The sequence below is a fragment of the Brevibacillus sedimenti genome, assembly GCF_020923495.1.
GTDB lineage: Bacteria > Bacillota > Bacilli > Brevibacillales > Brevibacillaceae > Brevibacillus > Brevibacillus aydinogluensis.
In genome coordinates this window covers 3695244-3752914 of record NZ_CP064048.1, presented here as the reverse complement: position 1 = coordinate 3752914, position 57671 = coordinate 3695244, and the positions used below count along the sequence as shown (strand labels likewise).

General features: G+C 59.3%; 53 protein-coding genes, 1 other RNA gene, 2 pseudogenes and 2 riboswitches (2 of these 58 cut by a window edge). Of the genes and pseudogenes, 46 read left to right on the top strand and 10 right to left on the bottom strand.

The window, feature by feature from the left end; genetic code table 11:
* The 23 genes and pseudogenes from IRT44_RS18360 to IRT44_RS18250 form a co-directional block, all read left to right on the top strand.
* Positions 1–1226, top strand: a pseudogene (locus IRT44_RS18360) (1,4-alpha-glucan branching protein domain-containing protein) (its annotated part extends 943 nt beyond the left edge of the window); the annotation flags it as partial.
* A 260-nt stretch (positions 1227–1486) separates the two neighbouring features.
* Entirely contained in the window at positions 1487–1921 is a 435-nt protein-coding gene (locus tag IRT44_RS18355; protein ID WP_230077156.1) for a glycosyltransferase family 4 protein, read from the top strand.
* A 19-nt stretch (positions 1922–1940) separates the two neighbouring features.
* Positions 1941–4322, top strand: a complete 2382-nt coding sequence (locus IRT44_RS18350) for a sugar phosphate nucleotidyltransferase (RefSeq protein ID WP_171564334.1) — start codon at positions 1941–1943, stop codon at positions 4320–4322.
* Positions 4323–4380: 58 nt separating this feature from the next.
* A complete protein-coding gene (locus IRT44_RS18345) occupies positions 4381–6360 on the top strand; it encodes a glycoside hydrolase family 15 protein (RefSeq protein ID WP_171564333.1) in 1980 nt (659 codons plus the stop codon).
* Between the two features lie 6 nt (positions 6361–6366).
* Positions 6367–7791 (top strand): phosphoglucomutase/phosphomannomutase family protein, encoded by a 1425-nt coding sequence (locus IRT44_RS18340; RefSeq protein ID WP_230077155.1) that lies wholly within the window; start codon positions 6367–6369, stop codon positions 7789–7791.
* Positions 7792–7995: 204 nt separating this feature from the next.
* On the top strand, positions 7996–8637 hold the full coding sequence (locus tag IRT44_RS18335; protein ID WP_171564331.1) for a serine/threonine protein kinase: 642 nt from the start codon (positions 7996–7998) through the stop codon (positions 8635–8637).
* A gap of 129 nt (positions 8638–8766) precedes the next feature.
* Positions 8767–9216, top strand: coding sequence for a signal peptidase II (gene lspA, locus IRT44_RS18330; protein WP_171564330.1), 450 nt, complete (start codon positions 8767–8769; stop codon positions 9214–9216).
* Between the two features lie 60 nt (positions 9217–9276).
* Positions 9277–10206, top strand: coding sequence for an RluA family pseudouridine synthase (locus IRT44_RS18325; protein WP_171564329.1), 930 nt, complete (start codon positions 9277–9279; stop codon positions 10204–10206).
* A 139-nt stretch (positions 10207–10345) separates the two neighbouring features.
* The gene (locus tag IRT44_RS18320; protein WP_230077154.1) at positions 10346–11788 is read left to right on the top strand and encodes a TolB family protein; all 1443 of its coding nucleotides are present in this window, start codon (positions 10346–10348) and stop codon (positions 11786–11788) included.
* A 214-nt stretch (positions 11789–12002) separates the two neighbouring features.
* The gene (gene pyrR, locus IRT44_RS18315) at positions 12003–12542 is read left to right on the top strand and encodes a bifunctional pyr operon transcriptional regulator/uracil phosphoribosyltransferase PyrR (protein ID WP_171564327.1); all 540 of its coding nucleotides are present in this window, start codon (positions 12003–12005) and stop codon (positions 12540–12542) included.
* A gap of 191 nt (positions 12543–12733) precedes the next feature.
* Entirely contained in the window at positions 12734–14080 is a 1347-nt protein-coding gene (locus tag IRT44_RS18310) for a solute carrier family 23 protein (protein ID WP_171564326.1), read from the top strand.
* Positions 14081–14248: 168 nt separating this feature from the next.
* Positions 14249–15196, top strand: coding sequence for an aspartate carbamoyltransferase catalytic subunit (locus IRT44_RS18305; protein ID WP_230077153.1), 948 nt, complete (start codon positions 14249–14251; stop codon positions 15194–15196).
* Entirely contained in the window at positions 15163–16446 is a 1284-nt protein-coding gene (locus IRT44_RS18300; protein WP_212131858.1) for a dihydroorotase, read from the top strand. Before IRT44_RS18305 ends, IRT44_RS18300 begins: the two co-directional genes overlap by 34 nt.
* A gap of 26 nt (positions 16447–16472) precedes the next feature.
* Positions 16473–17570 (top strand): glutamine-hydrolyzing carbamoyl-phosphate synthase small subunit, encoded by a 1098-nt coding sequence (gene carA / locus IRT44_RS18295; protein WP_230077152.1) that lies wholly within the window; start codon positions 16473–16475, stop codon positions 17568–17570.
* Positions 17554–20766, top strand: a complete 3213-nt coding sequence (carB, locus tag IRT44_RS18290) for a carbamoyl-phosphate synthase large subunit (RefSeq protein WP_230077151.1) — start codon at positions 17554–17556, stop codon at positions 20764–20766. The genes carA and carB overlap by 17 nt, the downstream gene beginning before the upstream one ends.
* 70 nt (positions 20767–20836) lie before the next feature.
* Complete coding sequence (gene pyrF / locus IRT44_RS18285) at positions 20837–21574, top strand: orotidine-5'-phosphate decarboxylase (protein ID WP_326838931.1); 738 nt, start codon at positions 20837–20839, stop codon at positions 21572–21574.
* A 25-nt stretch (positions 21575–21599) separates the two neighbouring features.
* Positions 21600–22235, top strand: coding sequence for an orotate phosphoribosyltransferase (gene pyrE / locus IRT44_RS18280; protein WP_171564321.1), 636 nt, complete (start codon positions 21600–21602; stop codon positions 22233–22235).
* 208 nt (positions 22236–22443) lie between these two features.
* Positions 22444–23013, top strand: a complete 570-nt coding sequence (locus tag IRT44_RS18275; RefSeq protein ID WP_171564320.1) for a DUF3221 domain-containing protein — start codon at positions 22444–22446, stop codon at positions 23011–23013.
* A gap of 211 nt (positions 23014–23224) precedes the next feature.
* A riboswitch (SAM riboswitch) is annotated at positions 23225–23332 on the top strand.
* An 85-nt stretch (positions 23333–23417) separates the two neighbouring features.
* Positions 23418–23527: riboswitch (SAM riboswitch) on the top strand.
* Positions 23528–23582: 55 nt separating this feature from the next.
* Complete coding sequence (locus IRT44_RS18270; RefSeq protein WP_230077150.1) at positions 23583–24908, top strand: homoserine dehydrogenase; 1326 nt, start codon at positions 23583–23585, stop codon at positions 24906–24908.
* A gap of 89 nt (positions 24909–24997) precedes the next feature.
* Entirely contained in the window at positions 24998–25546 is a 549-nt protein-coding gene (locus IRT44_RS18265; RefSeq protein WP_171564319.1) for a glycerol-3-phosphate responsive antiterminator, read from the top strand.
* A gap of 230 nt (positions 25547–25776) precedes the next feature.
* Complete coding sequence (locus IRT44_RS18260) at positions 25777–26484, top strand: MIP/aquaporin family protein (protein ID WP_171564318.1); 708 nt, start codon at positions 25777–25779, stop codon at positions 26482–26484.
* Between the two features lie 63 nt (positions 26485–26547).
* The gene (glpK, locus tag IRT44_RS18255) at positions 26548–28041 is read left to right on the top strand and encodes a glycerol kinase GlpK (protein ID WP_212131862.1); all 1494 of its coding nucleotides are present in this window, start codon (positions 26548–26550) and stop codon (positions 28039–28041) included.
* Between the two features lie 168 nt (positions 28042–28209).
* A complete protein-coding gene (locus IRT44_RS18250; protein WP_212131863.1) occupies positions 28210–29826 on the top strand; it encodes a glycerol-3-phosphate dehydrogenase/oxidase in 1617 nt (538 codons plus the stop codon).
* An 82-nt stretch (positions 29827–29908) separates the two neighbouring features.
* Here the strand turns inward: IRT44_RS18250 and IRT44_RS18245 are convergent, their stop codons facing one another.
* Together IRT44_RS18245 and IRT44_RS18240 are read right to left on the bottom strand one after the other, a co-directional pair.
* Positions 29909–31546 carry a nicotinate phosphoribosyltransferase gene (locus IRT44_RS18245; protein WP_171564315.1) on the bottom strand — a complete coding sequence of 546 codons (1638 nt, stop codon included), beginning with the start codon at positions 31544–31546 and terminating at the stop codon, positions 29909–29911.
* A gap of 15 nt (positions 31547–31561) precedes the next feature.
* The gene (locus IRT44_RS18240; RefSeq protein ID WP_171564314.1) at positions 31562–32110 is read right to left on the bottom strand and encodes a cysteine hydrolase family protein; all 549 of its coding nucleotides are present in this window, start codon (positions 32108–32110) and stop codon (positions 31562–31564) included.
* 227 nt (positions 32111–32337) lie between these two features.
* Here IRT44_RS18240 and IRT44_RS18235 point away from each other — a divergent pair, with 227 nt between their 5' ends.
* The 4 genes from IRT44_RS18235 to IRT44_RS18220 all read left to right on the top strand — a co-directional run bounded on the left by IRT44_RS18235 (position 32338) and on the right by IRT44_RS18220 (position 37008).
* Positions 32338–33642 carry an MFS transporter gene (locus IRT44_RS18235; RefSeq protein WP_409978423.1) on the top strand — a complete coding sequence of 435 codons (1305 nt, stop codon included), beginning with the start codon at positions 32338–32340 and terminating at the stop codon, positions 33640–33642.
* Between the two features lie 18 nt (positions 33643–33660).
* Complete coding sequence (locus IRT44_RS18230) at positions 33661–34650, top strand: ornithine cyclodeaminase family protein (protein ID WP_230077148.1); 990 nt, start codon at positions 33661–33663, stop codon at positions 34648–34650.
* Between the two features lie 101 nt (positions 34651–34751).
* Positions 34752–35555 (top strand): VOC family protein, encoded by an 804-nt coding sequence (locus IRT44_RS18225; RefSeq protein WP_230077147.1) that lies wholly within the window; start codon positions 34752–34754, stop codon positions 35553–35555.
* Positions 35556–35676: 121 nt separating this feature from the next.
* A complete protein-coding gene (locus tag IRT44_RS18220; RefSeq protein WP_230077146.1) occupies positions 35677–37008 on the top strand; it encodes an APC family permease in 1332 nt (443 codons plus the stop codon).
* Between the two features lie 139 nt (positions 37009–37147).
* Here IRT44_RS18220 and IRT44_RS18215 read toward each other — a convergent pair whose 3' ends face one another.
* Complete coding sequence (locus IRT44_RS18215; protein WP_212131867.1) at positions 37148–37627, bottom strand: CcdC family protein; 480 nt, start codon at positions 37625–37627, stop codon at positions 37148–37150.
* 93 nt (positions 37628–37720) lie between these two features.
* Positions 37721–38923, bottom strand: a complete 1203-nt coding sequence (locus tag IRT44_RS18210; protein WP_171564308.1) for an MFS transporter — start codon at positions 38921–38923, stop codon at positions 37721–37723.
* A 170-nt stretch (positions 38924–39093) separates the two neighbouring features.
* On the opposite strand from IRT44_RS18210, the gene IRT44_RS18205 reads away from it, so the two are divergent.
* A complete protein-coding gene (locus tag IRT44_RS18205) occupies positions 39094–39780 on the top strand; it encodes a CPBP family intramembrane glutamic endopeptidase (protein ID WP_230077145.1) in 687 nt (228 codons plus the stop codon).
* Between the two features lie 15 nt (positions 39781–39795).
* Here the strand turns inward: IRT44_RS18205 and IRT44_RS18200 are convergent, their stop codons facing one another.
* Positions 39796–40332 (bottom strand): DUF309 domain-containing protein, encoded by a 537-nt coding sequence (locus IRT44_RS18200; protein WP_230077144.1) that lies wholly within the window; start codon positions 40330–40332, stop codon positions 39796–39798.
* An 88-nt stretch (positions 40333–40420) separates the two neighbouring features.
* Between IRT44_RS18200 and IRT44_RS18195 the strand changes: the two genes are divergently transcribed.
* Positions 40421–40654 carry a hypothetical protein gene (locus IRT44_RS18195; RefSeq protein ID WP_171564305.1) on the top strand — a complete coding sequence of 78 codons (234 nt, stop codon included), beginning with the start codon at positions 40421–40423 and terminating at the stop codon, positions 40652–40654.
* A gap of 105 nt (positions 40655–40759) precedes the next feature.
* Here IRT44_RS18195 and IRT44_RS18190 read toward each other — a convergent pair whose 3' ends face one another.
* On the bottom strand, positions 40760–40930 hold the full coding sequence (locus IRT44_RS18190) for a YjzC family protein (RefSeq protein ID WP_171564507.1): 171 nt from the start codon (positions 40928–40930) through the stop codon (positions 40760–40762).
* A 139-nt stretch (positions 40931–41069) separates the two neighbouring features.
* Between IRT44_RS18190 and IRT44_RS18185 the strand changes: the two genes are divergently transcribed.
* The 6 genes and pseudogenes from IRT44_RS18185 (at position 41070) to IRT44_RS18160 (ending at position 44870) form a co-directional block, all read left to right on the top strand.
* Positions 41070–42014: a GntR family transcriptional regulator gene (locus IRT44_RS18185; protein WP_171564304.1), complete on the top strand. Its 945-nt coding sequence runs from the start codon at positions 41070–41072 to the stop codon at positions 42012–42014.
* A gap of 109 nt (positions 42015–42123) precedes the next feature.
* Complete coding sequence (locus IRT44_RS18180) at positions 42124–42333, top strand: hypothetical protein (protein ID WP_212131869.1); 210 nt, start codon at positions 42124–42126, stop codon at positions 42331–42333.
* Between the two features lie 105 nt (positions 42334–42438).
* The gene (locus tag IRT44_RS18175; RefSeq protein ID WP_171564302.1) at positions 42439–42792 is read left to right on the top strand and encodes a DUF4870 domain-containing protein; all 354 of its coding nucleotides are present in this window, start codon (positions 42439–42441) and stop codon (positions 42790–42792) included.
* 123 nt (positions 42793–42915) lie between these two features.
* Positions 42916–43326, top strand: a pseudogene (locus IRT44_RS18170) (CoA transferase); the annotation flags it as partial.
* A 68-nt stretch (positions 43327–43394) separates the two neighbouring features.
* A complete protein-coding gene (locus tag IRT44_RS18165) occupies positions 43395–44081 on the top strand; it encodes a CoA transferase (protein WP_326838930.1) in 687 nt (228 codons plus the stop codon).
* A gap of 18 nt (positions 44082–44099) precedes the next feature.
* On the top strand, positions 44100–44870 hold the full coding sequence (locus IRT44_RS18160) for an enoyl-CoA hydratase/isomerase family protein (protein ID WP_230077142.1): 771 nt from the start codon (positions 44100–44102) through the stop codon (positions 44868–44870).
* 30 nt (positions 44871–44900) lie between these two features.
* Here IRT44_RS18160 and IRT44_RS18155 read toward each other — a convergent pair whose 3' ends face one another.
* Positions 44901–45308, bottom strand: a complete 408-nt coding sequence (locus IRT44_RS18155) for a Gmad2 immunoglobulin-like domain-containing protein (protein ID WP_212131872.1) — start codon at positions 45306–45308, stop codon at positions 44901–44903.
* Between the two features lie 217 nt (positions 45309–45525).
* Between IRT44_RS18155 and ssrS the strand changes: the two genes are divergently transcribed.
* A non-coding RNA gene (gene ssrS / locus IRT44_RS18150) (6S RNA) lies at positions 45526–45720 on the top strand.
* 112 nt (positions 45721–45832) lie between these two features.
* On the opposite strand, the gene IRT44_RS18145 is transcribed toward ssrS, so the two are convergent.
* From IRT44_RS18145 to IRT44_RS18135, 3 genes are read right to left on the bottom strand one after another with little or no spacing between them, the layout of a single operon-like run.
* Entirely contained in the window at positions 45833–46246 is a 414-nt protein-coding gene (locus IRT44_RS18145; RefSeq protein WP_171564298.1) for a hypothetical protein, read from the bottom strand.
* 32 nt (positions 46247–46278) lie between these two features.
* Positions 46279–46623, bottom strand: coding sequence for a DUF2512 family protein (locus tag IRT44_RS18140; protein ID WP_171564297.1), 345 nt, complete (start codon positions 46621–46623; stop codon positions 46279–46281).
* Positions 46624–46657: 34 nt separating this feature from the next.
* Complete coding sequence (locus IRT44_RS18135; protein ID WP_230077141.1) at positions 46658–48397, bottom strand: Rqc2 family fibronectin-binding protein; 1740 nt, start codon at positions 48395–48397, stop codon at positions 46658–46660.
* A 188-nt stretch (positions 48398–48585) separates the two neighbouring features.
* Between IRT44_RS18135 and IRT44_RS18130 the strand changes: the two genes are divergently transcribed.
* The 10 genes from IRT44_RS18130 to rlmN all read left to right on the top strand — a co-directional run.
* Complete coding sequence (locus tag IRT44_RS18130) at positions 48586–49473, top strand: YicC/YloC family endoribonuclease (RefSeq protein WP_171564295.1); 888 nt, start codon at positions 48586–48588, stop codon at positions 49471–49473.
* A gap of 25 nt (positions 49474–49498) precedes the next feature.
* Positions 49499–49759 (top strand): extracellular matrix/biofilm regulator RemA, encoded by a 261-nt coding sequence (gene remA / locus IRT44_RS18125; protein WP_015891999.1) that lies wholly within the window; start codon positions 49499–49501, stop codon positions 49757–49759.
* A 19-nt stretch (positions 49760–49778) separates the two neighbouring features.
* Positions 49779–50393, top strand: coding sequence for a guanylate kinase (gene gmk / locus IRT44_RS18120; RefSeq protein WP_171564294.1), 615 nt, complete (start codon positions 49779–49781; stop codon positions 50391–50393).
* A gap of 3 nt (positions 50394–50396) precedes the next feature.
* Positions 50397–50603 (top strand): DNA-directed RNA polymerase subunit omega, encoded by a 207-nt coding sequence (gene rpoZ, locus IRT44_RS18115; protein WP_171564293.1) that lies wholly within the window; start codon positions 50397–50399, stop codon positions 50601–50603.
* Between the two features lie 148 nt (positions 50604–50751).
* Positions 50752–51987 carry a bifunctional phosphopantothenoylcysteine decarboxylase/phosphopantothenate--cysteine ligase CoaBC gene (gene coaBC, locus IRT44_RS18110; protein ID WP_171564292.1) on the top strand — a complete coding sequence of 412 codons (1236 nt, stop codon included), beginning with the start codon at positions 50752–50754 and terminating at the stop codon, positions 51985–51987.
* The gene (priA, locus tag IRT44_RS18105; RefSeq protein WP_230077140.1) at positions 51984–54413 is read left to right on the top strand and encodes a primosomal protein N'; all 2430 of its coding nucleotides are present in this window, start codon (positions 51984–51986) and stop codon (positions 54411–54413) included. The genes coaBC and priA overlap by 4 nt, the downstream gene beginning before the upstream one ends.
* Before the next feature lie 15 nt (positions 54414–54428).
* On the top strand, positions 54429–54905 hold the full coding sequence (def, locus tag IRT44_RS18100) for a peptide deformylase (protein WP_212131876.1): 477 nt from the start codon (positions 54429–54431) through the stop codon (positions 54903–54905).
* A gap of 6 nt (positions 54906–54911) precedes the next feature.
* Positions 54912–55862, top strand: a complete 951-nt coding sequence (gene fmt / locus IRT44_RS18095; RefSeq protein ID WP_212131877.1) for a methionyl-tRNA formyltransferase — start codon at positions 54912–54914, stop codon at positions 55860–55862.
* A gap of 3 nt (positions 55863–55865) precedes the next feature.
* On the top strand, positions 55866–57212 hold the full coding sequence (gene rsmB, locus IRT44_RS18090) for a 16S rRNA (cytosine(967)-C(5))-methyltransferase RsmB (RefSeq protein WP_212131878.1): 1347 nt from the start codon (positions 55866–55868) through the stop codon (positions 57210–57212).
* 198 nt (positions 57213–57410) lie between these two features.
* Positions 57411–57671: the beginning of a dual-specificity RNA methyltransferase RlmN gene (rlmN, locus tag IRT44_RS18085; RefSeq protein ID WP_212131879.1), read on the top strand. 810 nt of this gene lie beyond the right edge of the window; the window shows 261 of its 1071 coding nt (coding positions 1–261); its start codon is at positions 57411–57413; its stop codon lies off the right edge, out of view.

Here is a 57671-nt window from a genome sequence, read left to right as displayed (position 1 = left end):
CCGACCGGGCGAGGGAGAAGGCGGACGTTCACGCCGGTCATTTCCTCGCCAGTCGGGAGGCACAGGTGGTGCAGGCGGCCGAATGGCTGGATCGCCCTCCGCTGATTACGGCCACGTACGACGCCGAACTGTTCGGCCACTGGTGGTACGAAGGGCCGCAGTTTCTCGATTTTCTGCTGCGGAAGGCTGCCTGCGATTCACATGTGATCAGTCTGACCACGCCCTCCGCCTACCTGGACGCCTGCCCCCAGATTGACCGGGGGCGTCTGCCGATGTCGTCCTGGGGGCGAAACGGCTACGGTGAAGTCTGGCTCAACGAGCGAAACAGCTGGATTTACCGCCACCTGCACCAGGCTGAGCGGGACCTGATCGAACTGGTGGAAAAGACCCATGACGATCATGAGGCACGTCCGCTGTTGCGGCGCGGACTGCAGCAGGCGGCCCGGGAGCTGATGCTGGCGCAAAGCAGTGACTGGGCTTTTATCATGGACGGACAAACCGTGGTTGATTACGCCGTCCGCCGCACTCACGACCATCTCACCTGCTTTCGCGAGCTGGTGGAGCAGATTGAGGCGGGGACAATTGATCCCGAGCGACTGGCCGCAAGAGAGCAGACGTATCCGCTTTTCCCCGATCTGGACCTGCGGTACTATTTGCCGATAAGTTCGCATAGAGTGAACGTATCGCGTCAGTATGTGGCCGCCGGCAGTGAGCGTCAGGAAGGGCTTCGGGTGCTGATGTTGAGCTGGGAGTTTCCGCCCCGCGTCGTCGGCGGACTGGGCCGGGCCGTGTACGACCTGGCCTGCCATCTGGCAAGGCAGCACGCAGAGGTGCACGTATTGACAGCCTCACCGGGTACGGCAGCGCACTCGGAGCTGGTAAACGGGGTGTGCGTCCATTGGCTCAACACCTACGTCCCGGGAGAGCAGAGCGATTTTCTCGACTGGGTATTTCAGCTCAACCTGGCGATGACAGACGCGGCGGAACGATTGGTGCGGCAGGGATTTCGGCCCGATCTCATCCACGCGCACGACTGGATGGTCGGATGGGCAGCGCTGGAGCTGAAACAGCGTTGGGAACGGCCGTTGGTGACGACGATCCACGCGCTGGAACACGGCCGTCATCAAGGGATTCACACCCCGCTGCAGCAGCGGATTCACGAGCGCGAACAGCTTCTCTCCACCGCATCCGACCGCCTCATCGTGTGCAGCCGCTACATGGCCGGGGAGGTGAACAGGCTGTTTGGCGTACCGCATGAGTGTATCGCCGTGATCCCCAACGGCGTCGCATGCCCGCCGGCCGCGACTGCGGATGAAGCAGAGTGCATGCGTGTCGTGCGGGAGGAACTGGGGCTGGGGACGGGACCGGTCATCTTCTTTGTCGGCCGGATGGTGCGGGAAAAAGGGGTGCACCTGCTGTTGGAGGCCGCCCCCGCGTATTGCACGAACACCCGGAAGCCGTCTTCGTTCTGGCGGGAAAAGGGCCCATGCTGGAAGAGTGGCGGCAGATGGCGGAGCAGCGGGGGCTGGCGTCTCGCGTCCGATTTCTCGGCTTTGTCGACGACGACCGCCGCAATCTGCTCTTCCGAATGGCAGCGGCAGCCGTTTTTCCCAGCTTGTACGAGCCGTTCGGCATCGTGGCGCTGGAAGCCATGGCGCTGGGGACACCGGTGATTGTGGCCGACACGGGAGGCTTGCGGGAAATCGTCCGCCACGGCGAAAACGGGCTCACCTTTTACACCGGCAACGCCAATTCGCTTGCTGATCAGTTGTGCTGGCTCCTGCACTGCCCCGATGAACGCGAGCGGCTGGTCCGCACGGCGCGTGAGGAAATCCTGTGTCAATACGACTGGAACCGGTTGGCGCTTCAGACGATGGATTTGTATCGTTCATTGGGTTCAGCCTGGGCAACTTCGATCTGACCGAGAGGAGGAACGGTTGATGAAAGCAGTGATCATGGCCGGCGGCAAGGGAACCCGCCTGCGCCCGTTGACGGTCCATACGCCCAAACCGATGGTGCCGTTGTTAAACCGTCCCTGCATGGAATACACGATCCACCTGCTGAAACGCCATGGCATTACGGACATCGCGGTCACGCTGCAGTACCTTCCCGATGCCATCCGCAGCTACTTTGGCGACGGATCACGCTTTGGCGTCTCGCTTACCTATTTCGAAGAAGCGACGCCATTGGGCACGGCGGGCAGCGTCAAAAACTGCGCTGAATTCCTGGATGACCGGTTCCTGGTGATCAGCGGAGACACCTTGACGGACATCGATTTGACAGAGGCTGTCCGTTTTCACGAGCGAAACGGCGCATTGGCCACGCTGATCCTGACCAGAGTGGAGACGCCGCTGGAATTCGGCGTCGTCATGACGGACGAGAGCGGACGAATCACCCGGTTCCTGGAAAAGCCCAGCTGGGCCGAAGTGTTCAGTGATACGGTCAACACAGGCATGTACGTCTTCGAACCTGAGGTGCTTTCTTACATAGAAGAAGACAGAGAAGTGGATTTCAGCAAAGAGCTGTTTCCCGCCTTTTTGGACGCGGGTCTGCCGCTGTTCGGCCACATCGCGGAGGGCTACTGGTCGGACATCGGGTCCCTGGACGTGTATCGGCAGACGCAGGCTGACATGCTGGACGGACGGGTGCGGGTGGAGATTGACGCGCGAGAGATTGCCCCCCGGATCTTTCTCGAAAACCACGTGCGGATTGATTCGTCCGTGCGGCTGGAAGGGCCCGTGTACATCGGGGAAAACGTCCATTTGCAAGCGGGTGTGTCGGTCGGTGCCTACTCCGTGCTGGGCAGTCATTCGGTCATTTGCGCCGGGACCAGGCTGGGGCAGTCGATTTTGTGGGAAAACTCCTATATCGGCCAGCGGGCGGAACTGACAGGCGCTATTCTGGGCCGCAACGTGAGCGTCGGACCGTGTGTCCTGCTGGGCGAGGGCGCGGTCATCGGCGACCGCTGCCGGATCGGTGCCAAGGCGGTGGTAAAAGACGGGGTCAAGGTCTGGCCCCACAAGGAAATTGAGGAATGCGCCAACGTACACACGTCGCTCATTTACGGAACCAAGCAGTCAAAACGCCTGTTCGGCGGCAATGGCATCAAAGGGCTGGCAAATGTGGAGATTACGCCGGAGTTCGTAACCCGGCTGGCTGCCGCATACGCCTACCTGCTCAAGCCGGGCAGCAAAATCGCCCTGTCCGCCTGCGCCCACCCGTTTGCCCAACTGCTCAAGCACAGCGTCATGACCAGTCTCTGCTCGTCCGGAATTGACACGATCGACATCGGCATCAGCATCGCGCCGGTAAACCGGTACGCCGTCCGACAGTTTCACTGCCAGGGCGGGATTCACATCCACATGGACGAATCGGCTGAGGAGAAGCAAGTAGTGATCCAGTTCGTCGACCAGCTGGGGCTGCCGGTCTCCCGCGATTGGGAGCGGAAAATTGAAAATGCCTGCTGGCAGGAGACGTATGTCCGTTCGCTGCACCACCTGGGTTATCTGCACGTGGAACACCAGGTGCAGGAAACCTACACGCGTGAACTATTGGAGCAGATCGACGCGGCACTGATTCGGCGCCGGGGATTCAACCTGCTAATCGAGTGCGAGCCCCGCTTCCTGCCGGCGTTTCTGGCTCCGCTGTTTGGCGCGCTGGGTGTGACCGCCGTGTACGGCGCCGTCGCAGAAGGGGTCGGCAGGCACGGTGTCGATCTGGCTGTCCGCCTGCACAAAAACGGCGAGCAGTTCGAGCTGTTCACGGACACGGGGGAACGCCTGACACCGGAACAACTTATGGCGCTGCAGCTCCTCGCCTGCCGGGGGCAGCGACGGCAGATCGGCCTGCCGGTCAGCGCGCCGGAAGAGATGGAGCAGCTGGCCCGGCGGATGCAGGTGGAGGTGGTCCGCACCAAGTTGTCGCCGCGCGCGATGATGGAGGTGTCGCCGGACGAGCGGTTCCATCCGCTGTTTGATGCGGTTTTCAGCCTGGTCTGCATCCTTGCGCACCTGTCACGGGAAAAACAGCCGCTCAGCCAGTTGACCGCTCAGCTTCCGGCGTGCCACATGGACAAAACGACGGTGTTTTGTCCGTGGGCATGGAAGGGAAAAGTGATGCGTAAAATGTTGGAGGAACACAAAGGCCAGCAGCTGGAGTTGGTGGACGGCATCAAGGTGTACGACGCCCACGGCTGGGTGCTGATTCTGCCGGATACAGAACATTCCCACGTCAATATCATTTCACAGGGCGTGACAGCGGAATCAGCATCGACGCTCGCCGCATTGTTCGCCCGGAGGATAGCGGAGTTCCAGTCCCGATAACGCGCCTTGTTTTCGGGAACCTTCTCGTGAAGTTTCAGATCGGAAGGGGCGTGACATCATGCCAAGACCGCTTGTGGTGGGTAACGGAAAGCTGCTGATCAATTTTGACGACAGACTGCGCATGCGCGATCTCTTCTATCCGTATGTCGGGCAACTGAATCACGTGGGCGGTCATTACTGCAAGCTGGGCATCTGGGTGCAGGGGCGGTTTTCCTGGTTGGATGAAGACGGATGGGAACGCAGGCTCGGCTATCGCGACGAGTCGCTCGTCACCGATGTCACCGCCCGTCACGAGAAATTGGGGCTTTCGCTCTGCATCGCAGACGGCGTGCATCAGCGCGACCCGATTTACCTCAAACAGGTCCGTGTCCGCAACCACTTCGCGGAGACGCGGGAAGTGCGCCTGTTTTTTCATCACGACTTCAGCTTGAACGAGACCGAAGTGGGGGATACGGCCGTGTACGATCCCCTGCTTCACACCGTGTACCATTACAAGCGCAATGTCTACATCATGGTGAACGGCCGGACGGCGGAGAACGGCGGCATTTTTCAGTACAGTGTGGGCATCAAGCGGTTTAATTACGCGGAAGGAACCTGGCGGGACGCAGAGGACGGTCTGCTGGAAGGAAACACGATCGCGCAGGGCTCGGTGGACAGCACCGTTTCGTTCCGCCTTGTGCTGGAGCCGCTGGCGGAGCAGACGCTGTACTACTGGATGTGCGTTGGTGACACGTACCCGGCGGTCAAGGAATTGAACCAGTACGTGCTGGACAGCGGAGCGGACCGGCTGCTGTCGCGCGTGGACGTCTACTGGCGGCGTTGGGTGAACAAGGAGGAGCAAAGCTTTGCTGACCTGCCGCCTGAGGTGATCCGCCTGTACAAACAGAGCCTGTTGATCATCCAAACACAGATTGATCAGAACGGCGCCATTCTGGCCGCCAACGATTCGGACATCCTGCAGTACAACCGCGATCATTACAGTTACATGTGGCCGCGCGACGGGGCGCTGGTCGCCAGCGCGATGGTCCGCGCGGGATACGGCGGGACGGTGGCGCCGTTTTTTCGCTTTTGCCGTGACGCGCTGACGGAGGACGGCTATCTGCTGCACAAGTACAATCCAGACGGGTCTGTCGGTTCGAGCTGGCACCCGTTTGTTCGGGACGGGGAGTACCAGCTTCCCATCCAGGAGGACGAGACGGCGCTTGTTCTCCACGCGCTGTGGGAGATGTACCGCTGCAGCAAGCAGATTGAATTTTGCCAGCGGCTGTATCCCACACTGGTCAGGCCGGCGGCCCGGTTTTTGCTGTCCCATCTCCATCCCGAATGGCACCTCCCCCTCCCCAGCTACGATCTGTGGGAAGAGCGCAGAGGAATCTTTACCTTTACCAGTGCCACCGTCTACGCCGGGCTCAAGGCGGCGGCAAGGTTTGCCCAACTGTTTGGCGACGATCACCGCTTCCAGCGCTATGACGAAGGGGCGGAGCGCGTCCGTGCGGCCATGTTGCAGCATCTGTACGATCCGGACCTCGGCCGTTTTTTGCGCGGGGGGTACCTGCGGTCAGACGGAAAGCTGGAAAAGGATGAAACGGTGGATAGCAGCCTGTACGGACTGTTTGCCCTGGGCGTGATGCCGGCAGACGATCCCCGGGTCGTCAGCACGATGGAGGCGGTTAGGCGCAGTCTGCGGGTGGATACGCCGGTGGGCGGAATCGCCCGGTACCAGGGTGATCCGTATTTTCGCAAGGCACACGACGCGGCCAGGGTGCCGGGGAACCCCTGGATTATCTGCACGCTGTGGGTAGCCGATTGGGAAATTGCGAAAGCGCAATCGCTGGAAGAACTTGGCGAAGCGAAAAAGCGGCTCGACTGGGTGGTGCGGCACGCGATGGAAAGCGGCGTGCTGTCGGAGCAGTTGGACCCGTACACCGGCGAGCCCGTCTCCGTTGCGCCGCTCACCTGGTCGCACGCCACCTTTGTCGCCACGGTGCTGCGTTACGTGGACAAAGCAAACGAGCTGAAGCAAAAAAGGGAGAGGTGAATCGCAGTGAACGACATCCGCGTTGGCACGGACGGCTGGCGCGCCATCGTCGCCGATCAATTTACGATGGAAAACGTGCGCGTCGTCGCCCAGGCCATTGCAGCCTATACCAGGGAAATCGGCCAACAGGAACAGGGCATTCTCATCGGTCATGACACGCGCTTTTTGGGCCGACGCTTCGCCGAGACCGTGGCAGGCGTGCTGGCCGCCAACGGCATTCGCGTCTATCTGGTCAACGAAGCAGCACCGACGCCGGCCGTGGCCTTTGGCGTCAAGCATTTTGCCGCCAGCGGCGCGGTGATGATTACCGCCAGCCACAACCCGCCTGAGTACAACGGGATCAAATACATTCCCGATTATGCCGGACCGGCCGCTCCGGAGATCACCAGCAGGCTGGAAGCGTTGATCCGGGCGGTCCAGGAGGCGGGCGGCGTCCGGGACATTCCGCTGGATGAAGCCAAGGCGCGCAAGCTGCTGCAGGTGATCGTGCTCCGTCCGCACTACGAGGCGCATCTCAGGCGAATGGTCCACCTGGACGTGCTGAAACAATCACCGCTGCGGGTCGTGATTGATCCCATGCACGGCGCCGGGATTGGCTACGTAAGCGGACTGCTGAAAGAAGCAGGGGTGGAGACGATCAGCATCCGCGAGACGGCCGACCCGTTTTTTGGCGGCAGCCTGCCGGAGCCGAACGATCACCACCTGTCCTTGTTGAAGAGGGAGGTCATCGACCGGCAGGCCGACCTGGGGTTGGCCAATGACGGAGACGGGGATCGCTTCGGAGCCGTTGACCGTTTCGGCCGGTACGTGCCGCCCAACGCCGTGCTCGCCCTGCTGACCCGCCATCTGGTCAAAAACAGGGGGCTGCGCGGCCGAATCGTACGCACCGTGGCGACCACCCACCTGTTGGACCGGATGGCGGCCCGCTACGGTCTGGAGCTGGTGGAGACGCCGGTTGGGTTCAAGTACATCGGCGCCCAAATGCTGCGGGGAGACGTGCTGATCGGCGGCGAGGAAAGCGGCGGCGCCAGCATTTTCGGCCACATTCCGGAAAAGGACGGCATTCTGATCAACCTGCTGTTGGCGGAGATGTGCGCCTGGGAAAAGAAAGGCATCGATCAGATTCTTCAGGAGGTCTGCGACGAGTATGGCGAGCTGTTTTCGACGCGCCTGGATATCCGCCTGCCGGGAAAAGAACGCTGGATACAGCAGATGCTGGCGGTGCCGCCTGGCCAGGTAGGCCCGTTTGCAGTGCGGGGAGTAAACCGCATGGACGGCGTCAAGCTGCTGCTCGACGGCGGTCATTGGGTGCTGATCCGTCCGTCCGGAACGGAGCCGCTTCTCCGCATTTACTGCGAGGCGGCGAACCCTGCCGCTCTTGAACAGATCAGAGAGGCTGTCCAAGACTGGTTTATCGAGATCAACGCGTAACGAACAAGCCCCTTTTGCGGTCTTGCCGGAAACGAACATGCATGTGCGGGGAAAAATAAAAGAGGCCGCCTCCCAGACTGGCCCATGCGGCGGGGAGGCGGCTTTTGCCGTTGTTCAACAGCATCCGCCGAGCAGGTTGCCTAATTTTCTGGTTTTGCTAGAATCAAAAAGAAGAAACCCTTCCGTGACGAAAGAAGAGGACACATGCGCATTCATCGAGACGTGTTGGACCCGTTCCTGCGTGAGGTAAAACTGGAAAGCCGTTCGCCGGACGACCCGGTCGTCGTGTTGCACACACCGTACCCGTGGGAATTGGTGGGAAGGGGCAACTACGCGGCGGTGTTCGCCCATCCTGACTACCCGGACGTGGTGGTGAAGCTGTACGCACCGGGGCGTCCCGGTTGGGAACAGGAAGTGGACGTGTACCGCAAGCTGGGGCAGACCCGCTCGTTTCCCGTCTGCTATCAGGCGGAGCCCTGCTTTCTGGTGCTGACGCGGATCAAAGGCATCTCGTTGTTTGACTGCCTTCGCTACGGCATTCCGATCCCGCCGCAGGTGATCGAGGACGTGGAGGAGGCGCTGGAGGAAGCCCGGTCCAAGGGGCTGTATCCCCACGACGTGCACGCCAAAAACGTGCTGATGGATCAGGGGCGGGGCTATCTGATCGACGTGTCCGACTACTACAAAAACATACCGGACAGCAAGTGGCGCGACTTGCGACGGGCGTACTACAAGTTCTACCTGCCGCTTTTCAAGGACCGCGGCTGGAAGATACCGCTCTGGGTGCTGGATGGCGTGCGCAAAGGGTATCGGTACTACAAAAAGCTGTCCCGCCTCTTTCGGTGAGCAGGGGAAGACGCACCGGTCCACGGGGAGCGTGGATCGTTTCATTGTTTCACAAGCGGCGCTGTGGTATCATTTTCTGTTGACGTCATGTTGCTGGCTGTCTGAGTCGGAGTAAGGAGGACCCCATCGATGTACTATCTCATTGCTGCTGCCATTGTCGCGCTCGATCAATGGACCAAGAACCTGGTGGTGACCCGGATGGAACTGGGGCAGTCGATTCCCCTGATTCCAGATGTGTTTCACCTCACGTCCCATCGGAACATGGGAGCGGCATTTGGCATCCTGCAAAACCAGCGATGGCTGTTTGTGATCATCACGATTGCCGTCGTGATCGGCATTCTGGTGTCGCTCGTGCGCATCGGCAAGCGGCAGCCGCGCGTGTCTCTCGCGCTTTCGCTGGTGTTGGGCGGGGCGATCGGCAATTTCATCGACCGCGTCAGCACGGGCCAGGTGGTCGATTTTCTCGATTTTACCCTGATCAACTTTCCGATTTTCAATGTAGCCGATATGGCCATTACATTCGGCGTTGCCCTGCTGCTGCTGGACGTGCTGCTGGAGGGCAGACGCAAGGCCGAGTAAGTGGTAAATGGAACGAGTGGTTGTAAACGATACTAGCGTACTACATACGAGGAGACAGAGATGAACGACACGCAGTTGTTTGAACGGTACGACTGGACCGTTGAGCCTGCCGACGCGGGTGAGCGGATTGACAAATTCATCACGATGCAAAACGAAGACTGGTCCCGGTCACAAGTGCAAATCTGGATCAAGGAAGGCCGAGTGTCCGTCAACGGGGAGCCGGTGAAAAGCAACTACAAGCTGGCGGCGGACGACGAGATTACGCTGCGCGTCCCCCCGCCGAAGGAAATGGCGATCGAGCCGGAGCCGATGCCGCTCGACATCGTTTACGAAGACGCCGACGTAATTGTTGTGAACAAGCCGCGCGGGCTGGTGGTCCATCCTGCCCCCGGACACTACAGCGGCACACTGGTCAACGGTCTCTTGGCCCACTGCAAGGATCTGTCGGGGATTAACGGCGTGCTTCGGCCTGGCATTGTCCACCGCATCGACAAGGACACGTCCGGTCTGTTGATGGTGGCCAAAAACGACAAGGCGCACGTCAGCCTCGCCCGGCAGTTGAAAGAGCACAGCGTCAACCGCAAATACGTGGCCATCGTGCACGGGGTTATCCCGCACGAAATGGGCACAATCGACGCGCCAATCGGCCGGGACCCGAAAAACCGGCAGCAGATGGCCGTCGTCTTTGAAAACAGCAAACCGGCCGTCACCCATTTTGTCGTGCTGGAACGGTTTAAGGCGTTTACCCTGGTGGAGTTGAAGCTGGAGACGGGGCGCACCCACCAGATCCGGGTGCATATGAAATACATCGGCTATCCGCTGGCGGGAGACCCCAAGTACGGGCCGAAAAACACGCTGGAACTGAACGGCCAGGCGCTGCACGCCAAAACGCTGGGCTTTGACCATCCGCGCACGGGCGAGCGGCTGGAGTTTGAAGCGCCGCTGCCGCAGGATCTGCTGGACGTGATTCACCAGCTGCGGCAAGCCTGACACAACGCACACATAATACGGTTCAGCGAATTAAACGCTAGGGAGTACCACAGATGTTCCCTGGCGTTTTTTGTTGCCGATGAAACATTGCCTCGTTGGTATCGTCATACCAACGACGAGAGAAAAAGGAGGAGTACGCATGTGGACGATGGTGAAACTGGCGGCATGTGCAGCGGCGCTGACGGCGTCGGTGCTGACCACATCCGCCCAGACCGGAACAGTCCCGGTCGCGACGGGTCAGGGCTCGGCTCCCGCGCCATCCCTGCCGACGGGAAGTGAACCGGCGGTAGACGTGCAGCCGGGAGAGCGGGCCGCAGACGCCCCTCAGCGCGTCAGCCAGACTGCCGTTCCGGCGACGATCGCGTTTATCCACAATAAGCATTTGTGGATACTCGACGCCAGCAAGGCCGACGCCGTGCCCGTGCAGGTGACGACGCAGGGCGAAGCAGAGATCGCCGGGTGGTCGGCCGACGGCAAATGGCTGCTCTACCTGCTGTACGAAAAGGAGGCGCGCTCCAGTTCGTCACCGGCTTACTTGTGGGCGGTGAAGGCGGACGGAACCGGAGCATTCCAGGTGGATGAGCGGCCCGTCTTGGAACATCCCAAGTGGTCGCCTGTCTCCCGCACCTTCGCCTACCTGGTCGCTGCGTCCGGGGCGGACGAGGACCGAAAAAAGCTGTTGGTGGTGGCGGAAATGGCCGGGGAGAAAGCGGGCGTCGTCAGCACCCAGACGATGGAGCTGGCCGATTTTGCCTGGATGCCGGACGGCAAGCGCCTGCTCGTCTCCGTGCCTGTCGCTTCGGACCGTCCGATGACGCTCAGGCTCATTGATCTGGCAGGCAATCAGCTGGCCGTCTATCCGCTTACCGAGCAGTCCAATGTGGACGAAGACATCTATCCGCTGGAGGCTACAGGGTTGAAAGTCGCTCCGGACGGCAAGCGGGTGGCTTACTATGTGTGGATGAATGCCGCTTCGCTTTCTAATGACGGCGTGCCGATTCAGATCCTTGACCTGACCCGCTCCGGCAGCAAACCGGTGGACATCGGCAGCGGTCTGGCCTATCCGCAGTGGCTGGCCTGGTCGCCGGACAGCAGCCTGCTGGCGTTTATCGACGGCGAAGATCGCATGGCCACGCACAACAAGCGCGTGATGATTGCGGATGCCAACGGGCGGGTGATCCCGGCAGGGCAGCCGGACAAGGTGGATGCGCAGCCGACGTGGACAGCCGCCTCTCCGTACACGCTGTATTTTACCCGCGGTGTTGAGACGTATTTTGAGGACGACCCGGAAAATCCGAAGGTGCCCGGGCAGCGTATTTGGCGGCGAAGCGCTGACGGCAGTCAGCAGGCTGTGACGCAGGGGACGGACAAGACGGCCGATATCTTTCCCACCCTGTCACCGGACGGAAACGCCTTGCTGTTTGTCCGGCTTGATGCCGCCGAACACGGCTCGCTCTATCTGAAAACGGGCAGTGAACGCGAAGTGGAACTACTTCGGCATGTGACGGGTTCCGTCGGGTTTTACGGCAACCACCTGCCGGCGTGGATCAGCGTTTTCTGGAAAGAGCAAAAACCTCATTGACACGGCTTGCGATTCGTGCCATAATTCATTCTGACAAAGGGAACCTTTAAATCCAGTCCTGTGAGGCTGGCAAGGGCACGGATACGCAGAGACGGCAGGAAAAAGGGCGGATCACCCCTTTTGCCTGTCATCGGCCAGTGGCTTCTTGTCGCCTGACAAGAAGCCTTTTTTGTGCCACAGGTAAGACAAGCCGATTTCCGGGAGGGAAGCGCACGTGATCAACAAGAGCGTCATCATGGACGAAGCGGCCATCCGTCGGGCACTGACGCGGATCGCCCACGAAATCATCGAGCGGAACAAGGGTGTGGAAGACTGTATCATCGCCGGCATCAAGACGAGGGGCATCTACCTGGCGCAGCGGCTGGTGGAGCGGATCGAACTGATCGAAAACGTCAAGGTACCGGTCGGCCAGTTGGACATCACCTTTTACCGGGACGATCTGCAGCACAAATCAGAAGATGCGGTGCTGCACGGTGCCCAGTTGCCCGGTGACATCACCGGCAAGACGGTCATTCTCGTCGACGACGTGCTGTACACCGGACGAACGGTTCGGGCCGCACTGGACGCGCTGATCGACAACGGCCGCCCACGCATGATCCAGTTGGCCGTGCTGGTGGACCGCGGCCACCGCGAGCTGCCGATCCGACCCGACTTTGTCGGCAAGAACGTCCCTACGTCCCGTACTGAGATTGTGGACGTGAAGCTGGCGGAAGTGGACGGGATGGACATGGTCACCATCCGCCAGTTGATCTGAGACAAAAATGGATACGCCTCTTTAACCGCAATCCCGTGAGGTTGCGAAGAGGTTTACGCGCTTTCCATGCCCGTGGAAGGATGGAAGGAGTATGCCTCTTTGTGCCTGCACAAAGAGGTTTTTTGTTGGCCGAAATACGCAGTGCAGTATAGACAAATAAAAGACAAAACAAACGCAGGGGGACAATACAGATGAGTCAAAAAAACTTTGTCGATGTGCACGAAACACCCGCGGTCTCCAAGCTGCTGCCGCTCAGCATCCAGCACCTGTTTGCGATGTTTGGCGCGACTGTGCTGGTGCCGATTCTGACCGGCCTGGACCCGGCGACCGCGCTCTTTACCAGCGGGGTGGGAACACTCCTGTTTCTGCTGATTACCAAAGGCAAGCTGCCCAACTACCTGGGATCGTCGTTCGCCTTTATCGGCCCGATCATCACGGTAAGCCAGGCCTATGGCGTCGGCACCGCGCTGCTGGGCTGTCTGCTCTCCGGTCTGGTCTACGTCATCGTGGCGGCGATCGTGCAGAAGGCCGGCGTCAAGTGGCTGGACCGCGTTCTGCCACCGGTGGTGATCGCGTCCGTCATCGTCGTCATTGGCCTGAGCCTGTCGGTGGTGGCCGTCGATATGGCGACCAAGGTAACGGTGGACGGCCAGTCGGTCATGTCGCTCACCTCCATTGAAATTTCACTGGTGACGATGATTGTAACGGTTCTGGCGGCTGTGATGCTGCGCGGCTTTTTTGCCCTCATTCCGATTCTCATCGGCATCATCGCCGGGTACCTCTACACGCTCATGCGTCATCCTGAGCTGATTGACTTGAACAAGGTGGCTACTGCAGAGATCATTTCCGCTCCGGACTTCAAGCTGAAAGAAGTGGCCTTCGCGCTCGGCGACCCGTCCGCCTGGGTAGCGGCGCTGATCATTGCGCCGGTCGCGTTTGTCACGCTGGCGGAGCACCTCGGCCACCTGCTGGTGACGAGCCGGGTAATGGACCGCGATCTGATGAAAGATCCCGGACTGCACCGCAGCTTGCTGGGGGATGGAGTGGCGACCGCGCTGGCCGGTCTGATTGGCGGACCGCCTGCCACCACGTACGGGGAAAACATCGGTGTGCTCGCCATCACCCGTGTGTTCAGCCGCACGGTGATTGCGCTGGCGGCGGTATTGGCAATCCTGTTCTCCTTCTGCGGCAAAATCAGCGAGCTCCTGATGACGATTCCGACGCCGGTGCTGGGCGGTGTCTCCATCATCCTGTTCGGGATTATCGCGGCCCAGGGGCTTCGCATGTACGTCGAAAGCAAAGTGGACTTTTCCAACAAGCGCAACATGATCATTGCCGCCGCGATTCTGGTGACCGGGATCGGCGGTTACAAAATCAGCTTCGAGGGCGTTTCCTTCTGGCAGTCTTTCCTGCACAACCTGACAATTGACAACATCGCCTTCTCCACCTTCCTCGGCATCGTGCTGCACCTGATCCTGCCGGGCAAGGAATCGGCGATGGGGGAAGCGCACCGCGAAGAACAAAAGCATATCGCCTGACACGTTCCGACGACCTTTAAATCAGTCCCGAGAGGCTGGCAAGGCGGCTGGGCGCTGTTTCACCTGCGCACAGGGAAGCAAATCACGAGCTTCTTGCCTTACCTGCCTTCACGGCAAAGACGGCAAGAAGCTTTTTTTATCCAATTGCGGAATACGGAGGGATTTTCGATGAGCATCGTCACGCACCTGATTGGCATGAAAGAGCTGACAACGGATCAGATCGAGCGGCTGCTGGATCGCGCCGAATACTGGGCGGAGCGGCCTGGTGTGCAGACGGATGTGCTGAAGGGACGCTTCATCGCCAACCTGTTCTTCGAGGCCAGCACGAGAACCCGCTTTTCGTTTGAGGTGGCGCAAAAACGGCTGGGTGCGCACGTGCTGAATTTCATCCCGGAGACCTCTTCCACTGTAAAAGGGGAAACGATCTACGACACGATCCGCACGCTGGAAGCGATGGGCGTGGAGGCGGCGGTCATCCGCACGAAAAAGGACGGCCTGCTGACGGAACTGGCCTCTGAAGTCAGCCTTCATCTGATCAACGCGGGCGACGGCACCAACGAACATCCCACCCAGTGTCTGCTCGACCTCTTGACGATGCGGCAGCAGTTCGGCCGGATCGAGGGGCTGACCGTGGCCATCATCGGTGACCTTCGCCACAGCCGCGTGCTCGGTTCGCATCTGCACGCCCTGCCCAAGCTGGGGGCCAACCTGCTGCTCGCCGGTCCGGCCAGCATGATGCCGCCGGCGCAGATCGTGCCGGACGGGGTGAAAACGGTCGACATCGACGAAGCGGTCCAGACGGCCGACGTGGTGATGATGCTGCGCGTGCAGTTGGAGCGGCACACAGACGCGCTGTTTGTATCCAAGGAAGAGTACCACCGGGCACACGGGCTGACGCTGGAGCGGGCCAAGATGATGAAGCCGGGCGCGGTGATCATGCACCCGGCGCCGGTCAACCGCGGAGTGGAAATCCACAGCGACCTGGTGGAATGCGAGAAGTCGCTGATCCAAAAACAAGTGACCAACGGCGTGGCTGCCCGCATGGCAGTACTGGAAACTGTGCTGAAAGGAAGCGATAAGACATGGGAATCATCCTTGGCAACGGCAAACGCATAAACGAGGCTGGCGAACTGATCCCCGCCGAAGTGCTGATCGAAGACGGACGCATCAAAGCGATCGATAAACAGCTTGCGCGCGACGGGCATGAGTGGATCGACTGCAAGGGCAGACTCATCTCCGCCGGCTTCATTGACGTCCACGTCCACCTGCGCGAACCGGGCTTTGAACACAAGGAGACGATCGCGACGGGGGCGCATGCAGCCGTAAAAGGCGGATTTACCACGATCGCCTGCATGCCCAACACCCGCCCTGTCATCGACAGTGTGGAGACGGTCCGCTACATTCTCGACAAGGCGCAGGAAGCGGGCAAGGCCCGCGTGCTCCCCTACGGAGCGATTACCGTGCGGCAGCTCGGCAAGGAATTGACCGACTTCGCCGCGCTCAAGGAAGCGGGGATTTTCGCCCTTACTGATGACGGCGTGGGCGTCCAATCCAGCGCGATGATGAAGGAAGCGATGAAGCGGGCGAAAGAACTGGGCCTCTCGATCGTTGCCCACTGCGAAGACGACGATCTGATCACTCCGGGCAGCGCGCTTCACGACGGCGTGGTGGCGGCGCGGCACGGCCTTCCGGGCATCCCGTCGGAATCGGAGTCGATCCACGTGGGACGGGACATCCTGCTGGCAGAGCAGACCGGCGTCCACTACCACGTCTGCCACATCAGCGCCAAGGAATCGGTGCGTCTGGTGCGGGACGGCAAGCGGGCCGGGGTGAACGTCACCTGCGAAGTGACGCCGCACCACCTGCTGCTCTGCGACGAAGACATCCCGGACGACCTGAACGCCAACTGGAAAATGAACCCGCCGCTGCGCAGCCGCGAAGACCGGGCGGCGCTGATCGCCGGACTGAAGGACGGCACGATTGACATCATCGCCACTGATCACGCCCCGCACACGACGGAAGAGAAGACGAACGGCATTGAGCGGGCACCGTTTGGCATCGTCGGACTGGAGACGGCATTCCCGCTCCTGTACACCCATCTGGTGCTGACCGGCGAACTGACGCTGAAGCAGTTGATTGAGCTGTTGACCGTAAAACCGGCAGAGATTTTCGGACTGCCGTACGGACGCCTGGAAGTGGGTGCTCCAGCCGATCTCAGCGTGCTTGATCTGGAAGCGGAGCGGACCATTGATCCCGGCACCTTTGCCAGCAAGGGAACCAACACGCCATTTGCCGGCTGGGTCTGCAAAGGATGGCCGACCCTGACGATGGTAAACGGTGCGATCGTATATCGGGAAGCGGAATAAGGAAGCAGAAAAAGGAGGAAGCGAAGATGCGAGCGAGACTGATCTTGGAAGACGGAACGGAGTGTGTCGGCACCGCTTTTGGGGCGACGACGGAGAGCGTGGGGGAAGTGGTATTCAACACCGGGTTGACCGGTTATCAGGAAGTGCTGTCCGATCCTTCCTACTGCGGCCAGATTGTCACCATGACCTACCCGCTGATCGGCAACTACGGGATCAATCGGGACGATTTTGAGGCGGTGCGCCCGTACATCCACGGATTCGTCGTCCGCGAGCACTGTGACACGCCGAGCAACTGGCGCAGCGCCGGGACGCTGGACGAACTGCTGAAAGCGTACGACATCCCGGGCATCGCCGGCGTCGACACGCGGATGCTGACCCGCAAGATTCGCTATCACGGTACGATGAAAGGGATGATCACGACCAGCGAGGCTCCCCTGTCCGAGCTGCTCGACTCGCTCCGCCGCGCTCCCCTGATGAACGATCAGGTGGCTCGTGTCTCCACCAAGAGCGTGTTTAGCTGTCCGGGAACGGGCCATCGCGTGGTGCTGGTCGACTTCGGCGCCAAGCATGGTATTTTGCGCGAGCTGACCAAGCGCAACTGCGATGTGGTCGTCGTTCCCCACAACGTGACCGCAGCCGAGATTCGCCGACTGCATCCGGACGGCATCCTCCTGTCCAATGGCCCCGGCGATCCGAAAGACGTGCCGCAGGCGATCGAGACAATCCGCGAGATTTTGGGCGAGTATCCGCTGTTTGGCATCTGTCTGGGCCACCAGTTGTTTGCCCTGGCATCTGGAGCGGACACGGTGAAGATGAAGTTTGGCCACCGCGGCGGCAACCATCCGGTCAAGGAGCTCGCGACAGGCCGCACCTACATCACGTCGCAGAACCACAGCTACGCGGTGAAAGCGGAGTCGATTCCGGGCACCGGCCTGGAGATTACGCACGTTGCACTGAACGACGGCACGGTGGAAGGTCTGCGCAATCTGGAGAAACGGGCTTTCTCCGTACAGTACCACCCGGAAGCGGCCCCAGGTCCTTACGACACCGGCTACCTGTTTGACCAGTTTCTCGAAATCATGGACACCGCGAAGGAGGAGAGGGCACATGCCAAAGCTCGCTGACCTGAAAAAAATCCTGGTGATCGGCTCCGGTCCCATCGTCATTGGACAGGCGGCGGAGTTTGACTACGCAGGCACACAGGCCTGCCAGGCGCTGAAGGAAGAAGGGCTGGAAGTGGTGCTGATCAACTCCAACCCGGCCACGATCATGACCGACACCAACATGGCGGACAACGTGTACATCGAACCGCTCACGCCGGAATTTGTCACCCGCGTCATCCGCAAGGAAAAACCGGACGGCCTGCTGCCTACCCTGGGCGGCCAAACCGGGCTCAACATGGCGGTGGCACTGGCAGAATCGGGTGTGCTGGCAGAAGAAAACGTGAAGCTGCTCGGCACCAACCTGGACGCGATCAAGCAGGCGGAAGACCGGGAGCAGTTCCGCGCCCTGATGAACGAGCTGGGCGAGCCGGTGCCCGAGTCGACGATCGTCAGCACCGTGGATGAAGCGGTGCGGTTCGCCAGCGAAATCGGCTACCCGATCATCGTCCGTCCGGCCTACACGCTGGGCGGCACCGGCGGCGGCATCTGCGAAGACGAGGAGAGCTTGCGGGAAATCGTGGCGAGCGGTCTGAAATACTCTCCCATCTCGCAGTGTCTGATCGAGAAGAGCATCGCCGGGATGAAGGAGATCGAGTACGAGGTAATGCGCGACGCAAACGACAACTGCATCGTCGTCTGCAACATGGAAAACATCGATCCGGTCGGGGTGCACACCGGCGACTCCATCGTCGTGGCGCCGAGCCAGACGCTATCCGACCGCGAGTATCAGATGCTCCGCTCCTCCGCGCTGAAAATCATTCGCGCGCTGGGCATCGAAGGCGGCTGCAACGTGCAGTTCGCGCTCGACCCGCACAGCTTTCGCTACTACGTGATCGAGGTAAACCCTCGCGTCAGCCGCTCCTCCGCGCTGGCCTCCAAGGCGACGGGCTACCCGATTGCCAAGATGGCTGCCAAAATCGCCATCGGCTACACGCTGGACGAACTGAAGAACCCGGTCACCGGCCAAACCTACGCCTGCTTCGAGCCGACGATCGACTACGTGGTGAGCAAAATCCCGCGCTGGCCGTTTGACAAGTTCCAGTCGGCCAACCGTAAGCTGGGCACGCAGATGAAGGCGACCGGGGAAGTGATGGCAATTGGCCGCACGTTTGAAGAGTCGATTATGAAAGCGATCCGCTCCCTGGAGATCGGCACCTACCACCTGGAGATCAAGGGCACGTCCGCGCTGGCCGACGAGGAGCTGAAAGACCGGCTGATCACCGCTGACGACGAGCGCCTGTTCCTGCTTGCAGAGGCACTGCGCCGCGGCTGGAGCATCGAGACGCTGCACGACCTGACCAGCATCGACCGTTTCTTCCTGCACAAGCTGCACAGGATCGTCGCTTTTGAACAAGAACTGGCGGCAGGTCTGACGCCGGAGAAGCTCTACGAGGCGAAGCGGATGGGCTTTACCGACCGGAAAATCGCTGAACTGACCGGCCGAACGGAAGCAGAAGTCCGCGCTCTGCGGGAAGAGCACGGCTTCAAGCCCGTGTTCAAGATGGTGGATACCTGCGCGGCCGAGTTTGAAGCGCAGACCCCGTACTACTACTCCACCTACGAGCAGGAAGACGAGCGGGTGGAGACGGGCAAAAAGCGCGTCGTCGTGCTTGGCTCCGGCCCGATCCGCATCGGCCAGGGCATCGAGTTCGACTACGCCACCGTTCACGCGGTCTGGGCGCTGAAAGAGGCGGGGTATGAAGCAATCATTATCAACAACAACCCGGAGACCGTCTCTACCGATTTCAACACCTCTGACCGCCTGTACTTCGAGCCGCTCTACATCGAAGACGTGATGAACATCATCGACGCGGAACAGCCCGAGGGCGTGATCGTTCAGTTTGGCGGACAGACGGCGATCAACCTGGCGGACAAACTGGCCGCCCGCGGCGTGCGCATCCTCGGCACCAGCCTGGAGAACATCGACGCAGCGGAAAATCGCGAAAAGTTTGAAGCGCTGCTCAGAAGCCTTGACATCGCCCAACCGCCGGGCAAAACCGTCACCTCTGTGGAAGAAGCGGTGGTGGCGGCTGAAAGCCTCGGCTTCCCGGTGCTGGTTCGTCCATCCTACGTCCTGGGCGGCCGCGCGATGGAAATCGTCTACAACAAGACGGAACTTTTGGAGTACATGGAACACGCAGTGAAGGTCAATCCGGAGCATCCGGTGCTGGTCGACCGCTACATGGTCGGCACGGAGGCGGAGGTGGACGCCATCTGCGACGGCGAAAACGTGCTGATTCCGGGCATTATGGAACACATTGAGCGCGCAGGGGTGCACTCCGGCGACTCGATCGCAGTGTATCCGCCGCAGTCGCTCTCGCCTGAAATCAAAGCAGAACTGGTAGACATGACGACGAAGCTGGCCCGCGCCCTGCAGATCAAAGGGCTGATCAACATTCAGTTTGTCATCTGCGACAACCGTCCGTACGTGATCGAGGTAAACCCGCGTTCGTCCCGGACCGTGCCGTTCCTGTCCAAAGTGACGGGCATCCCGATGGCGAACATCGCGACCAAGGCGATCCTCGGCCACTCCATCGTCGAGCAGGGCTTTACGCCCGGCTGCCATCCGGAAGACGAGATGGTTTCCGTGAAAGTGCCGGTCTTCTCCTTCGCCAAATTGCGCCGCGTCGACATCACGCTGGGTCCGGAAATGAAGTCGACCGGCGAAGTGATGGGCCGCGAGCGGACGCTGGCCAAAGCGCTGTACAAAGGGCTCCTGGCCGCCGGCATGAACATCCCGACACATGGTTCGCTGCTTGTCACCGTCGCCGACAAGGACAAGGAAGAAGCGCTGGAGATCGTGAAACGCTTCCACCGCCTGGGCTTTAAACTGCTGGCCACCTCTGGAACGGCGGATTACCTGGAGAAAGCGGGATTGACCGTCACCCGCGTAAACAAGCTGTCCGAGGGCACGCCCAACCTGCTGGACATGATCCATCAAGGGGAAGCGAATATTGTGTTAAACACCCTGACCAAAGGCAAGACACCGCAGCGGGACGGTTTCCGCATCCGCCGCGAAGCCGTGGAAAACGGTGCCGTCTGCCTGACGTCCCTGGACACAGCAAAAGCGCTCCTGCACGTCCTGGAGACGATCACGTTCTCTACGGAAGCGATGCCGGCGCAGCGCACGGGAGCCAAGCTCGCCGTGCCGGTATAACAGTCAGAGCGTCACCTACGCAGGGAAGCAAATTCGAGGCGGTGTCGCCACTAGGAAGGGAGAGAGCGGTGTGCCGCTGCAACCAACCGATATACGCGAGCGCATGATCGTTGCGCTCGACTTTTCCACGAAAAAGGACGTCACACAATGTCTGGCCCGGCTGGACGGGCTGATTCGATACGTCAAGGTGGGTATGGAACTGTACTATGCAGAAGGCCCGGCGATCGTCCACTACCTGAAGGAGCAGGGACTAAAGGTGTTTCTCGACCTGAAGGTGCACGACATTCCCAACACGGCCAAAGGGGCGATGAAAAGCCTGGCCCGTCACGGCGTCGACATGGTCAACGTGCACGCTGCGGGAGGCGTGGCGATGATGGAGGCGGCCCGGGAAGGACTGGAGCAGGGGACCGCGGCCGGTGCTCCCCGTCCTCTGCTGATCGGCGTTACGATGCTCACCTCGACCGGACAGCAGACGATGAACGAGGAGCTGGCGATTCCCGGCACGGTGGAAGATGTCGTCGTCCATTACGCGAAGTTGGCCAAACAGGCGGGGCTGGACGGAGTCGTCGCCTCTCCATTGGAAGTACCGATGATCAAGCAGGCGGCCGGTATTGATTTCCTCACCGTCACCCCGGGGATTCGGCCTCTCTGGGCGGAGAAGGGAGACCAGACCCGGATCACGACCCCGGAACAGGCGTTTCAGTTGGGGAGCGACTACATCGTAATCGGCCGGGCGGTTACGGCTTCGCCCGATCCTGCCGCCGCCTGGGAGCGGATCGTTAACGCCGTTCAGGCGGCATGCCTCTAAACGTACGCGAAGGGAAGAGGATAGGATGAATACCACGACAGCCAAAGAAATAGCGGGACACCTGCTGGAGATCGGCGCCGTTCACCTGCGCCCGGACCAGCCGTATACCTGGACATCCGGCATCAAGTCGCCGATCTACTGCGACAACCGGCTCACGATGTCTCATCCGCCGGTCCGCCGCCGGATTGCCCAGGCGTTTGCCGAGGTGATCCGCGAACATTTTCCGCAGGTGGAAGTGATCGCCGGCACGGCGACGGCAGGCATCCCGCACGCTGCCTGGGTGGCAGAACTGCTGGACCTGCCGATGATCTACGTGCGCGACAAGGCAAAGGGGCACGGGCGGCAGAATCAACTGGAAGGCGCGCTGGCCGCAGGTCAGAAAGTGGTGGTCATCGAGGATCTGATCTCCACCGGCGGCAGCTCGCTCAAAGCGGCAAAGGCCGTCCAGGCGGAGGGAGGCGACGTGCTCGGCGTGGCAGCGATCTTCAGCTACCAGTTTCCAGAAGCGGAAGCCCTCTTTAGGGAGGAAGGCATCCCGGTCGCGACGCTTTCCCACTACACTGCACTGCTCGAGACGGCACGCGAGCGCGGCGTCATCACGGCAGAGCAGGAAAGCCTGTTGGCCGACTGGCGCAAAGCCCCTCGCAGCTTTTATGCGTAACCGGTCATGACGCATGTCCAAACGGATTGGATAAAAAAATTTTGTACCTCAATCGACTGTACTTTACCAACGCCCTGTTTCGGGGCGTTTTTTGTTTTGTTCGTTACCAAAATGTAATTGATTTTCATGTTTTTTACATTATAATACTTCATAACCGGTGGGTAAAAATCGTGGATGCTCTTTTACATTTGAACGTAATGGAGGGATCATGAACAGACCATTACTGTACATAACCTTGTTTGCGTTTCTGCTTCTCACAGCAGGATGCTCGGATGAGAAACCCAAAAACGAACGCAAAGGTTTGACAGGATACGTCATCGAGACAAACTATGAGAAAAAAGCACTGCTGGTTGCTGAAAGTGACAAAACAGCAAGAGATGGCGACTATGACGCCGAATGGTATTTCGTAAACGACGATGCCATTCTGCTTGATCGCAAGAATAACAAGGTTTTGCTTACAGACATAGAGGTCGGAGCGGAAGTAGAAACATGGGCGGCTTCCCCTTCATTGGAATCGTATCCTGCGAAAACGGATTTGAGCAAACTTGTCGTTGCAGATGATGTACAACATCCACATTATCCCATGCTGCAAAAGAAAGCCATTCAAATGGCGCTAAACTTTGTAAAGAGTCTTTCTGACAAAGCTGATATATTCATTGTACAGGATGCAGTGAGCACCGAATCAGAATGGATCGTTCGCGTTTTTACTTTCAATGCAGGACAGAAGCACGAGATAAGTGTTCATGCAGAAACGGGTGAAGTAAAGCGAATCAAATAACCCGGTATTGGCGAAAGCGCCTTTTCCGTTGGTTCGACAGGTGCCAGTGCCTTGCTGGTCAAGAAAAAGGATGGCCGATCTGACGACGCCATCCTTTTTCGTATGTATGTCAACTTGCAGCGGCTTACGACCGGCGAAATGCCGGTCTGCCAGATTTTTGTTGACGAACAACCTGTGATTCTTTACAATGATACCCAAGAGTTAAACACTGTTCTTATCCAGAGCGGCGGAGGGACTGGCCCAATGAAGCCCGGCAACCGTCACGCGGTGCGTGACCAGGTGCCAATTCCTGCAAGACAGATGTCTTGACAGATAAGAAGCGGGTTTGATTGATATGGACGCAGACCTTCTTCTTGTCGGAGAAGGTTTTTTTATTTTTCTGTTTCAAAATTTCATAGGACTTCTTCTTATCCAGAGAGGTGGAGGGACTGGCCCGATGAAGCCCGGCAACCGTCACGCGGTGCGTGACCAGGTGCCAATTCCTGCAAGACATGCGTGTCTTGAGAGATGAGAAGAAGGCTCGAGCACAATGCACACCAGCCTTCTTCGAATCCGAAGAAGGCTTTTTCATGTTGTACAAACAAAAAACGGGGTGGAAAAACATGAGTGTGGTAAAAGTAGGCTTATTGGGATTGGGAACGGTAGGCGGCGGGGTGGTCAAGACGATCCGTTCGAAGCAGGAGAAGCTGTCGGCCCGGTTGGGCAAGCGCATCGAAATCGTCAAGGCGCTGGTGCGCGACTCGCGGAAGCAGCGGGCCGTGCAGGTGGAGCCATCGCTGTTGACGACACGGTTTGCCGACGTTCTGGAAAGCGACGTAGACATCGTCGTGGAAGTGATGGGCGGCGTGGAACCGACCTACGACTACGTACGGTCGCTGATCGAGAAGGGCTGTCATGTGGTGACGGCCAACAAGGAGCTGCTGGCCAAACGCGGCGCGGAGCTGGTGGAACTGGCCAACCGGCACGGCGTCCATCTCGCCTATGAAGCCAGCGTCGCGGGGGGAATTCCCATCCTTGGGGTGCTCCGTCAATTCCTCAGAACCAACGATATTACAAAGGTGTGCGGCATCCTCAACGGGACGACCAACTTTATCCTGTCGCAGATGGAGGAGGCCCAGCTTCCCTACGACGATGTGTTGAAGCGGGCACAGGAACTGGGGTATGCGGAGGCAGACCCGAGCTCCGACGTGGAAGGCTGGGACGCCTTGTACAAGCTGTACATTCTGGCACAGCTCGTGTTCGGGGAGTCGCTGCCCCTGTCAGCCATTGAGCGGCAGGGGATTGTTGAAGTCTCGCAGAGCCACATCCGGCTGGCGAAGGAACTGGGGTATCGGATCAAACTGCTGGCGCAAGCCCACCAGGGAAACGGCGGCCTGCACCTGTCCGTGCGGCCGACGCTGGTGCCGCTGGAGCATCCGCTGGCGCGCATCCAGGATGCGTACAATGCCGTACAGGTGGAAGGCAGTCTCGTCGGCGACCTTTTGTTCACCGGCAAAGGGGCGGGCGAATTGCCGACTGCCAGCGCGGTTGTGGAAGATCTGGCCTACTTGCTGACCCAACCGTTTGCGCCTCATCCCGCTTGGCGTGAACGGCCGGAGGCGGTCCCGTCCAGCCGCCTCTCATCCGGCCTCGACTTCTGCTGTCTGGCAGGGACAGCGGCTGGCGTGACGCCGGAGCAGGTACTGCTGTTTCTCGAACGGGCGGGTGTCTCCGTCCGCAGGATGACCGTCCAGTACGATTCGGGCAGCGTCCTGCGTGTGGGCCTGCTCGCTGCCGGACTGCAGGAGGAGCACGTTGGGCTTTTGGAACGGGATTTCGGCCTCGAAACGCGGCTTTATCCCGTGCTGGAGGCGGCCGATGATCAAGATGCTGACGGCGGGAGTGCGGGGCTGTAAACTAGCATCCAACTCCCCATCGCATTCGCCGGGATTTTTTGGCATGATAAAAGCGGAGCACTTCTTCTTCAAGGGGATGAGGACAAGTCATGCTGGGTTCGCAAACCATCTTGCCGGCCATTCGCCAAATGAAAGAATTTGAACGCGTCCTGGAAAGCCGGTACGAGACGATCATTTTGCTGGAGAGCCATATCTGCCAACTGAAAAGCATCGCCGACCTGGCACGCCGGCACGGAAAAAAGCTGTGGCTGCATGCCGATCTGGTGCAGGGATTGAAAAACGACGAGCACGGCGCACTGTTTCTTTGTCAGGAGATCAAGCCGGCCGGCGTCATTTCCACCCGTTCGCAGGTGATCACGACCGCCAAAAAGAAGGGCTTGGTCACGGTGCAGCGCCTGTTTCTGCTGGACTCCGGCGCGCTGGAGACGAGCTACAAAATCCTTGAGCAGACAAAACCCGATTTCGTCGAAGTCCTTCCGGGGGTCATGCCGCACATTATTACGGAAATTCGCGAACAGATTCAAATTCCGATCATCGTAGGCGGGTTTATCCGCACCCGGGAGGAGATCGAGAGCGCTCTGGCGGCAGGAGCCATCGCCGTCACCACCTCCGATCGAAACTTGTGGAAACAGCTGTAAAAAATGATTGACAACGCTTTCACGACCGCATAAGATTGATTACAGAAGTTCATATGTCGGATGAGATCAGGAGATCCACCTATATATTCCCTGTGTTTAAGTTCCTGTGGACTTAAACCGTGGATAAATAGGTGGATTTTCTGTTTTCTTCCAGTGGAGGTGAACAGCAAAAGAGGGAAAACCAGTCCAGACTCGTCATAAATATTAAAAAAAGAGAATGGAGGAACAAGATGTCGGCGTATTGGGCGGAACTGATCGGGACCATGATGCTGGTGATTCTCGGGGACGGCGTCGTGGCGGGAGTCGTGCTGAACAAGTCAAAGGCAAAAGACAGCGGGTGGATCGTGATTACCTTGGGCTGGGGGTTTGCTGTCGCCTTTGCCGTATACGCGGTCGGGGCCATCAGCGGCGGCCATTTTAATCCGGCCATTACCATTGCGTTTGCGTCAATTGGCTCGTTTGCCTGGGAGCTCGTGCCCGGGTACATTTTGGCCCAGATGGCCGGGGCGTTTTTGGGAGCAATCTTTGTCTACCTGTACTACCTGCCGCACTGGAGAGAAACTGCTGACCCGGCGGCCAAGCTGGCAGTATTCTGCACAGCTCCGGCGATTCGACACACATTTGCGAATATTCTCAGCGAAGGGCTGGGCACGTTTTTCCTCGTGTTTGGCCTGCTGGCTATCGGCAGCAACACGTTTACCGAAGGGCTCAATCCGCTGATCGTCGGATTTTTTATCGTCGCCATCGGCATGTCGCTCGGCGGGACCACCGGCTACGCGATCAATCCGGCGCGCGATCTGGGGCCTCGTCTCGCCCACTTTGTTCTGCCGATCCCGGGCAAAGGCACATCTGACTGGGGCTACGCCTGGATTCCGGTCGTGGGGCCGATCGTTGGCGGGACGGCGGGAGCGCTCGTCTTCAAGGCCTTGTTCGGATAGCGGTCGGCCCAAGCTGATTGAGGCAGAGATGATCGGGAAACGATAAAGGAGGATATGTGACGGATGGAAAAGATGTATGTTTTGGCCATTGACCAGGGCACGACCAGTTCCCGTGCCATTTTGTTCAACCGGGAAGGACACATGGTGGGAGTAGCCCAGAGGGAGTTTACGCAGATTTTTCCCCGGCCGGGCTGGGTGGAGCACGATGCCATGGAGATCTGGTCGTCCGTCGTCGGCGTGATCGGCGAAGTGCTGGCCAACCACAACATCAGCGCCCAGGAAGTGGCCGCGATCGGCATTACCAACCAGCGGGAGACGACTGTCGTCTGGGACAGACACACCGGTCTGCCGGTCTACAACGCGATCGTCTGGCAGTCCCGCCAGACGGCCGATATTTGCGAAGAGTTGAAGGCGAAAGGGCTGAACGACCTGTTCCGCGAACGGACCGGCCTGTTGATCGACGCCTACTTTTCCGGCACCAAGGTCAAGTGGATCCTTGACAACGTGGAAGGGGCACGCGCCAAGGCAGAACGCGGCGATCTCTTGTTTGGCACCATCGATTCCTGGCTGATCTGGAAGCTCTCTGGCGGCAAGGCGCATGTGACTGACTACACCAATGCGTCCCGCACGCTGATGTACAACATTTACGACCTGCGCTGGGACGACGAACTGCTGGCGCACCTCACCGTGCCGAAAGCGATGCTGCCTGAAGTGCGCTCCAGCTCGGAAATCTACGCGCATACCGACAAAGATCTCTTTTTCGGCGTGGAGGCGCCCATCTCCGGCGCGGCGGGTGATCAGCAGGCAGCCCTGTTCGGCCAGGCATGCTTTGAGGAAGGCATGGCGAAAAACACCTACGGCACCGGCTGCTTCATGCTGATGAACACCGGGGAGAGACCGGTGCGTTCCGAACACGGCCTGCTGACCACGATTGCCTGGGGGATCGACGGCAAAGTGGAATATGCGCTGGAAGGAAGCATTTTTGTCGCCGGTTCCGCCATCCAGTGGCTGCGCGACGGCCTGCGCATGCTGAAATCAGCGGCGGACAGCGAAGCGTACGCCAGCCGAGTGGAATCGACCGAGGGTGTCTACGTGGTGCCGGCGTTCGTCGGCCTGGGCACGCCGTACTGGGACAGCGACGTGCGCGGCGCCGTCTTCGGCCTGACGCGGGGGACCAGCAAGGAGCACTTCATCCGTGCCACGCTGGAATCGCTGGCCTACCAGACGAAAGACGTGCTCACCGCAATGGAGGCCGACTCCGGCATCAATTTGAAAAAGCTGCGCGTGGACGGCGGCGCGGTGAAAAACGACTTCCTGATGCAGTTCCAAAGCGACGTATTGGGCGTGCCGGTGGAACGTCCGCAGGTAAACGAGACGACCGCTCTGGGAGCAGCCTATCTGGCCGGGTTGGCGGTAGGCTTCTGGAAAGACAGGCAGGAGATTGCCGCCAACTGGCACGTCGACGGCGTCTTTGACGTGAAGATGAGCGAGGAGAAGCGCAACGAACTGTACGACGGCTGGAAAAAAGCCGTGCGGGCTGCGATGGCCTTCAAATAATCGGCCGCATGTGGTATACTGTACGCGATAAGTTCATACGGATGGTCTGAGATACGGAGTCGACCACTGATCCTTCTTTGCAGGCAAGGAGGGATTGGTGGTCGTTTGTGTTTTTTCCGGACTGTTCGGGTTGACCCATCGATAAAGTAGAACAGGGAGTGATGCGTGATGAAACGAGCGGAGCACCTGGCGCAACTCAAATCGACAGAGGTAGACCTGCTGGTGATCGGCGGCGGTATCACCGGAGCGGGGATTGCGCTGGACGCCCAGGCAAGGGGGATTCAAACAGGGCTGATTGAGATGCAGGATTTCGCCGCGGGGACCAGTTCCCGCTCCACCAAACTGGTTCACGGCGGGCTGCGCTACCTGAAGCAGCTGGAGTTTCGCCTCGTCTCCGAAGTGGGCAAAGAGCGGGCGATCGTCTACGAAAACGCGCCGCACGTCACCCAGCCGGAGTGGATGCTGCTGCCGCTGATCGAAGGCGGCACGTACGGACGGCTGGCCACATCTGTCGGCCTGTACCTGTACGACTGGCTGGCAGGAGTGAAACGGAGCGAACGGCGGCGGATGCTCAGCCGGGAGGAGACGCTCAAGATGGAGCCGCTCCTGCGCAAGGAAAAGCTGAAAGCGGGCGGTTACTACGTGGAGTACAAGACGGACGACGCCCGGCTGACGCTGGAAGTGATCAAAGAGGCGGCGGCCCGCGGGGCGCTGCCGGTCAACTACGTGAAGGCGGAGTCGTTCCTGTACGAAAACGGCAAGGTCGTTGGCGTGCAGGCCGTCGATCGGATCAGCGGGGAGACGTTTGCCATCCGCGCAAAAAAAGTGGTTAACGCTGCCGGTCCGTGGGTGGATGAATTGCGCGAAAAAGACGGTTCCCTGCAGGGCAAGCGGCTCTTTCACACCAAAGGGGTGCACATCGTCTTTGACCAGGCGCGGTTTCCGCTGCGTCAGGCCGTCTATTTTGACACGCCGGACGGCCGCATGGCGTTTGCCATTCCGCGCGCGGGGAAAACCTACGTGGGCACGACCGACACCCCCTACGACGGCGATCTGGCCCATCCGGTGATGACGGTGGAAGACCGCGATTACCTGCTTTCGGCCATCCATTACATGTTCCCGGAGGTGGGCATCCGGGCGGAGGACATCGAGGCGAGCTGGGCTGGGATACGGCCGCTGATTTACGAGGAAGGCAAGTCGGCTTCGGAAATCTCCCGCAAAGACGAAGTGTTTCGTTCCCCGAGCGGTCTGATCACCATTGCCGGCGGCAAACTGACCGGCTACCGCAAGATGGCGGAAAAGGTGGTCAACATCGTCGCACAGGAACTGGGCGTACAGGCAGGGTGCACGACGGACCGGATTGCGCTGTCCGGCGGCAAGGTGGGCGGCTCCGCAGGTTTTGCATCCTTTGTCGCAAGGAAAACAGAGGAAGGGATGGCGGCAGGCCTCAGTCGTGAGGAGGCGGAACGGCTCGTTCGCCGCTATGGCAGCAATATAGACCGCCTGTTTGCGATTATCCGCGAGCGCGGGCAGGAAGCAAAGCGGCACCAGATGTCGCTGGAAGTGTTCACGTCCCTGGTGTACGCGCTGGAAGAGGAGATGGCAGTGACACCGGTGGACTTTTTGCTTCGCCGCACGAGCAGTCTGCTGTTTGACATCGCGTGGGCGAAGCGCTGGAAAGAGCCGATCCTGTCCTTCATGAAGCAGTACGGAAACTGGAGTGCGGAACAGGCGGACGCGTACCGCCGCGAACTGGAGCAGCAGATCCACGACATGACGCCCTGACAGGCGGGCGAGGCGCCAAGTTAAATGGTCATGCTAACACCCCCTCCGGCAGATGATTCGGAGGGGGTGTTTTTGTTGTCAGTTACGTCAGTGAATGGCGCCGCTTGTCGTGAATCAGCTTGTCCTTCAACGCCCGCAAGCGGTCGGACAGGGCGACAGGGTATACTTCCGGGTTGTCGAGGCGGAGGTATTCTTCCCAGAACGTGCTTTTCTGCTTGCGGTGGAAGTCCCTGATCTCGTCCAACGTGGGCTTCTGATAGACAAGCTGACCGTTTCGGAAAATGGGGCGAAGCAATTCCACTGCCGTAAAGTCGACGACCCGCTTGCTTTTGAGCGGATTGGTCGGGTGCTTCAGAACGATTTCGGTAAGGTTGTCCAGCGTCTCTTCCTGCAGACAGATGTAATCGCCTTTGGCCATGCCGTTTCGATCGTAGAGGCGGTACACTTTTTTCAGCCCGGGGTTGATGATTTTGTCCAGGTTCTCCGAGATTTTGATCAGCGCGATCCATTCCCGCTCGGTTTTGCGGGCGACGATCTTGTGCACGCCGCCAAGGGCGGGGCTGTCATAGGCTGTAATGAACTTCGTGCCGATGCCCCACACGTCGATTTTGGCCCCCTGCAGCTTGAGCGAAGCGATCGTGTACTCGTCCAGGTCGCTGGAAGCGGCAATTTTTACGTACGACAGGCCGGCGTTGTCCAGCATCTCCCGCGCCCGCTTGGACAGGTAGGCCAAATCGCCGCTGTCAAGCCGGATGCCGTTCAGCCTGTGTCCGTGCTCTTCCATGATCTTGGCCGTCTTGATCGCGTTGGGGATGCCGCTACCCAGCACGTCAAAGGTGTCGACCAACAGGATTGACTTCGCCGGAAAGACCTCGGCAAAGGCGAGAAACGCGTCCAGCTCGCTGGGGAAAAACTGGACGAACAGGTGGGCGTGCGTTCCCGTTGTGGGCACGCCGTACTTTTTGCCTGCTTTCAGATTGGACGTAAAGTGAAAGCCGGCGATGTAGGCGGCTCGTGCCCCCTGGACGGAAGCGTCCCGCCCCTGGGCTCGGCGTTTGCCCATTTCGATCACGGTCTGCCCGTCCGTCGCCGTGATGATGCGGGCCCCTTTGGTCATCAGCAGCGACTCGCTGTTGATGGTATTCAGCAGCTGCGCTTCAATCCAGATGCATTCGATCACGGGGGCGATGATCCGGATGTAGGGGGTGTTGGGGAAGACGATCTGGCCTTCTTCCATGGCATCCAGATGGCCGGTGAAGCGCAGGTTTCGCAGCTCTTCGAGAAAGTCCTCGTCGTACAGGTTTTTGGAGCGCAGGTAGGCGATGTCCGATTCGTTGAAGTACAGGTTTTGGAGAATGTCAATCAACTGCTCCAAGCCGCCGAATGCCACGTACCCGCCCAGCTCGCCCTGGTAATCCCCTGTCGGTTTGACGAAGGGTGCCTTGCGGTAAAAGTCGTCAAATACCACTTCGGTTTTGTGCAGCCCTTTCTTGTACAGCGCGTACATCATGCTGAGCGCGTACTCGTCCGCGTCGAGGGCGTAATCCCGGGACGGATCGTAGTAGGGCAGCACTTCAAACGACCGGGTCTCATCGCAAGCCGCGCATTTCTGCGGTTGATCGGTCGTGCGGAAATTGGGCTGGCCGCACGTTTGGCAAATGTGGACAAAGCGGTAGATTTTCGGGTCAATTACGTCAAAAAGCGTCTTGTAGGGTGTCATCTAGGCGTCTCCTTATCACAAATCGGCCAAAACCTGGAGGCCGAGCTGATTTTTGAAGTGGTTCAAGGCCCATTCGTGACCGGCCGGGTTAAAGCTGGCGACGGCATCGGCGTGAATCACGACCGTAAACCCGCGGTAAAAGCCGTCGATCGCCGTGTGCAGCACGCAGATGTCCGTGCAGACGCCGGTAAGGTGGATTTCGCGAATGCCCCGAGCGTGCAGCTGCAGGGCGAGATCGGTCCCCTGAAATGCGCTGTAGCGGGTTTTGTCCATCCAGGTAATGCGTCCGGCATGCCGTTCGTACACGTCCTGCACCTTTCCGTACAGCCGTCGCCCCTCGGTGCCGATGATGTTGTGCGGAGGATACAGCGGCGTTTCCGGGTGGTACGGGTCGTCCTTCTGGTGGGCGTCCACCGCCATGACGACGTAGTGGCCGTCGCGCACGAACTGCTCGGTCAGCTCCGCGATCCGCTGTTCGATCCGCTGGGCCGGTTCCCCGCAGGTCAGCGCTCCGTCGGCTGCCACGAAATCGTTCGTATAGTCAATCACTATCAAGGCGTTCATCGCTATCCCCCCGAAAGAATCAATAGACCGCGGCGTTTGCCAGCCGGCCATAACGATGCCAAGTCGTGACTGTCGTTACGGAAGTTGGCTTCATCTTACCTGGTAAACATACCCACGTCAATATGACGCCATGCAGGCATGCATTTTATGTGAAAATATTGACGATTCAGCCAATAGGGCGTTACCATTCGGGGTACATTCACTATTTGTCTTTGAGGAAAGGGAGGATGCAGATGGCGCAAACGGCTGTATCGCCGAAGACGGGCACCAAAGCGTTGGTCGCCAGTCTGATCGGCAGCTCCATCGAGTGGTTTGACTACTTTCTCTACGGGACGGTAGCATCACTGGCATTTGGCAAGCTGTTTTTCCCCAATACGGACCCTGTGGTGGGACTGCTGCTCTCCTACCTGTCGTTTGCCTTGACGTTTTTCATTCGTCCGTTGGGAGGCCTAATCTTCAGTCATATCGGCGACAAGGTCGGACGAAAAAAGACGCTGGTGCTGACGCTTTCGCTGATGGGGACGGCGACGGTCCTGATCGGCCTTTTGCCTGGATACGACACGATTGGCGTGTGGGCCCCGATCCTGCTGTTCATCCTTCGTCTGGTGCAGGGGCTGGGGATTGGCGGCGAGTGGGGCGGCGCCCTGCTCCTGGCTGTAGAATACGCACGAAACGACCAACGCGGCTTCTACGGCAGCATTCCCCAGATGGGCGTGACCATCGGCATGCTGCTCGGCACGTTATCCATGTCGCTCATGAGCCTGCTGCCGGAAGAACAGTTCCTGGCGTGGGGCTGGCGGGTGCCGTTTGTCCTCAGTGCCGTGCTCGTCTTCCTCGGCCTGTGGATTCGCAGCGGCATCGACGAGACGCCTGCGTTTCGTGCCGCGCAGCAAAGCGGCAGCATTGCCAAAGTGCCGCTGGCGGACACGCTCCGCTACCACTGGAAGTCCGTTCTGATCGCCATTGGGGCCAAAGTGGTGGAGACCGGACCGTTCTACATTTTCTCAACGTTTGTGATCGCCTACGCGACGAAGTACCTCGACTACGACCAGGTGACTGCGCTGAACGCGGTGACGATCGCCACGCTGGTGGCCACTATCGCGATTCCGTTTATGGGCAAATGGTCGGATAGGGCCGGACGCAAACCGCTCTACATCGGCGGCACCGTGGCGATCATGCTGTTTGCGTTTCCATACTTTTATCTGCTTTCGCTCAAGTCGGCGTTTTGGCTGACGGCGGCCACGGTGATCGGACTGGGCATCCTCTGGGCGCCGGTGACGGCTGTTCTGGGAACGCTGTTTTCCGAGATTTTCAGGACAGAGGTGCGCTACACCGGTGTGTCCCTCGGCTATCAGATAGGGGCAGCCATCGCTGGCGGGACCGCTCCGCTGATTGCTACCTGGCTGCTTGACGTGTTTGCCAATTCGTGGGTACCGGTCGCTTTGTACATCATCTTGACCGGGTTGATTTCGCTCGTCGCCATCGGAGCAGCGAAGGAGACGAAAGCAGCAGACTTGGGAGCGGACGAGTAAGAAAATGGAGGAATGGTCATGCTGGTACTGTCCCAGGAAGAGATACGCGAGCTGTACACGATGGAAGAATGCCTGCGGGACGTGGAAATGGCGTTTCGGCACGAGGCGGCGGGCGGCACGGTCACACCGGTTCGTACCGCGATCGCCCACGAAAAGCGGGGAGCGGTGACGCTGTACATGCCGTCGTTCGTGGAGGAGATCGAATACACGGCGGTGAAAGTGGTCAGCATCTTTCCGCAAAATGTGGAAAAAGGGCTGCCGTCCCTGCAGGGGGTCACGCTGCTGACGGAAGCAAAAAGCGGACGGCATGTGGCGCTGATGGATGCCACCTGGCTGACTGTTCTGCGTACCGGCGCGAGCAGCGGTGTGGCGACCAGGCTGCTGGCGCGCCCGGATGCCCGAAGCTGTGCTGTGCTGGGGTGCGGTGCCCAGGCGCTGGGGCAGGTGCAGGCGATCATGGCGGTGCGCCCGATCGAGCGGTTTTGGCTGTACAACCGGACGCGAGCGCGCGCGGAGCAGCTCGCCGACCGGATATACTCGCTCTACCCGGAGTGGAAGGGAAGCATCACATGTGTCGACGACGCTGACGAAGCCGTGTCTGCCGCCGATATCGTGGTGTTGAGCACCAAGGCGACCGAGCCGCTGTTTGACGGCAGCATCCTGCGCCCCGGTACCCACATCAACGCGATCGGCGCCTATCAGCCGCACATGCAGGAATTTGACGCGGTTACGTTGAACCGCTGCAGGAAAGTGGTGGTGGACACCAAGGAAGGGGCCCTGCACGAAGCGGGCGATCTGATCAAGCCGATTCAGCAGGGGGAGTGGTCGATCGACCGGCTGTATGGCGAAATCGGTGAACTGATCACCGGCCAAAAACCGGGGCGGGAGACAGACGAGGAAATCACCCTGTACAAATCGGTGGGGATTGCCTTCCTGGATACGATGGTGGCTTGCGCCGTCTACGAAAAGGCGAAGCGGCTGGGAGCAGGTACGACCGTGACGCTGTAGGAGCAATCTGCCGGCACGGAGGTGTGCGTCCGGGCAGCACGCTGCGCGCGCAGATCCACGCTGCTGGATGTGCGGAAACGATATCGGAAAGGCGGGAGTACATGGAACTTGCGTTTGATCATCTGGTACACTTTCTTCGCCGCCCACCCGTCGAGGCGGGGGAGCACATGCAAACCAAAGGATTTCACGCGCTGGCGGGCGGCCGGCACGAGGCCTGGGGGACTTGCAACAGCCTCATCTACTTCGATCTTGCCTATGTGGAATTTCTCGCTGTGGAGTACCCGCAGGTGGCTGAGCGGTCTGACAATCCCCTGGTCCGGCAGTTGGTGAAGGACGCGGCAGTGGGCGAGGGCATGGGGCAAATTGCCCTGCGGACGCGCGAAATTACACGTTGGGCGGAGTATTTTCACGAGCGCGGGATGAACGTAATCGGTCCGCTACCGGGCAGCAGGATGCGGGACGACGGCACGGTGATCCGCTGGCAGATGTTGTTTGCGGAGCCGCCGGAGGAGAGGGGGCGTATGCCGTTTTTGATCCAGTGGGAACAGAGCGACGACGAGCGGCGGGACGATCTCACCCGCCGTGGTGTGATAGCTTCGCATCCCAATGGAGCGCATGCCCTCACGAGCGTCTGCGTGGCGGCGCACGACGCGGACGAAGCGGCGGAACGCTGGCAGCGGTGGTTTGGCCTGCAGGCCGCGGACGCATTTGTCGATGAAGCGCTGAACGCCCGCTGCCGGACTTTGCCGTTTTTCGGCGGGGGTGTCGTGCTGTGCCAGCCGTTGGGGGAGGGATTGGCCCGTGACGCGCTGCTGACCCGCGGAGAGATGCCGTTTGTGGTCCGCTTTGCCGGTCGAGGCCAAGCGATGCGCCACGAACTGTACGGCGGATGGTATGAGTGGTGAAAGAGCCCAAGCGGCTCTTTTTCTTTTTTTAGTAAAATTGAAAAAACAAGAAATCACGTACGTTCATGTTATTATGTGTGTAGATTGTTAAGTAATTTGTCGGTCAGATAGGGGGAACAACGTGGAGGTACAGCAACGTACGCTGCAAAAAGAAGTGGGGTTAACGTTGGCTACATCGTTGGTGATCGGGACTGTCATCGGCTCGGGCATATTCATGAAGCCGGGCAAGGTGATTGAATACGCCGGTGACTCCACGCTGGCACTGTGGGCGTGGATCGTGGGAGGACTGATCACGCTGGCGAGCGGGTTGACCATCGCCGAGGTGGGCACGCAAATCCCCAAGACAGGGGGGCTGTACGTCTATCTGGAAGAAGTGTACGGAAAGGTGTGGGGCTTTCTCGCTGGATGGGTGCAGTCAGTCATCTACGGCCCGGCGGTAATCGGCGCACTTGGCTTGTATTTTGGTTCGTTGCTCGTCCACCTGTTTGGCTGGGACGGTGCATGGAAACTGCCGATCGCGGTCGGTACGGTGCTCCTGCTGACCGTGGTCAACAGCCTGGGAACCCGGTACGGGGGCTTCGTCCAAACGGCAGCCACCTTCGGCAAGCTGGTGCCAATCGCGCTGATCGCCGTGTTTGGTATGTGGAAAGGAAACGGACAGATTTGGGGGGCCGACAGCGGCGTGGCCGCCGAGATCAGCTTTGGGGCGGCCGTGTTGGCTACGCTGTGGGCCTACGACGGCTGGATGTTGGTCGGCTTCATGGCCGGAGAGATGAAGAACCCCGCCAAAGTGCTGCCGCGTGCCATCATCGGCGGTCTGCTCGTGGTGACACTGGCGTATCTGTCGGTCAATGCGGCTCTGCTCCATCTGATGCCTGCATCCGAGATTGTGCGCTTGGGGGAAAACGCCGCAGGTGCAGCAGCGTCGCACTTGTTTGGCGAATGGGGCGGCAGGCTGATCAGCGTCGGGATTCTCGTCTCCATCTTTGGCTGCCTCAACGGCAAAATCCTGGCGTTTCCCCGTGTGCCGTTCGCCATGGCAGAGCGCGGCCAGCTTCCTGGCTCCCGCTGGCTCTCCCGCATCCATACCGCCTACGGCACACCGGTAGCCGCCATTTTCTCACAAGCACTGATCGCTGTGATCATGATGGTGGTGAGCAATCCCGACCACTTGTCCGAGCTGGCCATTTTCTCCGTCTACCTGTTTTACATTTTGGCCTTCGTCGCCCTGTTCATCCTGCGCAGACGTCAAGGGGGACAGACACGCGCTTACAGCGTGCCGCTCTATCCGATCGTGCCGCTGTTCGCCATCGCCGGTTCGCTCTATATCCTTGCGAGCACGCTGCTCACCAATCCGGTGAATACGCTGGCGGCCATTGCCATTACGCTCTTGGGTCTTCCGTTTTTCTGGCGCGGGCAGCGAAAAATGAAGTCCGCCGATGCGAGCCGATGAGCCAACCATCAGCCTGACAAACCGAAAGCGCTCCTTCCCTCCAAACGGTTGGAATCGACCGATTGGAGGGTTTTTTCTTGGGAAAACGAGGGCAAAAAAAGAGCAGTGACCTCGGCGTCAGAGGTTCTGCTCATCGTTGTCAGGTTCTCACTGTCTTTTTGACCAATTGGCGGTACATGTACAGCATCGCCAGTCGCCACGGAACGATCATGCCGTAGGCGAGGACGAAGAACAGTCCCGCTGTTTGCATGATCGTCAGCGAATCGTTTACCCACAGTTTCATGGCAAAGCGGATTATCACCAGGACGACGAGGATGCCGAAAAAGGCTCGGGACCGTTTCAGATAGACGTCCTGGCCGACGATTTCGAAGCGGGATGTGAGGATCAACGGGATGGAAAAGATCATCCCGGTGAAAAAGGCGATCACGTCATAGATGAGCGGCGTGGCCGTTTCCGGAAAGTGAAACATCGCAAAACCGGTAGACATGAACAGGGGCGGCAGGATGATGCGCCGCACGGACACCGGCTTTCTGGACCCGCGCATGCGCAGGACGATCACCACTGTCGCCATAAGCAGTGGCAGCAGCATGCCCAGGGCTGTGGACGATAAAATCTGCATGAAAGTAGTCCCTCCTTGGCCCATGATATCTCTAGTGTACACCTTTTTGCAGAAAAAGGGGAAAGCGATTCGCTGTCTTTTCTTAAAGAAGCCCTACGCCGCCGCCGGTTTATCTGTCTCTCGGACGTCCAGCTTGTTTTTGATGCTGTAGGACAGCGTGACCACGCCCGTCAGCAGGGTGGCGGTGGCGATCACCAGCATGTAGCCGGAGATTCCCATAAGGTCGAGGCAGACGCCGGTCGTACCCAGGGCGATCAGGAAAACGCCGCGATCCAGCATGTTGCGGAAAGAGAAGAAACGCCCCTGCTGATGTTCCTCCAGCCGTCGCTGAAACACAGTCGTGGTGACCGGGAAGAAAAAGGCGACGGTCATGCCGAACAGTGCAAACGAGGCCAGCACCATGATCCGGTTTTCCGCGAATGACATTCCGTATTGGGCCAGGGCAAACGAAAACAAGAGGGCAGCGGATACGACGATCAGGTTGCGTCCGCCGATCCAGCGCTTGGCCAGCAGTCCGCCCACCAGAATGCCGGTCCCCTCCACCCCGTAGATCCAGCCCATCATTTCGGGCGCCTGCTGGATTTCGCTGAAGTTAAGCACCAGCAAGTTGATGCCGCCGAGGAACAGCGTGATCAACCCCATGTTCACCAGCCCGACGAGCAGGACCGGATCCTTTTTGGTGATCGTCAGCACTTCACGAAACTCCACCTTCTCCTGCTGTTTGTGGGAGGCGATTGGCGGAATTCGCAGCAGCAAGGTCAACAGCGTCACGATGATGTAGGCAACAACGGACAGCGCGTAGAGCATCCGAAGATCCATCGAGGCGACGAGGACACCGCCGATCGCGGTTCCGCCGATGCGGGACAGCGTGGAAATGTTCAGATAGACGCTGTTCGCCTTGAGCAGTTCCGACGACGGCAGGATCGCGGGCAGCGATGCCTGCAGGGTAGGGAAGTAAAAGGCGGCGGACGCCTGCATGATGATCAGGGAAACGACCATCCACCCGAGCGAGTCGTGCGCGATGGCAGGAAACATGCAGATGGGACTCAGACAGCGAACCAGGCTGGACACCAGCATGATCCGACGCTTGTCGGAGCGGTCGATGACGACGCCTGCCTTGGGTGCCAGCAGGATGCTTACCACCAGGCCGCTCATCAGGATCAGCCCTTTGAGCGCGTCAGACGGGATCAGATGCTGCATGAACTGCAGATTGGCGATTATGGAAATCCACAGCCCCGATCCGGTGATCACTTCCCCGATCATTAACAGGAGAAACGTACGATTTCGCCACAACATGGCAGCCACTCTCCGTTTTAATCAAAATCATTTTATCAATCCGATTCAAACAGTATACCACCTGCCCACTGGTTTGTATATGACTCTGTTGGTTTCAGTTGGGTATGGCTTGCCGGCACTGGGGGGAAGCTAAGGGCATCAGATTGGATTGGGGAGCAAGGAGAATTTTTATGAAGCGGAAACGCTCGCTATTGCTGTTGATCGCCTACGGCTTTATCGCAACGTTGGCTGTTTATTACGGATTGGTGGAAAGGGAGAGTCTGGCTGTCACGTTCGTCTCATTTCACCTGCTGGTCTGCCTCGGCATTCCCCTGCTGCACGGATGGTGGGAAGGGGGATTGCCCGACAGTTGGCGGCGTGCGTGGCACCCCTTTGACAAGCAGGGGGCGGTCTGGGGGCTAGCTGCGGGAGCGTTCATGTTGACGGGAATTCTCGCCGGGATCCGGCTGCTTTTCGCCTCCGGGGTGCAGCCGGAAGAGATCCGCGCCGTGCTGGAACGATGGGGACTCACCTGGCAGGCGCTCTGGTGGTTTTCGCTGTACATGACAGCCGTCAATTCGCTGTTGGAAGAGCTGTTTTGGCGCGGGTTCGTCCTGGAGCGGCTGCTGGCTGCCATGTCCCGCTTCGCTGCTGTACTGCTCAGCAGCTTCTTTTTTTGCCTGTATCATCTGCTGGTGGCCACCGTTCTGTTCGGCTGGCGGTGGGGTGTGTGGATTACACTCATGGCGCTGGCCATCGGCGTATTCTGGGGGTGGCTCAAGGGTGTGTTTCCCGCCGTGTACGCCACGTGGTTCAGCCACATGCTGGCCGATTTGGGCATCATTCTCGCATTGGTCTTCTGGGTGTACATGGGCTGAATGTGACGGCGGGATTCAGCGCGATTGCCCGTTTTGTTTGTGCCGGTCCCGAAGCGAGAGCTGGCGGGCCCGCTCGGCGATGACGGCGCTGCGGTCGCGCAAGGTGTGCTTGTGCAGCAGATACCGGTTGCCCATGTCGCTTGGCCGATCACATGGCAATCCCCGTTCCGCACACATCTGCTGCACGCGCAGGCGCAAGTTTGGATCAGCAATCGGCAGTGAGATGCTGCGGTACGGAGCGCCCGCCTCCATCTCGGTGACGACGTCGTGGAGAAGGTGAAGCAGGGTGGCGGGTTCCAGACCGAGACGGCCGATTGCTTCCTGCTGCTGCTCCAGGATGCGCAGGGCGCTGTTCATCATTTTGACGGCGCCGGCCTGATTCCCTCTGCGGTGGTGGTACAGCCCGACGGCGATCTGAATCAGCCCGACCCAGACGGGGCTGCGCTGTCCGGCCTCACTTTTCCAGTACTCTTCCAAAATTTCGTGACATTCGAAGTAGTCCCGTTCGGCGTGGAACTGGACCAGGTATTCCAGATAGGGGTGCGGGTACATGACAAGCTCCTCGCTCTTTTGTTTTCCGATTCAACCATGTACTATTATAAAGGAAAACGCAAGCAGAAAACGAGGTGCAGGTTAGAAGATGACCAAAGAGGAAATTCTCTCCATTCTGCAGGAAAGAGATATGACGGAAGTAATCGAATTGATTGAGGATGCCGAATCGGGCGATCTGGAAGAGCTGGAACTGGTGGAGAGCCTGGGGCTGCTGCGGGACGAGGAGCTGAACCGGGAAGTGCTGCAGCTCCTGGAAAGCCTGGGGGTTACGATCATCTACCTGAAAGGCGATGAAGAGGACGCCGAGGACGAAGACGAGTAACACGCGACCGTCCCTGCTCGCGGGGGTGGTTTTTGCCCGGGCAAAAGGGAATGACTGGCTCCGCCCATTGCGGAGCCGCATGTTCCCTTTGTCCGTGGATAGCGGTTACTTTTGCGTCCAGACGCGGTTCTTGTTGCGGGTCGGGGGAAACTTGTCCCCTTTGCCCAGCTCGATGATCATCGGGTTCTGCACGCTGGCGCCGGTTTCCCCGATTTCCATGTAGACCGCGTTTTTCGGAGACTTGTCGCCTTCACGAAAACGGCTGCGCTCGCCCATCTGGGTCACCCCGCTTTCTTCTCATGTTGTGTCCCGTTTAGTATCTCCCCAAGGGACTGGCTCAACCCTTGTGCCGCTATTGACGATAGATTCAGAATTGATTTACGATAGGAGCACCACAGATCCGGGGGGTTGTATCGTGCATCGTCTGTCTCTGCAAAAAGATTCCAACATCTCGTACCACGAACAACTGTATCAGCAAATTGCCGCCTTCATCCGCAGCGGGGAACTTCCGCCGCAATCACAGCTTCCGACTGTACGGCAATTGGCTGCCCATCTCAAGGTGAACTACAACACGGTGCGCAGTGTCTACCTGCGCTTGCAGCAGGAGGGATTGGTCGACTCCCGGCAGGGACGGGGAACGATCGTCAGCAGCGTGGTAAACGACCCCCTGTTGACCCGCAACCCCGCCCACCTGGCGCTATTGGCCAAGGAAACGCTGCACAAGGTAAAGGCAATGGGATATTCGATGGACGAGTTTACGCGCGTCTTGTCCGCTGTCATGCAGGAGATCAATCAGTCCCCCGTGCTGTTTCTCCGCTTTACGGAACTGGAGCTGGCCGAGTATCTGCGGCTGGTGCAGTATCACCTGCCGAGCGCGATGGTGGAAGGTCGCACGTTTGACGAGTTTTGGGAGCGGCTGGAAGAGGACGCCGGCTTTTTGCAGCAGTACAAGGCAATTGTCACCCATCCCAGCGTTACCCTCAAAATAAAGCAGGCGCTCCCGCGGGAAGCGCCTCCGGTGGTCAGCCTGGATTTCATCCCCGACCCGACCATCGTCATTCCCGCCCTGGAAGCGTACCCCCGCCACACCAAGGTGGGCCTGATCTGCGCCACCATCCGGGGAGCGGAAGGCATGATCGACGACTTGTACAACGCCGGAATCACGCATCTGGACCTGCGGACAATCGAGGCCAACCACCCTGACGTGTTTGAGCTGATTGCCAACTGCGACGTGGTCTACATCTCCAAACCGGGTTACATGACTCGGCCCCATCTGTTAACCTTGCCCAAGGTAAAAGAGTTTCAGGAAATCCCCGATCATCACGGAATCAACGAACTGCGGAAGATTGTCACGCAGTAATGCCCGCATGGTTATCCGTTTATTTCTGTACAGTTTAGACAAGTGTACCATGCCAATGCCACCCCTATGACATAGCATGTAACTGTACCAACTCTGAGGGGGTGAGCTCATGAGCTGCGGATGCCATAAGTCTCACGGGCACAAATGCCACTACAAAAAATGCTGTAAGAAGAAGTACTACAAGAAAAAATGCTACTACAAACCGGTCTACAAGTACGATTGCTATCACTATCGGAAAGAGCGCTACGGAAAAGGATGCGACTCGTACGGTTCCTCGTCCATGCGTCACTGGTATGACAGCCCTGACAGCCCCTACTAAACACGAAAAAAGCGCCTCCTTAAGAGGCGCTTTTTTCTCTCCGCAAGTTTTCGGAAGGTCTGCCGTACATTTGAAAGTGAAGGAACAAACAAGGGGGTGCTATGCATGAATCAGGAACGGCCCGGCAAACAGGAGCGGATGTGGGCGGTCGCTGCGCATCTCTCTGCCTTTGCCGGATTTGTCATTCCGCTGGGGAACGTGCTGGGGCCGCTGATTGTCTGGCTGCTCAAGCGGGAAGAGGGAGCGTTTGTCGACAGCCAAGGGAAAGAGGCACTCAACTTTGGCATCAGTGTCACGATCTACGGGGCGATCAGTACGCTGCTGATTTTTCTGTTTGTTGGCGTCCTGCTCTTGTTCGCCCTGTTCGTCTTTTGGGTGGTGGTCGTCATCATGGCGGCGATCAGAGCCAATGACGGCATACCCTATCGCTATCCGCTCACACTGCGCTTTATCACCTGACAACAGCCGTTCGATATTTGAACGGCTGTATTTGTGTTGGCATTTTTCTGACAATGAAGGAATGCGGCCCGCCCATCACGAAATACCAAAACATGGACAAGGGTGGAAAGGGGTGGCAACCGCATGTTGACAGGGATCACGGTCGTCGATTTTTCACGCCATCTCCCCGGGCCGTATTGCACAATGAGGCTGGCCGACCTGGGGGCAGAAGTGATCAAGGTGGAAGCCCATCCCGGGGGAGATCCCGGCCGCTCGCTGGGGCCGCGGGTCAAAGAGACGGGTGCGTTGTTTTTAAGCTCCAATCGCAACAAGCGGAGCGTCGCGCTGAATTTGCATACCGAAGCGGGCAGGGCCTTGGCGTTCGACCTGGCCAGCCGTGCTGACGTGGTGGTGGAGAGCTTCCGTCCGGGCGTGATGCGCCACCTCGGTCTGGACTACGACAGCCTGTCTGCTGTCCATCCTTCGCTGGTGTATTGCTCGGTTACCGGATACGGCCAGACGGGGGACATGCACCAGTTGGGCGGCCACGACCTCAACTACCAGGCGATCAGCGGGCTGCTGTCAGCGATTCGCGACAGCGAAGGCAGGCCGGTCCCCCGGAAGTGCCAATCGCCGATTACGCTGTGGGCCTGTACGCAGCCGAGCAAATTTGTGCAGCACTGGTTCGGCAATGTCGACACGGGCAGGGCGCTTACCTCGACGTCGCTGCAGTGGACGTGCTCTCCTCCTGGATGGGACTGCATGCCCTGCTCGCCCATGACGGGCAGGCGAAAGCGATGGGCCAATTTCTGAAGGGCATGCTGGCATACCAGGTGTACGAGAGCGCGGATGGCAAGTACGTCACGCTGGCGGCGCTGGAGGAGAAGTTCTGGCACAACTTCTGCCGGGCGGTTGGACGGGAAGACTGGGAGACCCTGCACGGCGCGTTGATCGCTGACCACCCGGACGTTTACGAGGAAATGAAAGCCCTGTTTTTATCACGGACGCAGGCAGAGTGGAGCGAACTGGGGAGTGAAGTGGACTGCTGCCTGACCGCGGTGGAAGAGATGGACACCTGGAGCGGCAGCGCGTATGTCGCCAGCCGGGAAGTCGCCTTTACCCTGCCGTACGGAACCGATGGAGAGACGCTGCAGGTGCGCGTGGAACGATCCCGCCCGCTGGACGGCATGACGCCTCCTCCGCGCTGCGGGGAAGACACCCGTGACGTGCTGAAAACCAAGCTGAACCTGACGGATGACGAATTGACCCGCTTGGAACAGGAAGGCGTCATCCCGCAGTGTATGCTGTAAAGAAAGGAGCAGACACTGATGGAACACGGACAAGACATGCCGATCCTAACTGACCTGCGGGAGGGCATCTGGACAATTACGCTCAATCGGCCGCGGGTACTGAATGCGATGACGCTGGAGATGTTTTCACTGCTACAGGAGGCGATCGCCCGGGCTGCCGCTGAACCGGCTGTCGAAGTGGTGCTTCTGCGCGGCGCCGGTGGCAACTTCTGCTCGGGGGCCGACTTGAGCATACTGGCAGCACTGCGTGACCCCGCCCAGGCGGACGAGTCGCTGACGGTGATCAATGCGTTTTTGACGCAGCTGCATCACATGCCCAAGCCGGTAATCGCCCTGATCGAAGGAGCAGCCGTAGGGGCGGGCCTCAATCTGGCGCTTCACGCCGACTTCGTCATTGCAGCCCGGGACGCGGTGCTGCAAGAGCCGTTTGTCCAAATCGGCCTGACCACGGATTTCGGCGGCACCTATCTGCTGCCGCGCCTGGTTGGCATGGCTCAGGCCAAGCGTTTGGCCCTGCTCGGTGAAAAAATCTCCGGCAGCGAAGCGGAGCGTATCGGCTTGATCTACAAAGCCGTGGATGCGGCTGAAATCGAACAGGAGGCGCAGCAGTTGATCAATGCCCTTCGCCGATTGCCGCGTCATGCGCTGGCCGTCACCAAAGCGGGCTTGACCGCTTGCCTGGAGAAGAATCTGGAGCAGTCGCTGGCCTGGGAGAAAGAGCAGCAGCCCAAGTTGATCATGCATCCCGCCTTTGAATCGCTGGTACAGGCCAAACGGAAGCGCATGTGAAATAACGCCGATGCCACGGTGTTTTTTTCGTCAGGGAAGCGGAATTTTCAGTTCGTGCCGACGGGCACCCGTGTGCGCAATTTCTTCAAACAATATCAAGGTAAGCGGCTGCTTGCTGCCGGGCAGGTTCAGGTTGAGTTCATACGAGCCCCATGACAGGCCGCCGCGGCTGGCGGAGACGAAACTGTTGATCAGGGTGGTAGCCCCGTCCGTGACCACGTAGCGGACATTGCCTTCCAGGACGCGGGCTTGTCCCTTGACGACGTATTGGCTGGTGTCGGTCTTGCTGACCGTGACATTGCGGAACGCTTCGTTGCCGTACCCCTGTTGGCTCTTTGACGCTGGCGGAATGCCGGCGGCACCGGCAGCCGGGGGCAGCGCTGAGACGCATACCAGCCAGCAGACGATCACCCACGCACAAAACACGTTCTTTTTCATTGCGGGTTGCCTCCAAACGGGTAAATTTTTTTGTAGCATGGCCTGTTTGTCCCGTTCCTATCCGGTTGAAGCCGGAGCTTGTCAAGAAATCTTTTGGTCCCGGCTACACAACCGCAAGAACGTGTGAACAGCGCAACCAAGTCTAGCGGAAAATATGCTGCAGGTGAGAGAATATCCATTGAGAACGGAAGCCATCTGTGGTAGAGTAAGAAGTGTAAAGATCCTGCGATGTACGTGAGGCCATAAATGTTTCTAACCTTATGAGTGTTTCTAGGGAGACAGAACTTCGCGCCGTATGTCAGGCCCACCTCCCGGCCTGGGACGCATGGGAAGGCAGAAACGCGGACGGGTCACCCACCTGTGTGAGAGCAGGTTACAGAAACATGAGGCCGGACGGCAGAGCGGGGGTTTTTTTTTAAAAATAAAAAGACAAGCTGGACATAGAAGATTCGACCACGAAAAAACCTGGGACGTTATCGTTCCAGGTTTTTTTGCGCGATCTGCCGGTCCTGTGGCGATCGGACTCAGTGCCGTACGCCGGAGATGCCTGTCTCCTTCTGATTCTGCTGTTGGTCTCCCCGGCTGACGATGGTCAGTGACTGTTCCAGATCACGGGTGTGCTTGGCGTCGTGAAGAATCTGATACATCTGCAAAAAGTTTGCTTTTTGCCCCTCCGGAATGCCCTTGATCCGGACGGTCATTTCCTGCGGACCGCTCTGCTGATTTCCGGATTGCCCCTGCTGATCCTGTTCAGCAGTCTGGTCACCCAGGAAATCGAGAAACAGGGAGTCGTTATCGTTGTCCTGACTGGATTGGCTCTCCTGGCCACGCTGATTACGCTGATCCTGTTGTTCCTTGTTTTCGCCGCTGTTTTGATCCGGTACAAACAGAACGTTAAACTCGTTCAAATCTGTCTGGATGATGCCGATGACGTCCATCCCGATCCTCCTTTGCATGTAATGGTAGGGTGTCAGCCGGGGTGCTTGGTGTGATGGACCCCATGCCGCTGCAAATAGTCATGATAAAAGTATTCGGCAATGGAAATGGCAAAGGCCGTCAAAAACAGGCCGGACAGGCGAAAAGGCTGCGCAAACACAGACGCGGCCAGCCAGAACAGGGCAAATACCATCCCGAAATCTGCCGTGCTGGCAAACGTATTGTTGGTCCGTGGCAGAATGAAGGCATCGCCCAGCCCGTAGGCCACCAGGCTGACGACTGCGCTGGTAACCAGCGCAAACGAAAGCGACGTTCCCGACCACAGCAGCCCCGGCACTGCGATGATGCCGTTTACCAAGAGCTTGAGCAGGATGTTCAAGCACGAACCCTCCTTTCATGCTCTTAGTATGAACCTACCTAGTCTCGCTATGCGCCGTGCGGTTGTTCGCCTTCAGCCGGCGAACCAGCGCTTCATCGGGAGTGACGTACAGCGTCCGCTGCTGTTCGTAGATGACGAAACCGGGCTTGGCTCCGCTCGGCTTTTTTACGTATTTGACCAGCGTGTAGTCGACCGGCACCTGGTTGCCGTGTTGCGCCTTGCTGTAATACGCGGCGAGGACGGCCGCTTCCCGCAGGGTTTGTTCCGAGACCTGGCGGGAGCGGATGACGACGTGGGAACCGGGGATATCCTTGGTGTGCAGCCACGTGTCGTAAGGCGCGGCCAGCTTGTTGGTAAGGTAGTCGTTTTGCTTGTTGTTCTTGCCCACGAGAATCTCCGTGCCGTCGCTCGACGTGTAGGCGTCCAGTTCGGGACGGACGTCCTTTTTCTTTTTGTTTGTCCGTTTCTGCCGGCTGCGCACATACCCTTGTTCCGCCAGTTCTTCACGGATTTCTTCCGCTTCCTGCAGGGAGGCGTGCTCCAACTGGACGAGCAGGCCGTCCAGATAGACGATCTCTTCGCGCGCCTGCCGGATTTGTTCTTCCACGATCTGCAGGCTGTTTTTCGCCTTGTTGTAGCGCTTGTAGTAGGCCTGCAAATTTTCGGATGGCGTCTTCAACGGGTCGAGCGGAATGGTCACGGTGCTGCCCGCTTCGTCGTACCAGTTGACCGCCTCCAGGACGGTATCGCCCCGTTTGAGCTGGTGCATGTGGGCGGTGATCAGTTCACCGTACAGCCGGAAAATCTCCGCGTCTTTCGCTTCGGCCAAGGTCTGCTCCAGCTTTTCGATTTTCTTCTCGTTTTTGTTCCGTTCGCTGGTGACGAAGCGGATCAGGTCGTGCACTTTTTGCTTGACCGTGTCCCGCTGTGCCTTGACGGCGTAATACGCCTGCAGGCATTCGCTTGCAGTGGAAAAGGAAGTTGTGGCGGCGTCCGTCAGATGGGTCAGTTCCACCACGTGAAACTGTGTTTTCTCCCGGCTTTCCGCGATCATCGGCGCATACCGGTGCTGTCTGCCCGCTTCCATCACGGATGCAAAGGCGTGCCACATCGCTTCCCGCGTCGGCAGGCCCGCTCGGTGGACAATCTCTTTGGCCAACAAGGGACTGATCCCGGTGAAAGCGTCCACCAACTGCCGGTCCAAGCGACCGCCATTCCAGTTGATCGCCGTGATGAACGCCTGTTCTGTCACGGCTAGCGGGTCCCGCTTCTCCTGGCTGGGCGGGGAGACGTAGGGACGGCCGGGCAGAACCTGCCGGTATTGGCTGATCGCCGGGGTCACGTGCACGGCGCTGTCCAGGATGGTGTTGCTGGATGGGTCAAGCAGGATGATGTTGCTGTGCTTGCCCATGATTTCCATGACAATCCGCCGCCGCGCCGTGTCGCCCAGTTCGTCGCGGGTGCGGATATCAATGTGCACGATCCGCTCCATGTCCACCTGTTCGATTGCCTCGATCAGGCCGCCTTCGCAGTGCTTGCGCAGCAGCATGCAAAACATCGGGGCTTCCTGCGGATTGGTAAACTCCTCAGTCGTCACATGCAGCCGGGGATAGGTGGGGTTGGCGGAAAGCAGCAGCTTCACCGTCTCCCCCTGTGCCCGAATCTGCATGACAATATCGCTGTGATGGGGCTGATGGATTTTGGCGATCCGTCCGCCCGCCAGTTTTTGCAATTCCCGCACGACCGCACGGGTCACGATTCCGTCAAATGCCACAAGTGCTCACCTCACGTGTGCAGCAATCCTGCACGTATCCACGATTCGTCTGTCTAAAAAGTGTCAGTGACAGTGTATCACAAAGCGCACCACGGCGGAATCGACTTGTCCCTGCGGCGTTGGTTGACACTGCAGAGAGTTGTCTCCTATAATAAATTAACGATTTTACGTCTATGGAAGTGAGAACCATGGTCCGAAGCATGACCGGGTACGGCCGAAGTGTAGGGATGTACGGTTCGCTGCAGCTCACTGTGGAGATTCGCGCGGTGAACCATCGTTTCTGCGAAATCCTTGTTCGCTTGCCCAAGACCTGGGGCATGCTTGAGGAGCCGGTGCGCAAGCTTGTGGGCCAATTCGTCCGGCGCGGCCGCGTCGATGTGGCCGTCACCGTGGACGCAGGCGGCCTGACGGGGCAGGGAATTGCCATTGACTGGGCCGTTGCAGAGCACTATGTGTCGGCGGCGCAGGAGATGAACGAACGCTTTTCGCTACATACACCGTTAACCGCCAAAGACTTGCTGCTCCTGCCCGGTGTGGTGCAAACCCGGGACGCGGCGGAAGCAGACGCCGAGCAGGCGTCCGAGTGGCTGCTTGCGGCGTGTCGGGAAGCGGCGGAAGACCTGCTGTCCATGAAGCGAAAGGAAGGGCTGAAGCTTCAGGCGGATCTGGAACAGCGACTTGCCCGGATTTCCGTCTGGACAGAGGAAATCGGACAAATGGCGCCGCTGGTCGTCGACGAATACCGCAGCCGTCTGCATCAGCGCATGGCCGAATGGGCCGAAACTGCTCCGTTTGAACTGGACGCGCAGCGCCTTGCACAGGAAGCGGCCTTTTTGGCCGAGCGTTCCGACATCAGTGAAGAGGTGACCCGTCTGACGAGCCACTGCTCTCAGTTTGCGGAACTGTTGGGCAGGGAAGAAGCGGTCGGGCGCAAGCTGGACTTTCTGCTGCAGGAGATGAACCGGGAAGCAAACACGATTGCTTCCAAGGCCAATCATCTGCCCATCCAGCGATTGGCCGTCGAGATCAAGACGGAACTGGAAAAAATGAGAGAGCAGGTTCAGAACATCGAGTAGCGATGAAAGGATGGACGGGGCCGTCATGGCAATCAAACTGATCAATATCGGGTTTGGCAACATCGTCAACGCCAACCGCATCATATCCATCGTCAGTCCCGAATCAGCGCCGATCAAGCGGATCATCCAGGAAGCGCGCGATCGCAACATGCTGGTGGACGCGACGTACGGAAGGCGCACGCGGGCGGTCATCATCACGGACAGCGATCATGTCATTCTGTCTGCGGTCCAGCCGGAAACCGTGGCGCAGCGACTGACGACAAAAGATGACGAATCGGACGAATAGGCAGGAGTGAAGACATACGATGGACGATCGCGGTCTCCTTTTGGTTCTTTCGGGGCCGTCTGGCGTCGGCAAGGGAACGGTCTGCAAAGCGCTTCGCGAGCGCATGCCGGATCTGGTCTATTCCGTTTCCGCCACCACGCGGGCGCCGCGGGCCGGAGAAGTGGAAGGGGTTAACTACTTTTTCAAATCAAAGGAAGAGTTCCGCCGAATGATCGAGCAGGATGAACTCCTGGAGTGGGCGGAATACGTTGGCAATTACTACGGTACACCGCGCCAGTTTGTGGTGGATATGCTGGAACAAGGGCGCGACGTGATTCTGGAAATCGAGGTGCAGGGTGCCCTGCAGGTGAAGAAAAAATTTCCTCAGGGGGTTTTCCTGTTTCTCGCGCCACCTGATCTGGCCGAACTGGAAAACCGGATCGTCGGACGGGGAACGGAGACGGAAGAGACAATCCGTCACCGCATGGAGATGGCTCGTCAGGAGATCGAACTGATGGATCAGTACGACTACGTGGTGGTCAACGACATGATCGAATGCGCTTGCGAACGCATCCAGTCGATCATCACCGCCGAGCACTTGAAAAAGGAACGCCAAATTCACAAGTATCGCAAATGGCTTGAGGAGGTTACATAATCCATGCTGTATCCATCGATTGACAAACTGACCGAAAAAGTGGAAAGCAAATACACCCTGGTCACCATCGCGTCCAAACGGGCTCGCCAGCTTCGCGAAAACAGCCCCGTACAGGTGGAAAAACCGCAGTCCAAAAAGTTCGTCGGCCTGGCGCTGGAAGAGCTGATCGCCGACCAGGTCATTTACGAATACACCGACGTCCGCAAATAAAAGCGGCTTTGTCACAGCGTTATTGCTTTCAAACAACCTCACGCAGGTTGTTTTTTTTCGCAGCAAGGACCGGTCTTTCGTCGTGATGGACACAACCACGCCGGTCTTGCCGTTGGGCAGACTGACTAAAAAGGGAGGACACCCAAACATGCTTCCTCTGCAAGGAAAACAAATCGTGCTGGGCGTATCGGGAGGTATCGCCGCGTACAAGGCGGCGGCGCTGACCAGCAAGCTGACCCAGGCGGGTGCGCAGGTACACGTCATCCTGACAGCGAGCGCCATGCAGTTTGTGCAGCCGCTCACCTTTCAGGCGCTTTCTCACCAGCAGGTGTACACCGACATGTTCCAGGAGCCGGACCCCGCGGTGATCAGCCACATCCAATTGGCCGATCGGGCCGATCTGGTGCTGATCGCCCCCGCGACGGCCAACGTCATCGGCAAACTGGCCAACGGCATCGCCGACGACATGCTGACGACGACCGTTCTTGCGACCAAAGCGCCGGTGATGCTGGCGCCGGCGATGAACGTCAACATGTACGGCCATCCTGCGGTGACGGCCAACATGCAGCGGCTGGCGGAGTACGGCTGTCGCTTCGTCGAACCGGGTGAAGGCCTGCTGGCGTGCGGCTGGATCGGCAAAGGGCGGCTGGCCGAACCGGAAGAGATCGTCGAAGCGGTCATCCGCTTTTTTTCCGAACAGCAGGAGACTCACCGCGACCTCGCCGGCAAACGCGTGTTGGTGACGGCAGGGCCGACGCGGGAAAAAATCGACCCGGTCCGCTACATTACCAACCACGCCTCCGGCAAGATGGGATATGCCATTGCGGAAGCGGCGCGGGACAGAGGGGCAGACGTGGTGCTGATCAGTGGCCCGACGTCGCTGCCCAAGCCGGCTGGTGTCGAGTTTGTCCCGGTGGAATCGGTGCAGGAGATGTACGACGCGGTCATGCGACATCTGCCGGAATCCGACATCGTGATCAAGTCGGCGGCGGTGTCCGACTACCGGCCGAAGACGGTCCATGCGCATAAGATGAAAAAAGGAGACGGTCCGCTGGTGCTGGAGCTGGAAAAGGCGCCGGACATCCTGCAGGAAGTGGGCCGGAGGAAGACGGACCAATACGTGGTTGGCTTTGCAGCTGAGACGCAGGACGTGCTGGTCCACGCGAAGTCCAAGCTGGAGCGAAAAAACCTGGACATGATCGTGGCCAATGACGTGTTGATGGAAGGCGCGGGTATGGGCAGTGACACCAACATCGTCACGCTGCTGACGCGGGAAGGGGAGCAGGCAGCGCTGGAAAAGATGAGCAAGCGGGACGTGGCGGACAAACTGTTCGACGCGATCCTGGCCAAAATGGCGCACCGGCCGCTGTCTGACGCGCTATGATTGCCCGCGTCGTGGTGGACGTGCCGGTCAACCGGACCAATCGTCCGTTTGACTACCGGATACCGCCCTGGCTGAGACCGCTGGTGCAGGTCGGCAGCCGCGTTGTCGTGCCGTTTGGCCCCCGGAAGCTGCAGGGGTATGTAGTGGACGTCACCGCCCAGCCGGAGGAAGGGACCGGACGGCTTCGGGATGTGGAACAGGTGCTGGACGATACGCCGCCGTTGACCCCTGAATTGATCCGCCTGGGCGAGTGGATGTCCCGCCAGTATTTGTGTCCGTGGGTGACGGCGATGCAGGCGATGATTCCCGCCGTGCTGAAGGGCCGATCGGAAAAGTGGCTAAAGGCCACCGATCTTTTAGATGAGACGGCTTGCGGACAGTCCGCCCTGCTGTGGGACGTGTACCGAAAACGGCAGCTGCCGCTTGCCGAGGCGGAAAAGCGCTTTCCCGACGAGGCGATGCTGGTACCCGGGTGGATTGCAAGCGGTCTTTTGGAGACGGACTACCAGGTGAGGGACCGGATCACCCGCAAACAGCAGTCGTTTGTCCGCTGCCTGCTGGAGGGAGCGGAACTGACTTCCGCGATTGATTCCCTGCCGAAGCGGGCGGAGCAGATGCGGCGGGTGCTGGAGCTGTTTGCCGCGCACGAGGGGCAGTCGTTTTCCGTGCAGACGCTGCGAGAAGAGCTGGGCATTACCCGCTCTCCGTTGAAAAGTCTGGAGCAGCGGGGCTGGGTCGCGATCGAGCAGGTGGAGGTTTACCGCGACCCGTATGCGCAGCGCCGCTTTGCCGGCGGTGAAAAGCCGTCCTTTACTCCGCAGCAGGAGGCGGCACTAAAGCCGATCGGCGATCAGATTGCTGCGGGCGAGTACGGGGCGTTTTTGCTGCACGGGGTGACCGGCAGCGGCAAGACCGAAGTATACCTGGAAGCGATCGAACGGACGCTGGCCGCGGGGCGGGAGGCGATTTTTCTCGTTCCCGAGATCAGCTTGACGCCGCAGATGGTGGAACGGTTCAAGGCGCGGTTCGGCGCCGACGTGGCCGTTCTGCACAGCGCGCTTTCCCAAGGGGAGCGGTACGACGAGTGGCGCAAGATTCTTCGCCGAGAGGTGAAGGTAGTGGTGGGGGCGCGATCGGCCGTCTTTGCCCCGTTTCAAAACGTCGGATTGATCGTGATCGACGAAGAGCACGAAAGTTCCTACAAACAGGAGGAGACGCCGCGCTACCATGCGCGGGAGGTGGCGCTGTGGCGAGCGCGGGAAAACAACGCCGTAGTGGTGATGGGCAGTGCCACACCTTCCCTGGAGACGTACGCGTTGGCTGCGCGCGGCCGGTACACGCTCCTGGAGATGCCGGAGCGGGTCGGCAGCCGGCCGCTGCCGCGCGTTCACGTCGTCGACATGCGGGAAGAACTGCGCGCGATGAACCGTTCGATGTTCAGCCGTCTGCTGTACGAAATGATCGGCGACAGATTGGCCAAACAGGAGCAGATGGTGCTGTTTTTGAACCGACGCGGCTTTTCCACCTTTGTCATGTGCCGCACCTGCGGCTATACGCTCCGCTGCGTGCACTGCGACATTTCGCTGACGTACCACAAGACCAACCATACCGCCCGCTGCCACTACTGCGGCTACACGATCGTTCAGCCCGCCCGCTGCCCGGAGTGCCAAAGCGAGCACATCCGCTTTTTCGGGACGGGCACACAAAAAGTGGAGGCGGAGCTGGCCCGGCTGTTCCCAGGCATCCGCGTCATCCGCATGGACGTGGACACCACCTCCCGCAAAGGGGCGCACGAGGAGCTTCTGCACAAGTTTCGCACCGGGCAGGGGGACGTGCTGCTGGGCACGCAAATGATCGCCAAGGGGCTTGATTTTCCCCGCGTGACGCTGGTCGGCGTCATCGCAGCGGACACGTCGCTGCATCTGCCCGATTTCCGTGCGGCGGAAAAGACCTTCCAACTGCTGACCCAGGTGGGCGGACGGGCCGGTCGGCACGAACTGGAAGGTGATGTCATCATCCAGACCTACACGCCGGAGCACTACAGCATCGTTCATGCCACCCGGCACGACTACCCGTCGTTTTACCGCGAGGAGATGATGCAGCGCAGACGGACCGGCTATCCGCCGTACTACCGGCTGGTGCTGATTACCTTTTCGCATGAAGAGGTGCCTGTGGTCATCCGGGCGGCTCACAGCGTGGCTGATTTTCTCCGGCCGCGGCTGGCGGAGACGACGATTCTGCTGGGGCCGGTGGCGTCGCCAATTCCGCGCATCAAGGATAGATTTCGGTTCCAGATCATGTTAAAATATCGGGATGAACCTCGGCTGTCTGACCTGTTGGCCCAGGCCGTGGACGTTTTTGAAGAAGGGAACAAACAGCAGAAGGTGCTGATGACGATCGACGTCGATCCGCACGTACTGCTTTAGGGAGGATAACAACCAATGGCTATTCGCACAATCGTCAAACACCCAGATCCGATCCTGCGGGAAAAAGCGGCAGTGGTCACCAAATTCAACGCCAACCTGCACAAGCTGCTGGACGACATGGCGGAGACCATGTACGACGCAGACGGTGTCGGCCTGGCAGCGCCCCAGGTGGGCGTCTCGAAGCGCGTCATCGTCATGGACTGCGGGGAAGGCCTGATCGAGGTGGTCAATCCGGAGATTATCGCCTATGAAGGGGAGCAGTTTGACTACCCGGAAGGTTGTCTCAGCATCCCCGGTCTGCGCGGCGATGTGCGCCGTCACAAATGGATCAAACTCAGAGGACAGGACCGGTACGGCAACGTGTTTGAATTGGAAGCAGACGACCTCTTGTCCCGCTGCGCCCAGCACGAAATCGACCATCTCAACGGCATCCTGTTCATCGATATCGCCGACCGGGTCTATCCGATCAGCCAGGAAGAGGAAGGGGAATAAACCGTTTTGAAAGACGTGCGCATACTGTTTATGGGAACGCCCGACTTTGCCGTCCCCAGCCTGGAGGCGCTGGCGGCGAAAGGGTACCAGGTGGTCGCTGCCGTAACGCAGCCTGACCGGCCTGTGGGGCGCAAGCGGGTGCTGACCCCGCCGCCGGTAAAGGAAGCGGCGCTGCGCATCGGCATCCCGGTGCTGCAGCCGGAGAAGATCAAGGCTGAAGAGGCGCTGGCAGAGGTGCTTGCGCTGGAGCCCGATCTGATCGTCACAGCGGCGTACGGCCAGATTTTGCCGAAACGTTTGCTGGATGCGCCCCGCTACGGTTGCATTAACGTGCACGCCTCGCTTTTGCCCAAGTACCGGGGCGGCGCGCCGATCCACAAAGCGATCATGGAAGGCGAAACCGAGTCGGGCGTGACGATCATGTACATGGTGGAGGCACTGGACGCGGGTGACATGCTCTCACGCGTGGTCGTGCCAATTGACGAACGGGATACGGCCGGCACGCTGTTTGACAAGCTGGCGGCGTCCGGCGCCAAATTGTTGGTGGAAACCGTGCCGAAGCTGTTGGCTGGAGAAATTGTGCCTGAGCCGCAGGATCACGAGGCTGCGACGTATGCGCCTACGCTCAAACGGGAGGATGAGCGGGTCGACTGGAGCCGGGATGCGCGGCAGGTGTACAACCAGGTGCGCGGCCTCAACCCCTGGCCTGTCGCCTTTACCACCTATGGCGGAAAGGTGTGGAAGCTCTGGTGGGTGGAGATGCAGGCGGAGGACGGTCAGTTGGCTAAGCCCGGCACGATTGTCGCCCGGGAAGAGGACGGGCTGATCGTGGCCTGCGGCAGCGGCGCGGTAAAGATTACGGAACTGCAGCCGGAAGGAAAGAAACGGATGAGCGCGCGCGACTTTTTGCGCGGCGCCGGCAGCGGCATTGAAATCGGCACAAAGGTAGGAGAATAGCACGTGGCACACAAGGGAGCGCGCGAAATCGCCCTGGACGTCTTGAACAGGGTGGAGCAACACAAGTCGTACAGCAATCTGGAGTTGAAGCACGTCCTGGAGCGCGGGGAGCTGCGCGCCCCCGATGCCGGATTGGTGACGGAGCTGGTTTACGGCACGATTCAGCGGCGGCTGACGCTGGACGAGGTGCTCGCCCACTTTGTCCGCGGCAAAAAGCTGCAGCTTTGGGTGCGCAACCTGCTGCGGCTCAGCCTGTACCAGATTCGCTACCTGGACCGGATACCGGCGCGGGCTGCAGTGCACGAAGCAGTGGAGATCGCCAAGCGGAGAGGGCACCAGGGGATCGCGTCAATGGTAAACGGCGTGCTGCGCAACGTGCTGCGGCAGCCTGACGTGTGGGAGCGCCTGCCGGAGGGAGACGCTGCGCGCCGGCTGGCGGTCGAAGAGTCTCACCCGGAATGGCTGGTGCGCCGCTGGATCGCGGCGTACGGTGAAGCAGCGACGCGCGCCATCTGTGCGAGCAACAACCGCCCCCCACATGCATCCGTTCGCGTCAATACGCTGAAACTGACGCGGGACGAACTGTTGGAGCGGCTGCGTGAGGAGTATCCGGACGCTGCCCCGTCTCCGCTCAGCCCGCACGGTATCCTGTTTCCCGGCGGGCATGCGGCGGGGACCCGCTGGTTCAGCGAAGGCTATTTCACCGTGCAGGATGAAAGCTCCATGCTCGTCGCGCCGGCGCTGGCCGTCCAGCCGGGCATGCGGGTGCTGGATGCCTGCGCCGCTCCGGGCGGAAAGACGACGCATCTGGCAGAGCTGATGCAAAACAAAGGCGAGATCGTGGCGAGCGACGTCCATCCGCACAAGCGGGAGTTGATTGCGGAAAACGCCGACAGGCTGGGCATCTCGATCATTACGCCGATCACGAGCGACGCGCTTGATTTGCCGGACAGGGGGCTGGGCGCGTTCGACCGGATACTCCTGGACGCGCCGTGTTCCGGATTTGGCGTAATCCGGCGCAAGCCCGACCTGAAGTGGAACAAAACCCCGGACGACGTGGCGGCGATCGCCGACCTGCAGTACCGGCTGCTGGAACGGGTGGCAGGAATGCTGGCGCCAGGCGGTCTTTTGGTGTACAGCACCTGCACGATCGAACCGGAGGAAAACCAGTCGGTGGTGCGCCGGTTTGTGGCCGAGCATCCGGAATTCGCGCTCGACGAAGCGCTGGCACAGGACCTGCCGGAGGCGGCGCGGGAAAAGCTGGATGGCCATGCGGGATACGTGCAGGTGTTGCCGCATCACTTTGACAGCGACGGATTTTTTATCGCCCGTCTGAAACGAAAAAGGTAGCGGAAAAGGGGTGGCACTCCGTCAGCGGATGTCGCTCCTTTGCTGTTGTTTGCGTCCTTGCCGTTTGGTTTACACTAGGAAAAGCGACGCATCTTGCGCGGTTGGCCTCATTTCCTGTTTGATGCGGCGCGCAATGCAAGGTACAATGATACAATGATGATTTCTCGCTATGCGACTACTTGAGGATGTGAACATAAAATGCCATTTTCATCGTATACGGGCGAAAAACCGCTCATTTACAGCCTGACCCAGGACGAGTTGAAAACGTGGCTCGTCGAGGCGGGAGACAAGGCGTTTCGCGCCCAGCAGATTTTTGACTGGCTGTACGTCAAGCGTGTCCGCTCGTTTGACGAGATGACCAACCTGTCCAAAGATCTGCGGCAAAAGCTGAGCGAAACCTTCCGCATCGATCCGCTGCAAGAAATTACGCGCCAGGTGTCACAGGACGGTACCGTCAAG

Coding starts and splice junctions, on each gene's coding strand:
- IRT44_RS18195 (WP_171564305.1), top strand. CDS start 40,421: ATGACCAAAGAGGAAATTCTCTCCATTCTGCAGGAAAGAGATATGACG.
- IRT44_RS18245 (WP_171564315.1), bottom strand. CDS start 31,546: ATGACACCCTACAAGACGCTTTTTGACGTAATTGACCCGAAAATCTAC.
- IRT44_RS18300 (WP_212131858.1), top strand. CDS start 15,163: ATGGGAATCATCCTTGGCAACGGCAAACGCATAAACGAGGCTGGCGAA.
- IRT44_RS18130 (WP_171564295.1), top strand. CDS start 48,586: ATGGTCCGAAGCATGACCGGGTACGGCCGAAGTGTAGGGATGTACGGT.
- IRT44_RS18225 (WP_230077147.1), top strand. CDS start 34,752: ATGGAACTTGCGTTTGATCATCTGGTACACTTTCTTCGCCGCCCACCC.
- remA (WP_015891999.1), top strand. CDS start 49,499: ATGGCAATCAAACTGATCAATATCGGGTTTGGCAACATCGTCAACGCC.
- carA (WP_230077152.1), top strand. CDS start 16,473: ATGCGAGCGAGACTGATCTTGGAAGACGGAACGGAGTGTGTCGGCACC.
- gmk (WP_171564294.1), top strand. CDS start 49,779: ATGGACGATCGCGGTCTCCTTTTGGTTCTTTCGGGGCCGTCTGGCGTC.
- priA (WP_230077140.1), top strand. CDS start 51,984: ATGATTGCCCGCGTCGTGGTGGACGTGCCGGTCAACCGGACCAATCGT.
- IRT44_RS18200 (WP_230077144.1), bottom strand. CDS start 40,332: ATGTACCCGCACCCCTATCTGGAATACCTGGTCCAGTTCCACGCCGAA.
- IRT44_RS18230 (WP_230077148.1), top strand. CDS start 33,661: ATGCTGGTACTGTCCCAGGAAGAGATACGCGAGCTGTACACGATGGAA.
- coaBC (WP_171564292.1), top strand. CDS start 50,752: ATGCTTCCTCTGCAAGGAAAACAAATCGTGCTGGGCGTATCGGGAGGT.
- rpoZ (WP_171564293.1), top strand. CDS start 50,397: ATGCTGTATCCATCGATTGACAAACTGACCGAAAAAGTGGAAAGCAAA.
- def (WP_212131876.1), top strand. CDS start 54,429: ATGGCTATTCGCACAATCGTCAAACACCCAGATCCGATCCTGCGGGAA.
- IRT44_RS18325 (WP_171564329.1), top strand. CDS start 9,277: ATGAACGACACGCAGTTGTTTGAACGGTACGACTGGACCGTTGAGCCT.
- IRT44_RS18155 (WP_212131872.1), bottom strand. CDS start 45,308: ATGAAAAAGAACGTGTTTTGTGCGTGGGTGATCGTCTGCTGGCTGGTA.
- IRT44_RS18265 (WP_171564319.1), top strand. CDS start 24,998: ATGCTGGGTTCGCAAACCATCTTGCCGGCCATTCGCCAAATGAAAGAA.
- IRT44_RS18175 (WP_171564302.1), top strand. CDS start 42,439: ATGAATCAGGAACGGCCCGGCAAACAGGAGCGGATGTGGGCGGTCGCT.
- IRT44_RS18310 (WP_171564326.1), top strand. CDS start 12,734: ATGAGTCAAAAAAACTTTGTCGATGTGCACGAAACACCCGCGGTCTCC.
- IRT44_RS18145 (WP_171564298.1), bottom strand. CDS start 46,246: ATGGACGTCATCGGCATCATCCAGACAGATTTGAACGAGTTTAACGTT.
- IRT44_RS18210 (WP_171564308.1), bottom strand. CDS start 38,923: ATGTTGTGGCGAAATCGTACGTTTCTCCTGTTAATGATCGGGGAAGTG.
- IRT44_RS18180 (WP_212131869.1), top strand. CDS start 42,124: ATGAGCTGCGGATGCCATAAGTCTCACGGGCACAAATGCCACTACAAA.
- glpK (WP_212131862.1), top strand. CDS start 26,548: ATGGAAAAGATGTATGTTTTGGCCATTGACCAGGGCACGACCAGTTCC.
- pyrE (WP_171564321.1), top strand. CDS start 21,600: ATGAATACCACGACAGCCAAAGAAATAGCGGGACACCTGCTGGAGATC.
- IRT44_RS18350 (WP_171564334.1), top strand. CDS start 1,941: ATGAAAGCAGTGATCATGGCCGGCGGCAAGGGAACCCGCCTGCGCCCG.
- IRT44_RS18355 (WP_230077156.1), top strand. CDS start 1,487: ATGCTGGAAGAGTGGCGGCAGATGGCGGAGCAGCGGGGGCTGGCGTCT.
- IRT44_RS18205 (WP_230077145.1), top strand. CDS start 39,094: ATGAAGCGGAAACGCTCGCTATTGCTGTTGATCGCCTACGGCTTTATC.
- IRT44_RS18305 (WP_230077153.1), top strand. CDS start 14,249: ATGAGCATCGTCACGCACCTGATTGGCATGAAAGAGCTGACAACGGAT.
- carB (WP_230077151.1), top strand. CDS start 17,554: ATGCCAAAGCTCGCTGACCTGAAAAAAATCCTGGTGATCGGCTCCGGT.
- IRT44_RS18345 (WP_171564333.1), top strand. CDS start 4,381: ATGCCAAGACCGCTTGTGGTGGGTAACGGAAAGCTGCTGATCAATTTT.
- IRT44_RS18235 (WP_409978423.1), top strand. CDS start 32,338: ATGCAGATGGCGCAAACGGCTGTATCGCCGAAGACGGGCACCAAAGCG.
- IRT44_RS18260 (WP_171564318.1), top strand. CDS start 25,777: ATGTCGGCGTATTGGGCGGAACTGATCGGGACCATGATGCTGGTGATT.
- IRT44_RS18160 (WP_230077142.1), top strand. CDS start 44,100: ATGGAACACGGACAAGACATGCCGATCCTAACTGACCTGCGGGAGGGC.
- IRT44_RS18190 (WP_171564507.1), bottom strand. CDS start 40,930: ATGGGCGAGCGCAGCCGTTTTCGTGAAGGCGACAAGTCTCCGAAAAAC.
- IRT44_RS18215 (WP_212131867.1), bottom strand. CDS start 37,627: ATGCAGATTTTATCGTCCACAGCCCTGGGCATGCTGCTGCCACTGCTT.
- IRT44_RS18275 (WP_171564320.1), top strand. CDS start 22,444: ATGAACAGACCATTACTGTACATAACCTTGTTTGCGTTTCTGCTTCTC.
- IRT44_RS18335 (WP_171564331.1), top strand. CDS start 7,996: ATGCGCATTCATCGAGACGTGTTGGACCCGTTCCTGCGTGAGGTAAAA.
- IRT44_RS18320 (WP_230077154.1), top strand. CDS start 10,346: ATGTGGACGATGGTGAAACTGGCGGCATGTGCAGCGGCGCTGACGGCG.
- lspA (WP_171564330.1), top strand. CDS start 8,767: ATGTACTATCTCATTGCTGCTGCCATTGTCGCGCTCGATCAATGGACC.
- IRT44_RS18240 (WP_171564314.1), bottom strand. CDS start 32,110: ATGAACGCCTTGATAGTGATTGACTATACGAACGATTTCGTGGCAGCC.
- IRT44_RS18270 (WP_230077150.1), top strand. CDS start 23,583: ATGTTGTACAAACAAAAAACGGGGTGGAAAAACATGAGTGTGGTAAAA.
- IRT44_RS18250 (WP_212131863.1), top strand. CDS start 28,210: ATGAAACGAGCGGAGCACCTGGCGCAACTCAAATCGACAGAGGTAGAC.